The organism is Streptomyces sp. NPDC086766 (assembly GCF_044746005.1).
Lineage (GTDB): Bacteria > Actinomycetota > Actinomycetes > Streptomycetales > Streptomycetaceae > Streptomyces.
The window spans coordinates 1-56492 of sequence record NZ_JBIVBI010000005.1 but is presented as its reverse complement, the minus strand read 5'-3'; the positions used below and the strand labels follow the sequence as shown (position 1 = coordinate 56492).

The window sequence follows — 56492 nt, the reverse complement described above, 5'->3', positions numbered from 1 at the left end:
GGGGATCATGGCGGGGTCGGCGAGGCCGCCGCTGACGTCGTTCACCAGCGCGGCGCCGGCGGCGAGGGCCTGCTCGGCGACGGAGGCGCGCATGGTGTCGACGGAGACGGTGACGCCCTCGGAGGCGAGGCCGCGGACGACCGGGACGACGCGCCGCAGTTCCTCGGCCTCGTCCACGCGGGTGGCGCCGGGGCGGGTGGACTCGCCGCCGACGTCGACGAGGTCGGCGCCCTCGGCGACCAGGTGGAGGCCGTGCTTGACGGCGGCGGTCGTGTCGAACCAGCGGCCGCCGTCGGAGAAGGAGTCGGGGGTGACGTTCACGACCCCCATGACCGCGCAGCGGTCCCATGCCGGAAGGCCCGCCACTCGGCCGCGCCCGCTCTGGTTGTTCATACGTTCAGCGTAGGCCCCGGGTGCGGCCGTGACTTCCCGCGGTCCGGGCCCCGGCGGGGGCTCCGGCGCCGGAGAGGCGGTGGCCCGCGCCGGGCCCGGGCCGGTTCACGCCGCGCGGACGTCCCCCTCCGCCACCGCGTGCGGGCACGGGCGCTGGGCGGCCGTGCGGCGGCGCAGGAAGCGGGGCAGCGGCAGGGCGAGGCTGACGAACCCCTCCGCCTGCATGGCGGCGAAGCCGATCCGCGGCAGGTCGGAAGAGGCGCGGTAGACGACGAAACGCGGTTCCCAGCGAGGCTGGAACTTGGCGTTGAACTTGTACAGCGACTCGATCTGGAACCAGCGGGAGAGAAACACCAGCAGCCCGCGCCAGGCGCGCAGCACCGGGCCCGCGCCGATCTTCTCGCCGCGGGCGAGGGCCGAGCGGAACATGGCGAAGTTCAGGGAGATCCGCTGGACGCCGAACTTCGGCGCGGCCTGGAGGGCGGCGACGATGAGCAGCTCGTTCATGCCGGGGTCGGCGGCGCGGTCGCGCCGCATCAGCTCCAGGGAGACGCCGTCGGTGCCCCAGGGCACGAAGTGCAGGATCGCCTTGAGGTCGCCGTAGGGGCCGGGCTCGTCGTCGGCCTTGTGGGCGGTGGCGATGAGGCAGTCGCCGTCGGCGGGGTCGCCGATGCGGCCCAGCGCCATGGAGAAGCCGCGTTCGGTGTCGGTGCCGCGCCAGTCCTCCGCGGCCCGCCGGATGCGGTCCAGTTCGGCGTCGCCGAGGTCACGGATGCGCCGTACCCGGGTTTCGTAGCCGGCCCGCTCGATGCGCTTGACCATCTGGCGGACGTTGCGCATCGCGCGTCCGGCGAGCGAGAAATCCGCGACGTCCACCACCGCCTCGTCGCCCAGTTCCAGGGCGTCCAGGCCGGTCTCCCGGGTCCACACCTCGCCGCCGGTCTCGGAGCAGCCCATGACGGCGGGCGTCCAGGAGTGCGCCTTGGCCTCGTCCATGAAGCGCTCTATCGCGCCCGGCCACGCCTCGACGTCGCCGATCGGGTCGCCGCTGGCGAGCATCACGCCGGAGACCACGCGGTAGGTGACGGCCGCCTTGCCGCTGGGGGAGAAGACGACCGCCTTGTCGCGGCGCAGCGCGAAGTGGCCGAGGGAGTCGCGGGCGCCGTGCTTGGCGAGCAGGGCGCGCAGCCGCGTCTCGTCCTCCTCCGTCAGGCGGGCGGCGGGGTGTTCGGGGCGGAAGGCGAGATAGACCGTGGTGACCGCGGTGAGCCAGCCGAGGGCGCCGAGGGAGAAGGCGACGGTCCAGGAGGTGTTGCCCTGGTAGCTGACCGGCCCCTCGAAGCCGGCCAGGCCGTAGACCACATGGGTCAGCCGGTCGGCCACGCTCGGGTTGCCGACCATGCGGTGCGGATGGACGCTGACGATGATCATTCCGAGGGCCAGCGAACCGGCGCTCATGAGAACGAAGTTGGCCAGGGCCCGCCACCGGCTGCGCGGGTCGGGCAGGGCTCCGAACTCGGCCCGGTGGATCAGCAGCGGCGCGAGCAGGGCGGCGGAGATGACCACTCCGATGACGGAGTGCCGGTAGACGAACTCCGCGGCGGCGCCGGCCGGCAGCAGGGCCACGGCCGCACGCCACGCCCGGCGCTTACGCCGTTTGAGGCCGTGCGCGAGGAGCAGCAGGAGCACGCCCGCGCTGAGCGAGAGCGCCGCGGCGAAGGGGCCGAAGGAGCCCGGCAGCACCTCGGCGATGGCGTGCATACGGCTGTGCCGGAAGCGGGGGAACACGCCCGCGGCGATGTCCAGGAGGCCCACGACGGAGCAGGCCCTCCCGACCAGAGCGGGGACGGCCTCCGGGCGCGGGCCGCGCAGGACGCGGCGCACACGACGTGATCGGCCCGGAACCCCACCTGACATTTCCCCATCTATCCTGACAGACATCGCATCCCGTAGTTCTGCGAGAGACCTTGAATCCGGTGCCGATCCGGGCATCCGGCGACATTGCGCCCTCTAGGACGGTGTCTCGGGGAGAGAGGTTCACTCCCCTTCGGAAAGTCGGGTCAAAGGCAAGGGAAAGGCCGGGGCAAGCCCTCGCGAAGGAAGCGGCGGCGGGCCCGGGCGGGAAGTGCAGGCAGGAAAGAGCCCATGGGTCTCACGAGCAACAAAGTGCTGGTACTGACGGTCCTGATGGCCGTGCTGCTGTTCGTGGGCACGGTGTGGCTCTGGCCGCAGCTGGCGCGCCGCAGCTGGCGGTCCGTCAGCGGGCGTGTCGGTCTTCTGCTGGCCACCCAGCTGGCGCTCTTCGCCTGCGTCGCCCTCGCCGCCAACCAGGCGTTCGGGTTCTACGCGACCTGGGCCGACCTGTTCGGGCAGGAGACCGACCAGGGGGTCGTCGTCGACCACTCGACGGCCGGCGGCACCGGCGGTCCGCTCCAGGTGATCGGCACCCAGCAGATGAACATGTCGGGCGGGGCGCGGCCACAGGTGGCCGGGCAGATCCAGAAGGTCGACATCGTGGGCCGTACGACCCGCATCGCCTCGCCCGCGTTCGTGTACCTGCCGCCGGAGTACTTCCAGCCGCAGTACCGCACGCGCACGTTCCCTGCGGCCGTGGTCCTCACCGGCTACCCGGGCACCGCCCAGGCGCTCGTGACGAAGCTGAACTATCCGCGCACGGCGCAGGAGCTCGCGAAGAACGGGCGGATGCAGCCGATGATCCTGGTGATGCTGCGGCCGACGGTGGCGCCGCCGCGTGACACGGAGTGCGTGGACATTCCGCGAGGGCCGCAGACCGAGTCGTTCTTCGCCAGGGATCTGCCCGACGCCCTCCTGGCGCACTACCGGATCGGCAAGAAGCCGGGGAGCTGGGGCATCGTCGGCGATTCCACGGGCGGTTACTGCGCGCTCAAACTCGCCATGCACCATCCCGAGGTGTATGCCGCGGGCGCCGGCCTCTCCCCTTACTACAAGGCGCCGATCGACCCCACCACGGGTGATCTCTTCCATGGCAACAAGGAACTGCGAAATCGTGCCGACCTGTGGTGGAGCATCAGGCACCGGCCCGCTCCCGACACTTCGCTGCTGGTCACCAGCAGCAGGATCGGCGAGACGGACTACAAGGCCACGCTCGCCTTCGTCGACGCGGTGAAGGCGACGAACAAGACCCGGATCGCGTCGATCATCCTCGACAGCGGCGGGCACAACTTCAACACCTGGCGGCGCGAGATCCCGGGGACGCTGCAGTGGATGAGCGGGCAGCTGAGCGACCGCTGAAAACGATCTTGCGGAAGGGCGGGACCGGCGGAAGCGGGAGAAGCCGAAGGGCGGAAGACGGGGGAGAAGACGGGAGAAGACGGGGGAAGGACGGGGAGAAGGCAGGGGAGAAAAACGGCCCGGAACTCCTGAAGCCTTGTGAAGGCTTCGGTATGGCTGCTTTTTACGGCCCGGGGCTCCACGATTCGCCTACGCGCGGTAAGTTTCTGGCCATGCCACGTGGACGTCACCGCCATTCCCCACCTCTGCACAGGCTGCTGCCTCCCTCGGCGATCGCCGGCGTCTCCCTCGTCTGCGCCCTCGGACCCTGGGTGTTCACCACACCCACGGTGCTGCGCTCCCTCGCCGCGGCCGCCGCGGCGACGGCGATCCTCGGCGCGGTCGTCATGCGCCGCTGGGACGCGCAGGCGGGCAAGCAGGTCGCCGACCTCACGCGCGCGCGGGCGAGCGACGAGTGGCGCTTCGAGGAGCGGGTCGCCGAACTGGAGACCGATCTGGACGAGTCGCGCGAGCTGCGCGTCCGCCTCGAACAGAAGCTGCGCGCGAAGCGGGCGGAGCTGGCCGGGCTGCGCAACGAGCACGCCGCGCTGCTGCGGCGGTACGCCACGGCGGAGACCGAGCGCGCCAGCGCCCTGGAGGGCCGCCGCCTGCTCGAGATCGAGTCCGGGACCGACCCGCGCGCGCTGCCGCCCGCTCCGGCGGACCGCACGGAGCGGGCGGACAGCCCGGCGTACGCCGGTGCGGAGGCCGCGCCCGCGGGCCTCGACATCGTTGACACGGGCGACGGCGACACGGCCACCGTTCCCGAGACCGGGGCGGACGGCGCCGGGGAGAACCCGGCCGAGGGGGCCGACGCGGAGGGCGCCGGGACCGAGGCCGCGGGGGACGAGCCGGCGGCGGTGACCGGCGCCGTGTTCTCGCCCGCCGGGTCCCACCTGTTCCTGAGGGCCCGGGCCGCCCTGTCCCGCTTCGACGCGGACGCCGACGGCCACGAGGCGGCGGATACGGACGCGGACACGGCCGAGACGGCCGCGCACCCGGCGAAGACGGACGCGGACACGAACAAGACGGACACGGACAAGACGGAAACGGACGAGGCGGACGCGGCGAAGACGACCGCCGACGCGGTGAACGCGGACCCGGCGAGGACGACCGCCGACGCGGTGGACGCGGATGTGGCGAAGCCCCCCGTGGACGTGGTGAAGCCGGCCGCCGTGAAGACGGACGCGGCCGGCGGGACCGGCGCGCCCGCGGACGGCGCCGATCCGGCGACGACGCCCGGGAGCGCGGACCGTACCGCCGGGGCGCCGGCCCCCGCGGCGGAGGACGAACCGCAGGGGCAGTCCGGGGCGGCCGACGCGCACGAGCACGCGGCCGCCGCCACCACCTCCCGGCAGGCAACGCCGGCCAAGCCCGCGCAGCAGCCCGCGGGGCACTTCACCGTGCCGACCGCCGTGGCCGTCGTACCGGCGGCGCCGGCGCGACGTCCGCTGGTCGAGGGCGGCTTCGACTTCTTCGGCACGCAGAAGGGCGCGTCGCCCGCCGCCCTGGAGGCCGTCCAGAACGAGGACCTCGCCGACGTGGTCGGCGAAGAGGCCCTCGCCCTGCACAAGACGGAGTCCGACGCCGAGTTCAAGCCGGCGGACGCGCACGCCCACGGCGTGGGCCAGGTCATCGACCTGACGGCCCACGACGAGACGGAGCAGATCGACGTCCAGGGGCTGCGCAGCGCGGCGTCCTGAGCCGGCGGCAGCGGGCGAACGGCAAGCGGCGGGGCGGGAGGAGCCGGCCGGCCCGACGGCCGAGCGGGGAAGAGCCGACCCGACGGGCCGGGCGGAGGACAGGCGCGGAGGACAGGCGCGGTGCCGGAAGGCGCCGCGCCTGTCGCGTTCAGGCCATCCACCGGTCCGGGCGTGCGGCCCTCCGGCCGGTCCGTGACCGTTCCGCCTGGGCCCGCAGCAGCTCCGCCGCCTCGCCGGCGTCCCGCAGCCGCGCCGTCACCGTCCGCCCCGCCCCGGTGTCCACGTGCACGTCGGCGACCCGGCACCGCCGCTCCCACGGCCCCTGGGTCAGCCGTACGCTCTGCACCTTGGCGTGCGGGACCAGCGCCAGCCGCCGCCGCAGCAGTCCGTGCCGGGCGGCGAACACCGCGCCGGTGACGGTGAGTCCGCACCCCCGCCACGACACCGGCGCGCACCAGCCGGCCCGCCGGGGCGGCCGCGCCACCGAGGCCGCCTCCGGCACCGTCACCCCGGGCAGCACCCGCGCGACCAGCGACTCGGCGACCGGGCGCGGGGCCACCGGCAGCAGAACGGAGTTCGACGACCCGGCGACGTCCAGCTCCACCCGCACCCAGCCAAGCCGCCGCCACAGCAGTGGCTCCACGATCCGCACGGTCTGCACCCGTCCCGGCGGCACGGTCTCGTGCGTACGGTCCAGCAGCCCCCGGTCGATGCGCAGGCCGTCCGGCGACTCGCTCACCGTCCAGTCGTACTCGCCGGCGAAGCGCCCCGCGCCGCTCGCCCCGGCCGCGCCGGCCAGCGGCACCGCGACGGCGAGCACCGTCCACAGGCTGTGGGTCACCAGCCACAGCACCGGCGGTACGACGACGGCGGCGACCAGCGAGCCCCAGGTCGCACCGGTCAGCAGCAGCGACGCGGCGAGCACGCGCGGCGGCACGCGCACCAGCCGCCGCGCGGGTGCCTCGCCGACCTCGCGTGCGGTCCCGGGGGCGAAACCGGCCGCGCGGGCGAGCAGTTCGGCGCGCAGCGCGCGGGCCTCGTCCTGGCCGAGGAAGGCGAGTTCGTCCTTCCGGTCCGTGCCGACGACGTCCAGCTTGAGCTTCGCCACGCCCGCGACCCGGGCGAGCAGGGGCTGGGTGACGTCGACGGCCTGGATCCGTTCGAGCCGGATGTGCGCGGTGCGGCGGAACACCAGGCCCGTGCGTATGCGCAGTTCGGAGTCGGTGACCGCGAAGTGCGTGCACCACCAGGAGAGGAAGCCGTACAGGGCGGCGGCCGGGACCAGGACGGCGAGCCCGATCAGCAGGGTGGCCGTCGTCAATCTCGTGAGCTGCCGCTGGGCCTGGTCGGGGTCGTGCACGGCCCAGCCGGCGAGCACGGCGACCGGCGCCCAGGCCCGCCGGAGCGGGGTCACGGGATGCAGACGCCGCTCGATCGCGCCGTCGGCCGCCGTCCGCCCGGTCGCCGCGGCCGCTGTCCCGTCGGCCGCTTCCCGTTCGGTGGCCTCGGCCCCCGTCCCCCCGGTCGCCCCGGCCTCGGCACGTCCCTCGTCGGCTCCGTCCCGGACGGGGCCGGTGCCCTCCGGTGCGGCCCGCTCGTCCCCGGCGGCCGTCACAGCCCCGCCGATCGTGCCTCGCCCAGCTCGGTGAGCCGGTCGCGCAGCCGTTCGGCCTCGGCCGGGTCGAGGCCGGGGATGGTCGCGTCGGTCGCGGCGGCGGCGGTGTGCAGCTGGACGGTGGCCAGCCCGAAGTGCCGCTCGACGGGCCCGGAGGTGACCTCCACCAGCTGCATCCGCCCGTACGGCACGACGGTCTCCTCGCGCCACAGCACACCCCGGCTGATCAGCAGGTCGTCGTCCCGCTCGGCGTACCGCCAGGAGCGCCAGTTCCGGCCGAGCAGCACCCAGCCCCACGCCGTCAGGGCCAGGGGCAGCAGCGCGAACGCGGCCCAGGCGGGACCGGCGAGCACTCCCAGCAGCGGCCCGAGGACCAGGGCGATCAGCCCCAGCCACACCACCAGCAGCAGCCGCCGCATCCGCAACAGCCCCGGCGGCAGCCCGGTCCACACCGGCTCACCCGGCGGTCCGGACGCCGACCCGCTCCCCGAGCCGTTCCCCGCACCGCCCCGCGAACCTCCCCCCGGCTGGTCCTCCGGTCGGCCCGCTGCCCGGCCCTCCGCCTCCCGCGCGTTCTCCTGGCTCCCCGTCTCCATGGCGCAAGCGTACGTAGGGGAGACTGTGTCCATGACTCCTACGACGGAGACCACGGTCGGGATCGGCGGTGCCGCGGAGAGCACCGACATGGTCCTCAACATCGGCCCCCAGCACCCCTCCACGCACGGCGTGCTGCGGCTCAGGCTGGTGCTGGACGGCGAGCGCATCAGGCACGCGGAGCCGGTGATCGGCTACATGCACCGCGGCGCGGAGAAGCTGTTCGAGGCGCGCGACTACCGTCAGATCATCATGCTCGCCAACCGCCACGACTGGCTGTCGGCCTTCTCCAACGAGCTGGGCGTGGTCCTCGGCGTGGAGCGCATGCTCGGCATGGAGGTGCCCGAGCGCGCGGTGTGGACGCGCACGCTGCTCGCGGAGCTGAACCGGGTGCTCAACCACCTGATGTTCCTCGGCTCGTACCCGCTGGAACTCGGCGGCATCACCCCGGTCTTCTACGCGTTCCGGGAGCGCGAGGTGCTCCAGAACGTCATGGAGGAGGTCTCCGGCGGCCGGATGCACTACATGTTCAACCGCGTCGGGGGCCTGAAGGAGGACCTGCCGGCCGGATGGTCCGCACGCGCGCGCGCCGCGGTCGCCGCGGTGCGCTCGCGCATGGACGTCTTCGACGACCTGGTGCTCGGCAACGAGATCTTCCGGGGCCGCACCCGGGGCGTGGGTGTGCTGACGCCGGGCACCGTGCACGCCTACGGCGTGAGCGGGCCGATCGCGCGCGCCTCCGGCGTCGACTTCGACCTGCGGCGCGACGAGCCGTACCTGGCCTACGGGGAGCTGCGGGACACCCTGAAGGTGGTGACCCGGACCGAGGGCGACTGCCTGGCCCGCTTCGAGTGCCTGCTGGAGCAGACGCACAACGCGCTCGACCTCGCCGACGCCTGCCTGGACCGGCTCGCCGAGCTGCCGCCCGGCCCGATCAACCAGCGGCTGCCGAAGGTGCTGAAGGCGCCCGAGGGGCACACGTACGCGTGGACCGAGAACCCGCTCGGCATCAACGGCTACTACCTCGTCAGCAAGGGCGAGAAGACCCCGTACCGGCTCAAGCTGCGCTCGGCGTCGTACAACAACATCCAGGCCCTCACCGAACTGCTGCCCAACACGCTGGTCGCGGACATGGTGGCGATCCTGGGCTCGATGTTCTTCGTGGTCGGGGACATCGACAAGTAGGTCGCGACGGCCGGCCGCGCGCGTGGCCGGGACCGCCGGCCGGGGGACGCCGACCGGGACACACCGGCCGGGAAGGCGCGGGTCCGGGCGGTCAGCCGGGAAGCGGGTCCGCGATGCCCACCGCCCGGCAGAGCCAGCCGAAGCCGCCCAGGCCGTCGGCCGCGGTGAGCTCGGCGGCCTCGCCGGCCTGCGCGAGGGCGCGTACGTACTCCGCGGGGTGGGTGGAGGCGAGGGCGAGTGAGGGGCGTGCGCCGGTGATGCCGAGGGCGTGCAGCGCGTCGCGCTGAGTGAGCACACGCGCCCCCGGCGGACCGGCCGCGGCGCACGCGTCGAGCGCGACGTGCGCGGTGAGGTCGCACGACCCGTCCGGCACGGGGGCCGTTTCCCGGCCCTCCCGGAACCCGGTGAGGGTCCCGAAGGGCGGCCGGGCGCCCGCGGTGTGCGCGTAGTCGACCGCGACGGCCAGGCCCCGCTCGACCCGGGACGCCGCGGTGGTCCAGGCCTCGTCCCGGGGCAGGCCGATCTCCGCGCGCAGGCCCTGCTCGGCCGGCAGCGGCCACCACCGCGCCAGCCACTCCGCCTCGGCCTCCGGGAGCGGCCCCCCGAGCCGCTCGGTGCCGTCCCGGCGGACGAGGACGAGCCGGGGCACACCGGCGGCGTCCACCTCGGCGACCTCCACCGGTACGTTGTCCAGCCACTCGTTGGCGAACAGCAGTCCGTTGATCCCCCGGGGGATCCCGGTCCGCCACGCCACCCGCGGGTCGAGTCCCGCGGGCCGGGCGGCGATCTCGACGGCGCACGGCCGCGTGCGGGCCGCCACGTCGGCGGGCAGCGCGGCGAGCACCGCGCGGGTCAGCTCCCCCCGCCCGGCCGCCATGTCGACGAAGTCGAGCGTCGCGGGCCGCCCCAGCGCCTCGTCCACCCGGCACAGCAGCCGCGCCACGGCCCGCGCGAACAGCGGCGAGGCGTGCACGGACGTGCGGAAGTGCCCGGCCGGGCCCTCGGGGCGCCGGTAGAAGCCGTCCGGTCCGTAGAGCGCCGTCTCGGCCGCGGCCCGCCAGCCCCGCCACTCGGGGGCCGGGGCGCCCGCCACGCCCTCGCCGCCCGCCGTGCCGTGCCCCGTGCCGTCCGTGCCGTGCCCCGCGCTGTCCGCTGTGTCGTCCGCCACCCCGCCAGACTAGGCGCCCAGATGATCACGGCATCCACCTTGGGGAGTACGAGGGCGGCGTGCGGATCGGCCCTCCGGTTGACCCCTGCACACACCACGCTTCCCTACTCTGGGTTACGTGCAGCGCCTCTATGACTTCCTCCGCAGGCACCCGATGTGGGTCGACGGCTTCTGGGCCCTCGCCCTGCTCGGGATCTCCGGCGTGAGCGTATCGAGCGTCAACGGGGCGCCGGACCACCACGGATCGCTCGGTGCGGCACTGGGCGTGTCCGTCGTCCTGAGCGCGGTCGTCGCGCTGCGCCGCCGTATGCCGGAGCGGATGCTGGTCCTGGCGGCGGCGACGGGCGCGGCCCAGCTGGTCCTGGACGTCCAGACCACCGTGGCCGACTTCGCCCTGCTGGTGATCGTCTACACGGTCGCCGCGATCGGCGCCCGCTGGGCCTCCCGGTTCGCCCTGGTGGGCGGACTGAGCGCGGCGACCCTGGCGCAGATGCGCTGGCCGGCCCAGCACACGAGCGCCCTGGGCGACGTCGCGATAGCCGTCTTCCAGACGGTGCCGTTCGCCCTCGCCTGGGTGCTCGGCGACTCGATGCGCACCCGCCGCGCCTACTTCGCGCAGCTGGAGGAGCGCGCCGCCCGTCTGGAGAAGGAGCGCGAGGCGCAGTCCAAGGTCGCGGTCGCCGCCGAACGCGCCCGGATCGCGCGCGAGCTGCACGACGTGGTCGCGCACAACGTCTCGGTGATGGTGGTGCAGGCCGACGGCGCAGCCTACGTCCTCGACGCGGCCCCCGACCAGGCGAAGAAGGCCCTGGAGACCATCTCCTCCACCGGCCGCCAGGCCCTCGCCGAGATGCGCCGCCTGCTGGGCGTGCTGCGCACCGGCGAGCACCAGGAGGTCGGCGAGTACGTCCCCCAGCCCGACGTCGAGCAGATCGAGGACCTGGTGCAGCAGTGCCGCGGCTCCGGGCTGCCCGTCGACTTCCGGGTCGAGGGCACCCCGCGCCCGCTGCCCAGCGGCGTCGAGCTCACCGCGTACCGGATCGTTCAGGAGGCGCTGACCAACACGCGCAAGCACGGCGGTCCCGAGGCGGGGGCGAGCGTGCGCCTGGTCTACTTCGACGACGGCCTCGGCCTGCTCGTCGAGGACGACGGCAAGGGCGCCCCGCACGAGCTGTACGAGGAGGGCGGCGCCGACGGCCAGGGGCACGGCCTGATCGGGATGCGGGAACGCGTCGGCATGGTGGGCGGCACCCTGGACGCGGGCCCGCGCCCCGGCGGAGGATTCCGCATCAGCGTCCTGCTGCCCCTCAAACCGGCGCACTGACGCCGCCCGCACGCTCCCGGTTGACACCTGTCACGCCCCACCCGCCGACCACCGATGGACATGGAAGAGGCCCCGATGACGATCCGCGTGATGCTCGTCGACGACCAGGTGCTGCTGCGCACCGGGTTCCGGATGGTGCTCGCCGCCCAGCCGGACATGGAGGTCGTGGCGGAGGCGGGCGACGGTGTCGAGGCCCTCCAGGTGCTGCGCGCGACCGAGGTCGACGTGATCCTCATGGACGTGCGGATGCCGAAGCTGGACGGAGTGGAGACCACCCGTCGTGTCTGCGCGGATCCCGACGCGCCGAAGGTGCTGATCCTGACCACCTTCGACCTCGACGAGTACGCCTTCTCCGGGCTGAAGGCGGGCGCCTCCGGCTTCATGCTCAAGGACGTGCCGCCCGGCGACCTGCTCGCCGCGATCCGCGCCGTGCACAGCGGTGACGCCGTGGTCGCGCCCTCCACCACCCGCCGGCTGCTCGACCGCTTCGCGCCCATGCTGCCGAGCGGCGCCAAGGAGCCCCGGCACAAGGAGCTGGAGCGGCTCACCGACCGTGAGCGGGAGGTCATGGTGCTGGTCGCGCAGGGGCTGTCGAACGGCGAGATCGCGGCCCGGCTGGTGCTGTCGGAGGCGACCGTGAAGACGCACGTGGGCCGGATCCTGACCAAGCTCGGTCTGCGGGACCGGGTGCAGGTGGTGGTGCTGGCGTACGAGACGGGGCTCGTCCGGGCCGGCGGACACGGCTGACCGCGCCGGCCGCCGTCGGTAGGGTGCGGCGTATGCTCCTGTGGATCAACGGCCCCTTCGGCGGCGGAAAAACACAGACCGCACACGAGATCCAGCGCCGCCTGCCCGGCAGCGTCATCTGCGACCCCGAGCACGCCGGTTTCGGCCTGCGCCGGATGCTGCCGCCCGAACTGCGCGGAGACTTCCAGGACTTGACCTCCTGGCGGCAGGGCGTGGTCGAGGTCCTCGACCTGACCCTGGCCCGGCACGAGGGTGTGGTGATCGTCCCCATGACGGTCACCGACCCCGACTGCTTCGCGGAGACGGTCGGCCGACTGCGCGAACTCGGCCATCCCGTACACCACTTCAGCCTCCTCGCGGAACGGGAGACCGTCCTGCGGCGACTGCGGGAGCGCGGCTTCGGGCAGGTCCTGCGGTGCGTCGGCGGGAAGGGGGCCGGGCTGGGCCGGGAGACCTGGGCCGTACGGCGGCTCGACCACTGCCTGGAGCGGCTGCGCGAGCCCGAGTTCGCCGAGCACCTGTGGACGGACCACTCGACCGTGCCGAAGACCGCGGACCGGATCGCCGTGCTGGCCGGGCTGACGCTGACGCCGCACCGCGGGGGAGCGCTGCGGACCCGGATCAGACAGGCGAAGGTCGGCGTCAGGCACATCCGGTTCGACTGACCGGGCCCGGCCCGATCCTCCGCCGGAGGAATTCAGCGGCCGCGGGTGAGCGCCGCACCGCTGTCCGAGGATCGAGCGGCTGGGCTCCGAACCGCTATCTGAGGATCCCTTCGAGGAAGTCGCTGCCGAGCCGGGCCACCGTGGCGACGTCCAGCTGGTGGAGCACGTAGCGGCCGCGGCGGCGGGTGGTGACCAGGCCCGCCTTCTTCAGCAAGCTCAGGTGCCGGGATATCTCGGGCGCCGTCATGCCGTGCACCTGGGTCAGCTCGCCGGTGGTGAAGGCGCTGCGGGCCAGACTCCGGCACAGCCGCATCCGCACCGGGTGGGACAGGGCGGTCATCCGCAGGGTCAGCTGCTCCACCGAGGGCGGGGCGGCGAGCTCGGGGGAGCCGACCGGGTAGTGCAGCACCGGCTGCCAGCCGTACCGGTGCAGCACCATCAGATGCGGCCGGCCCAGGCTCGTCGGGACCAGCAGCAGGCCGCCGCCCGCAGTGGCGGTGCGGCCCTCGCCCAGCTTGTCGACGGTGATCCGCCCGGCGTCCTCCTCCAGCGTGACCGCCGGGGACACCGCGGCCAGCGCCTCGGCGAGGCCCTTGCGGCGCAGCAGCTCCGTCTTGTGCCGTGCGTCCGCGGCCAGTTGGTGGCGAAGCCGGGCCCAGGTCTCCGCGAAGAACGCCTCGTCGCAGTCCTGGAGGAACCGACGCAGCCAGGCTCTGATGCGGGGCGGGTCGGCGAGCAGCCGCTCGCCGAAGCGCAGCTGCCGGGGTCCGCGCGCGGCGGCGAGATCCAGGGCGCGGCGGCGCAGGCCGGCGTCGGCGAGCGGACCGGCGCCGGGGGTTCCGTAGGGGAGCGAGCAGGTGAACTCCAGCGCCGCGTCGACGAATTGCTCGTCGGACAGCTTGTCCAGCAGGTCCAGGTCCTCGGCGAGGGTCTGGCCGGGCAGGGTGGCGCCGCCCGGTATGCCCGCGTACGGCTGGAAGAGGTCGGAGAACGTGGTCCGCCACAGGAAGTCGGCCTCGCACATCCGGTCGGCCAGGTGGCAGTCGAGCCGGGCGGTCACCGCCGTCACCCAGCCCTGGAGGCCCGGATGGTGCCCCGGCTCGGACAGCGCGTGCAGTGCCATCCCCATCTCGGCCAGAGGTGAGGGCGCCGCGACGATGTTCTCCGGCCGCAGCCCCCCGATGTCGATGCGCACGCTCATGCCCTCATGGTGCACCCCACCACTGACAACGCGGCCGCCGATTGACGAGGACCGTCAACCGACGCGCCGTCAGCGGCAGTCGGCGTCGAGCCCCGCTCGGACCGCCCGGCCGGGGCCTTCCGCCGCCTCTGCCGCCCCCCTGCTCCCTCACGACTGCCGCCCCGCCGCCTCCCTCACCCCTGCCGCCCCGCCTCCTCCGTAAGCCGGGCCGTGAACTCGGCGGCCGCCGACCTGACGTCGTCCGCGCTCCACTCCAGGCCGGCGGCCCGCACGTAGACCTCGGTGCAGGCCAGGCCCGGCCCCTTGGCGTCCCAGCCGTGGGCGAAGAGCATCACACCGGTCTCCTCCGCCGTCCGGATCGCGGCCGGCGCGGCCGTGTCGGCGTCGTACGGCAGCCAGACCTGGAAGTCGTGCGTGTGCGGCTCGGCCGGGTGGACGCGTGTCCAGGGCAGCGCGGCCGCCGCGAAGCCCTCGCGCAGCGCCGCGGCGACCACGCGCGCGTGCCGCACGTACTCGGGCAGCCGGGGCAGCTCCCGTTCCAGGCCGGCCAGCGCGGACAGGGCGGTCGGGAACTGCTGGAACGCCAGGCCGCCGTACCGGTGCCGCCAGGTCTTGGCCTCCTCCACCAGCGCCCTCGGGCCGACGAGCGCCGCGCCGCCGTAGCCGTCGAGGGACTTGTAGAAGGACACGTACACGCTGTCGGCGAGGTCGGCGATCTCGTGCAGCGGGCGGCCGAAGTGGACGGTGGACTCCCACAGGCGCGCGCCGTCGAAGTGCACCACCGCGTCGCGCTCGTGCGCCGCCTCGACGACCGCGGTGAGCTCCTCCCAGGTGGGCAGCACGAAACCCGCCTCCCTGAGCGGCAGTTCCAGCATCAGCGCCCCGAACGGTTCCTCCAGGTCGCGCACCTCGGCGGCGGTCGGCAGCCGGGGCTCGCTGGTCACCTGCACCGGGCGCAGGCCGCTGACCTGGCTGAACGCATGCCGCTCATGCATCTCGGGGTGGGCCAGCGCGTGCAGCGCGACGGTCGTGCTCCCCGTGCGGCCCGCCCAGCAGCGCAGGGCGATCTGCTGGGCCATCGTCCCCGTCGGGAAGAAGGCGGCCGCCTCCTTGCTGAGCAGCCCGGCGACCTTCTCCTCCAGGGCCGCGACGATGCCGTCGCCGTACATGTCCGACGCCGTGTCGAGGTCGTACAGGCCCCGCGCCCCGTCCAGCACCGCCAGCCGCTCCCGGAGCGTGCCGAGGAAGCCGGGGCGCGCGAGCACGCGTTTCGCGCTGCGGTACGCGTTCACGCGCCGTGCGCGCAGCTGTTTGTGCCGCTCTTCGTCCGATTGCGGATGTTCCTGCCGTATGTCCTGCCGCGCCATGTCGCTCATGCACGGGATCATCCCGTGGGTCCGGTCGGGCGGGCACCGCGTTTTCCGTCCGGGCGTGCGGGATTCCGCGCCGGGGCCGTGGGGAAACCCACAGCCTGTGGACAACCGAACGTCTCCCGAACCAATCGCGTTAACATGACGAGAAATCGTCCGGTACCCGGAGCGGACTGGAACGGGAAGGCCGCCGTCGCGTGAGTACAAGCCAACAGCCAGACCCGAGGGACCGCCCCGCGCGGCTCACCGTCGGCGTCGTCGGCGCCGGCCGGGTGGGCCCCGCGCTGGCCGCGTCCCTGCAGCTCGCCGGGCACCGCCCGGTGGCCGTCTCGGGTGTCTCCGACGCCTCCCGGCGACGGGCCGCGCTCATGCTCCCCGACGTGCCCCTCGTCCCGCCCGCCGAGGTGCTGGAGCGGGCCGAGCTGGTGCTCCTGACCGTCCCCGACGACGCCCTGCCCGGGCTCGTCGCGGGCCTCGCCGAGACCGGCGCCGTGCGGCCGGGGCAGCTCCTCGTGCACACCTCCGGGAGGTACGGCGCCCGGGTGCTGGACCCCGCCCTGCGCGCGGGCGCGCTGCCGCTGGCCCTGCACCCGGCGATGACCTTCACCGGCACGCCGGTGGACGTGCAGCGGCTCGCCGGCTGCTCCTTCGGGGTCACCGCCCCCGAGGAACTGCGGCTGGCCGCCGAGGCCCTCGTCATCGAGATGGGCGGCGAGCCGGAGTGGGTCGCCGAGGAGAGGCGCCCGCTCTACCACGCATCGCTCGCGCTGGGCGCCAACCACCTGGTGACGCTGGTCGCCCAGTCCATGGAGCTGCTGCGCGAGGCCGGTGTCGAGGCGCCCGACCGGATGCTCGGCCCGCTGCTCGGCGCCGCCCTGGACAACGCCCTGCGCTCCGGTGACGCGGCGCTCACCGGGCCCGTCGCGCGCGGGGACGCCGGCACCGTCGCCGCCCATGTCGCCGAGCTGCGTCGGCACTCCCCGCAGACCGTCGCCGGCTACCTGGCGATGGCCCGCGCCACCGCCGACCGGGCCCTCGCCCACGGGCTGCTGAAGCCGGAGCTGGCCGAGGACCTGCTGGGCGTCCTCGCCGAGGGGACCGACGGGACCGAAGGGAACGCCCGATGACCGCCGCACTGCTGCGCACCGCCGACGAGCTGCACGCGCGCGTGCGTCACGGCCGCCGCGCCGTCGTGATGACCATGGGCGCCCTGCACGAGGGCCACGCCACCCTCGTCCGCGGCGCCCGGGAGATCGCCGGCCCCTCGGGCGAGGTCGTGGTCACCATCTTCGTGAACCCGCTCCAGTTCGGCGCCGGTGAGGACCTGGACCGCTACCCGCGCACTCTGGAGGCCGACCTCAAGGTCGCCGAGCAGGCCGGCGCCGACGCCGTGTTCGCCCCCTCGGTGGAGGAGGTCTACCCGGGTGGCGAGCCGCAGGTCCGCGTCACCGCGGGTCCCATGGGCGAGCGCCTGGAGGGCGCCTCGCGCCCCGGCCACTTCGACGGCATGCTCACCGTCGTCGCCAAGCTGCTGCACCTCACCCGCCCCGACGTGGCGCTGTACGGCCAGAAGGACGCCCAGCAGCTCGCCCTGATCCGCCGCATGGTGCGCGACCTGAACTTCGGCGTCGAGATCGTGGGCGTGCCGACCGTGCGCGAGGACGACGGCCTCGCCCTCTCCAGCCGCAACCGGTACCTCTCCGTCCAGGAGCGGCGCACGGCCCTCGCCCTGTCCCAGGCCCTGTTCGCGGGCCGCGACCGGCACGCCGCCCAGGAGGCGCTGTGCGCCCGGGCCCGCGAGGTCCCCTCCACGCGCGCGCGTGCCGAGGCCCTCAGCGCCCTCGGGGAGTCCCGCGCGGCGGCCGACGCCGCCGCCGTCGCCAAGGCCGTCCCGGGTGCCGCGGCGGCCGTGCGCACGGCCGCCCGCCTGGTCCTCGACGAGGCCGCCCGCCTCGACCCGCCGCTCGAACTGGACTACCTGGCCCTCGTCGACCCGTCCGACTTCACCGAGATCGGGGACGACTTCACCGGCGAGGCCGTCCTCGCCGTCGCCGCCCGGGTCGGCGCGACCCGGCTGATCGACAACCTCCCCCTCACCTTCGGAGCCGCCTCGTGACCAGCACAGGCATACGACTGCACGCGCCCGCGCCCGGGTGGTCCATCTCCGCGGACGTCGTGGTCGTCGGCTCCGGCGTCGCCGGGCTGACCGCGGCGCTGCGCTGCGAGGCCGCCGGTCTGCGGACGGTCGTCGTCACCAAGGCCCGCCTGGACGACGGCTCCACCCGCTGGGCCCAGGGCGGCATCGCCGCGGCCCTCGGGGAGGGCGACACCCCCGAGCAGCACCTGGACGACACCCTGGTGGCGGGCGCGGGCCTGTGCGACGAGGAGGCCGTGCGGCTCCTCGTCACCGAGGGACCCGACGCCGTGCGGCGGCTGATCTCCACCGGCGCGCACTTCGACACCGACGACGAGGGCGGCATCCAGCTCACCCGCGAGGGCGGCCACCACCGCCGCCGCATCGCGCACGCGGGGGGCGACGCGACCGGCGCGGAGATCTCCCGGGCCCTGGTCGAGGCGGTGCGCGCGCGGGGGATGCGCACGATCGAGAACGCGCTGGTGCTGGACCTGCTCACGGACGCCGAGGGCCGCGCCGCGGGCGTGAGCCTGCACGTGATGGGCGAGGGCCAGCACGACGGCGTGGGCGCCGTGCACGCCCCCGCGGTGGTCCTCGCCACCGGCGGCATGGGCCAGGTGTTCTCCGCGACCACGAACCCGTCCGTGTCGACCGGCGACGGGGTGGCGCTCGCGCTGCGCGCCGGCGCCGAGGTCTCGGACCTGGAGTTCGTGCAGTTCCACCCGACCGTGCTCTTCCTCGGCGCGGACGCCGAGGGGCAGCAGCCGCTGGTCTCCGAGGCCGTACGCGGCGAGGGCGCCCACCTGGTCGACGCCGACGGCGTGCGCTTCATGGTGGGCCGGCACGAACTGGCCGAGCTGGCGCCGCGGGACATCGTCGCCAAGGGCATCACGGGCCGGATGCAGGAGCAGGGCGTCGAGCACATGTTCCTCGACGCCCGGCACTTCGGCGCCGAGATGTGGGAGCACCGCTTCCCGACCATCCTGGCCGCCTGCCGCGCCCACGGCATCGACCCGGTCACCGAGCCCGTCCCGGTCGCCCCGGCCGCCCACTACGCCTCCGGCGGTGTGCGCACCGACTCCCACGGGCGGACCACCGTCCCCGGGCTGTACGCGTGCGGCGAGGTCGCCTGCACCGGTGTGCACGGAGCCAACCGGCTCGCCTCCAACTCCCTGCTGGAGGGGCTGGTCTACGCCGAGCGCATCGCCGCCGACATCGCCGCCTGCCGGGCGGACGACACCTACCACGCGCGCGTGCCGGCGCCCGTCGCGCAGCCGGACAAGCCCGCGCACCCCCTGCTCGCCCCGGAGGCGCGGTTCGCGATCCAGCGGATCATGACCGAGGGCGCGGGCGTGCTGCGCTCCGCCGGCTCGCTCGCCAAGGCCGCCGACCGGCTCCAGCAGCTGCACACCGACGCCCGCGACGCCCTCGCCGAGAACGGCAAGACGGCCGAGCCGGGCGTCGACACCTGGGAGGCCACCAACCTTCTGTGCGTGGCCCGCGTCCTGGTCGCCGCCGCGCGGCTGCGCGAGGAGACCCGCGGCTGCCACTGGCGCGAGGACCGCCCCGAGCGCGACGACGCGCACTGGCGCCGCCACGTCGTCGTACGGCTGAATCCCGACCGCTCGCTGGTCCTGCACACGACCGACACCGCAGACTTCCCCCCGACCCGCCCCGAGGCCCCCGCGCCCCAGCGTTCCCAGGAGCAGTGACACAAGTGAGCACCGACGACCTTCCCCTCGCCCCGACCGGCGGCTGCGGCGACGGCTGTGCCTGCGGCGCGGACGGCGACGAGGAGTACCTGGAGTGCGGGCTGGACCCCGCGCTCGCCCAGCTCCTGGCCGACGCCGGGCTCGACCCCCTGGAGGTCGAGGACGTCGCCAACGTCGCGATCCAGGAGGACCTCGACCACGGCGTGGACGTGACGACGGTCGCGACCATCCCCGAGGAGGCCGTCGCCACCGGCGACTTCACCGCGCGCGAGGCCGGTGTCGTGGCGGGCCTCAGGGTCGCCGAGGCGGTGCTCTCGGTCGTCTGCACCGACGAGTTCGAGGTCGAGCGGCACGTCGACGACGGTGACCGGGTGGAGGCCGGGCAGAAGCTGCTGTCGGTCACCACGCGCACGCGCGACCTGCTGACCGCCGAGCGCAGCGCCCTCAACCTGCTGTGCCGCCTGTCCGGCATCGCGACCGCCACGCGCGCGTGGGCGGACGTCCTGGAGGGCACCGGGGCCAAGGTGCGCGACACCCGCAAGACGACTCCGGGCCTCAGGTCGCTGGAGAAGTTCGCCGTGCGCTGCGGCGGCGGCGTGAACCACCGCATGTCGCTGTCCGACGCCGCCCTGGTCAAGGACAACCACGTGGTCGCCGCCGGGGGCGTCGCGCAGGCCTTCAAGTCCGTACGGGAGGCCTTCCCGGACGTGCCGATCGAGGTCGAGGTCGACACCCTGCACCAGCTCCGCGAGGTCGTCGAGGCCGGCGCCGACCTGGTCCTGCTGGACAACTTCACCCCCGGCGAGTGCGCCGAGGCCGTGGGCCTCGTCGGCGGGCGGGTCCTGCTGGAGGCGTCCGGCCGCCTCACCCTGGACACCGCCCGGGCGTACGCGGAGACCGGCGTGGACTACCTCGCCGTGGGGGCCCTGACCCACTCCTCGCCGATCCTGGACATCGGCCTGGACCTGCGCGAGGCGGAGTAACGGCCATGCTCCTGACGATCGACGTCGGCAACACGCACACCGTCCTGGGCCTGTTCGACGGGGAGGACATCGTCGAGCACTGGCGCATCTCCACGGACGCGCGCCGCACCGCCGACGAGCTGGCGGTGCTCCTGCAGGGCCTGATGGGCATGCACCCGCTGCTCGGGGACGGCCTGGGCGACGGCATCGACGGCATCGCCATCTGCGCGACCGTCCCGTCGGTGCTGCACGAACTGCGCGAGGTCACCCGCCGCTACTACGGCGACGTGCCGGCCGTCCTGGTCGAGCCCGGCGTCAAGACGGGTGTGCCGATCCTCTTCGACAACCCCAAGGAGGTCGGCGCCGACCGCATCATCAACGCGGTCGCGGCCAACGAGCTGTACGGCGGCCCGGCGATCGTCGTGGACTTCGGCACCGCGACGACCTTCGACGCGGTCTCCGCGCGCGGGGAGTACGTCGGCGGGGTCATCGCGCCCGGCATCGAGATCTCCGTCGAGGCGCTGGGCGTCAAGGCGGCGATGCTGCGGAAGATCGAGGTGGCCCGCCCGCGCAGCGTGATCGGCAAGAACACGGTCGAGGCCATGCAGTCGGGCATCGTCTACGGGTTCGCCGGGCAGGTCGACGGCGTCGTGAGCCGCATCGCCCGGGAACTGGCCGACGATCCGGACGACGTGACGGTGATCGCGACGGGCGGCCTGGCGCCGATGGTGCTGGGGGAGTCCACGGTGATCGACGAGCACGAGCCGTGGCTGACGCTCATCGGGCTCCGGCTGGTCTACGAGCGGAACGTGTCGCGCATGTGAGGCCCCCCGGGCCGCTGACGAGTGCGTTCGCGGGCACGCGCGTGGCGTGCGGGTGGCGTGCGGGCATCCCGCACGCCACACCGCGTGCCCTTATGTCGAATTTGTCTGATTAGCGCGTATCGTCGGCCTATGCCCACGCCATACGGAACCCGCGGCGGCATGGCGTTCGGCGTGGAGGAGCTGCGTGTGCTCCGCCGCGCTCTCGACCTTGCCCTTCATCCCCGTACCGCCTCCGCCGAGGACGTACAGGACTGTCTCCGCCTCACCGAGTCGCTGGACGAGGCGATGCGCGAGGGGGCCCGGCTGCGCGCTTTCCTGGTGGCCGACCTCGCCCGCTACCGCGCCGCCCTCCCCGGCACGGCCGTCGGCTACGTGGCGCGCCTGTCGGAAGCGCTGAGCGCCGGCCACCGGCCCGGCCGCGACGACCTCGCGGCGCTCGGCGCCCTGCGCGGCAACGCGGCCGCGGCGGCCCTCCTGGACCGCTGCCGGGCGCTCGCCGGCCCGGCCGTGTCGGAGCCCCGGGGCGCGCGCCCCGCAGGCGCCGCCCTCCCGCCCGTCAGGGCTCTCCCGGCGGCCCTGGCCGTCCCGGCCTCCCGCAGCCCCTTCCAGGCCCTCCCGGGCGGCCGTACGGGCGCTCTCGGGGCCCAGGCCGGCGACTCCGGCAAGGGCCCCGCCAAGAAGCCGGCGCCGAAGCCCGCCGAGCGCCCCGCCCCGGCCCCCGCGCCGCCGGCTCCCGCGCCCGCTCCCGGGACCCCGCAGCCCGCCCGCCGCCCCATCCCCACACCGGGCGAGGTCTTCCCGCGCCGCAAACCGGCCCCGCCGTCCGAGCGGCCCCAGCAGCAGCTCGCGGCGGTGTGACACTGCGCGGTACCCCGCCCCCGTTTGTCCGGCCGCCCTGGCTACCCTTGAGCTATGGACTACGTCTCCGCGCTCGTGCCCCCGGTCGTGATGGCCGTCTTCTTCGCCGCGCTGGTGCGGGTGATCGTGAGGACCCAGGGCGGCGCCGCCAAGGCCAAGGAGGACGCGGCCGTCGACGCCGCCCTCGCGCGCACGGAGAGCGGCCGGCGGGCCCCCGTGGGCGGCGCGCCCACCGACGCCTGAGGCGGCACGCGGCCTCCGCGACGGCGTACGGCTCCCGCACGGTCGTCCCGTGCCGGGGCGCCGTACGCCCTTTTTGTTCTTGTTCGTTGCTGAAAGTGCACGTCCGGCACGCCATTGACCGGATCTCCCACTATTGTTCTGAGGTGTGCCTCGCCCATTGGGAGAACTCGAAGACGCGGTCATGACGCGGGTGTGGAAGTGGAACCGCCCGGTGACCGTTCGAGAAGTCCTGGAAGACCTTCAGCAGGAACGGTCCATCGCGTACACCACCGTGATGACCGTTTTGGACAATCTCCATCAGAAGGGCTGGGTGCGCCGCGAAGCGGAGGGCCGGGCCTATCGATATGAGGCGGTCTCCACCCGAGCCGCCTACGCCGCCGCACTGATGAACGACGCCTGGTCCCAGAGCGACAACGCCGCCGCCGCTCTCGTCGCCTTCTTCGGGATGATGAGCGAGGAACAGCGGCGGGCCCTGCGGGACGCCGTGCGGATGGTCGAAGGCACTTCGGGAGCCGGAGCCGCGGAGTCCGCCGAACTCACGACGCGCAGCCCGGCCGAAGTCACTCCGGAAGAGTCCGCCGAAGACACGGGCGAAGACGAGGGCGAAGTCCTCCGGGAAGCCCCGGACGAAGTCGGCGGGGAAGTTCCGGATACCGCCGCCGAAACCGGCGACGAGAACCCCGGCTCGGTGCGCGGCGGACGCGGGCGATAGCGTCCGCTCATGTCCGCAGAGCGCCCCGAAGTCTCCGCAAAAGCCCTCACCGTCCGCCGGGCCCGCACCAGCGATGTCCCGGCCGTGCGCCGACTGCTCGACACCTACGTCCGTGAGCGCATCCTGCTCGACAAAGCGACGGTGACGCTTTACGAGGACATCCAGGAGTTCTGGGTCGCGGAACGGGACGACAACGCCGAGGTGGTCGGCTGCGGCGCACTGCACGTGATGTGGGAAGACCTGGCGGAAGTGCGCACTCTCGCCGTGCGGCCGGGCCTGAAGGGCGCCGGCGTCGGCCACCGGCTGCTGGAGAAGCTCGTCGAGACCGCGCGCCGGCTCGGCGTTCGCCGTGTTTTCTGCCTGACCTTCGAAGTCGACTTCTTCGCGAAGCACGGCTTCGTGGAGATCGGTGAGACGCCGGTCGACACCGATGTCTACGCGGAGCTGCTGCGTTCCTATGACGAGGGCGTCGCGGAGTTCCTCGGGCTCGAACGAGTGAAACCGAACACCTTGGGCAACAGCCGGATGCTTCTGCATCTGTGATCGACGAGGAACAGTCCGCGACGGAAGCCGTATTCCGCTCGGCGGGCCTGCCCACGCTCCCTATGTCCGAAACGCGTACGTTTCCCGGCGGGGTTGCCGTTCGGTCTCTCCCAGGGGTTTGTGTTTTTCCGGCAAAAGCGGTTTGCTTTCCGACGTAGTGCAGTACTGCATATAACAGGGGACGGCGAAACGGCGGACGCCTGCGATCCCCGGCCCTCACGTTATCGATGAAAGGAAATCCGGTGGCACAGAAGGTTCAGGTCCTTCTTGTCGATGACCTCGACGGCGGCGAGGCGGACGAGACCGTGACGTTCGCGCTGGACGGCAAGACGTACGAGATCGACCTCACCACCTCCAACGCGGACAAGCTCCGCGGTCTTCTCCGGCCGTACGTCGACGGTGGTCGTCGTACCGGAGGCCGCGCGGCGGGTGGGCGTGGAAAGGCGCGCGCCGCTTCCGGTGGCAGCCAGGACACCGCGCAGATCCGCGCCTGGGCGAAGGAGAACGGATTCGAGGTCAACGACCGCGGCCGTGTTCCCGCGTCCATCCGCGAGGCCTACGAGAAGGCCAACGGCTGAGCGCACGCGCGTCGAAGCCGGATGCGGTGGCACTGCGTCGCCGCCGTGTCCACCACGCGCACGAGATCGGGGGTGCCGCCCTGGCCCCCCACCGCCGACAGAGTCGGCAGCGAGGCCTCGACCTCGCGCCCGGGCTCGGGGGGCCGCAGCCACACGGCGGCCCCCTGCGAACCGGAGCGGCCGTGGGCACGCGGCCGCCCTCCGGCAGGCCCGGCCTCCGGCGGCAGCGGCGCGTCCGTCAGCGTGCCCGCGCCGAGGGCCACCAGGTCCAGCCTCACCGCGCCCCATTCCAGCCACTCCAGCAGCCCCGGCAGCTCCTCCGCGCTCCCCGCGGCCACCAGCAGGCGCATCCGGTCCCCCTGAACGGCCACCGGAGAGTGCGGCCCCAGGTGGCGCAGCGCCGCCCGCCCCGCCTCCGCCGGCACGTCCAGCACGTCGAAGCGGCGGCCCACCACGAGGCGCACCGGCGTGCCGGGCGCCGTGGCCCAGCCCAGTGCCTGCTCGTACCAGTGCCGCGCCCCGGCGCCGGGGTCGAGCGGCCGGCGGGGAGCGGGAACCGGGGGGACGCTGGCTGTCATGCCAGGTGCAACCTCCGAAATTCCCCCCAGGTTACGCTGGGTCGCACCCCGTGCGCGCAGGGTTCTGGAAAGCGCGGGCCGCGGCGGCGCGAAGGGCGTCAGGGTTGTTCGCCCATAGCGGAGGGAACCGATGCGCGCGGCATGGAGTGTCAGCCCCCACGGGTAAGACATCCCTAGTGGGAGGGGGCGACACGCGGGCCCAGGACGTCTCACGTTCGCCATCGGCGTACTGGCGACTGGGGTAACTGCCTGGCCTGCGGGAACATCGTCTCGCACCATCGGGTTGGAGCAGATGTCGGCGTTCGGGGTCAGGAGGCCATCGACGGTGTCGGCAGTTGGAATGAGCGGTCCCCGCTTGCGGGACTAAGCTGCGGAAGGACAGGGAGGGGAAGTTCCCCCCACTGCCTGACCGCTCTGAGGAGCGATTAACGATGTTCGAGAGGTTCACCGACCGCGCGCGGCGGGTTGTCGTCCTGGCTCAGGAAGAAGCCCGGATGCTCAACCACAACTACATCGGCACCGAGCACATCCTCCTGGGCCTGATCCACGAGGGTGAGGGTGTCGCCGCCAAGGCCCTTGAGAGCCTCGGGATTTCGCTCGAGGCGGTCCGCCAGCAGGTGGAGGAGATCATCGGCCAGGGCCAGCAGGCCCCCTCGGGCCACATCCCCTTCACCCCCCGTGCCAAGAAGGTCCTGGAGCTGTCGCTCCGCGAGGCCCTTCAGCTGGGCCACAACTACATCGGCACGGAGCACATCCTGCTCGGCCTGATCCGTGAGGGCGAGGGCGTCGCCGCCCAGGTCCTGGTCAAGCTGGGCGCCGACCTCAACCGGGTGCGGCAGCAGGTGATCCAGCTGCTCTCCGGTTACCAGGGCAAGGAGACCGCCGCCGCCGGCGGCCCTGCCGAGGGCACCCCCTCGACGTCCCTGGTCCTCGACCAGTTCGGCCGGAACCTCACCCAGGCCGCTCGTGAGTCCAAGCTCGACCCGGTCATCGGGCGCGAGAAGGAGATCGAGCGGGTCATGCAGGTGTTGTCCCGCCGTACCAAGAACAACCCGGTGCTGATCGGTGAGCCCGGCGTCGGCAAGACCGCCGTCGTCGAGGGCCTCGCCCAGGCCATCGTCAAGGGCGAGGTGCCCGAGACCCTCAAGGACAAGCACCTCTACACCCTGGACCTCGGCGCGCTGGTCGCCGGCTCCCGCTACCGCGGTGACTTCGAGGAGCGCCTGAAGAAGGTGCTCAAGGAGATCCGCACCCGCGGCGACATCATCCTGTTCATCGACGAGCTGCACACGCTGGTCGGTGCGGGTGCCGCCGAGGGCGCCATCGACGCGGCCTCCATCCTGAAGCCGATGCTGGCCCGCGGTGAGCTCCAGACCATCGGTGCCACCACCCTGGACGAGTACCGCAAGCACCTGGAGAAGGACGCGGCCCTGGAGCGCCGCTTCCAGCCCATCCAGGTGGCCGAGCCGTCCCTGCCGCACACCATCGAGATCCTCAAGGGTCTGCGCGACCGGTACGAGGCCCACCACCGCGTCTCCATCACGGACGAGGCGCTGGTCCAGGCCGCCACCCTGGCCGACCGGTACATCTCCGACCGCTTCCTGCCGGACAAGGCGATCGACCTGATCGACGAGGCCGGCTCGCGGATGCGCATCCGCCGGATGACCGCGCCGCCGGACCTGCGCGAGTTCGACGAGAAGATCGCCGGCGTCCGCCGGGACAAGGAGTCCGCGATCGACTCGCAGGACTTCGAGAAGGCCGCCTCCCTGCGCGACAAGGAGAAGCAGCTCCTGGCCGCCAAGGCCAAGCGGGAGAAGGAGTGGAAGGCCGGCGACATGGACGTCGTCGCCGAGGTCGACGGCGAGCTGATCGCCGAGGTCCTCGCCACGGCCACCGGCATCCCGGTCTTCAAGCTGACCGAGGAGGAGTCCAGCCGCCTGCTCCGCATGGAGGAGGAGCTGCACAAGCGGGTCATCGGCCAGGACGACGCCGTCAAGGCGCTGTCCAAGGCGATCCGCCGTACCCGTGCCGGTCTGAAGGACCCGAAGCGCCCCGGTGGCTCGTTCATCTTCGCCGGCCCGTCCGGTGTCGGTAAGACGGAGCTGTCCAAGGCGCTCGCCGAGTTCCTCTTCGGTGACGAGGACGCGCTGATCTCCCTCGACATGTCGGAGTTCAGCGAGAAGCACACCGTCTCGCGTCTCTTCGGTTCGCCCCCCGGCTACGTGGGCTACGAGGAGGGCGGTCAGCTGACGGAGAAGGTGCGCCGCAAGCCGTTCTCGGTCGTCCTCTTCGACGAGGTCGAGAAGGCCCACCCGGACATCTTCAACTCGCTGCTGCAGATCCTGGAGGACGGTCGCCTGACCGACTCCCAGGGCCGGGTCGTGGACTTCAAGAACACGGTCATCATCATGACGACCAACCTCGGCACCCGGGACATCTCCAAGGGCTTCAACCTGGGCTTCGCGGCCACGGGTGACACGAAGACCAACTACGAGCGCATGAAGAACAAGGTGTCGGACGAGCTCAAGCAGCACTTCCGCCCCGAGTTCCTCAACCGCGTCGACGACGTGGTCGTCTTCCCGCAGCTGACGCAGGCCGACATCCTCCGGATCGTCGACCTGATGATCGGCAAGGTGGACGAGCGACTGAAGGACCGGGACATGGGCATCGAGCTCTCCCAGTCCGCCAAGGAGCTGCTCGCGAAGAAGGGCTACGACCCCGTGCTGGGCGCCCGGCCGCTGCGCCGGACCATCCAGCGCGAGATCGAGGACTCGCTCTCGGAGAAGATCCTCTTCGGCGAGCTGCGCCCCGGTCACATCGTGGTCGTGGACACCGAGGGCGAGGGCGACGCCAAGACCTTCACCTTCCGGGGTGAGGAGAAGTCGGCGCTGCCGGACGTCCCGCCGATCGAGCAGGCGGCCGGCGGAGCCGGCCCGAACCTGAGCAAGGACGCGTAGCCGCCGCGCTCGGCGCGAACCGAAGGGGGCTGCCCCGGGACCTGGAGTCCCGGGGCAGCCCCCTTTTCGCCGCGCTCCGTCAGGACAGCTGCCCGTCGTAGTCCGGCAGCTTGAAGGTCTGCTCGGCGTGGCCGCCGGAGAGGTCGGTGGCGCTGTTGCCGATGTTCGCGATGATCGTGTAGCCCTTGGACTCGATGTCGGCGCGCTGGGCCGTCTTGTAGTCGGCGACGTTCTTGAACAGGTCGAGCAGGCCGCGGACGTAGAGGCCGTCGACGTCGTAGCCGTCGTACTCCAGGTTGTACTTCGTGGGCGCCTTGACGATGCCGGGGCGGGCCGTGACGAAGAACAGGGCGACTCCGTGCTCCTGGGCGTACTCGGCGGCCCTCAGCACGGGCTTGTTGGCCGGCTGGGGGTAGCTGAAGCCGAAGTCGGTCTCCAGGGTCGTGTTGTCGATGTCGAACACGATCGCCTGCTTCTCGCCCGGCCGGGCGTCGGCGATGCGCTCGCGGAGGTAGGGCATCGCCTGGTCCATCACGGCCTGGCAGTCCCTCTGCCAGGCGGCGTAGTCGACGTTCCCGGACGCGGCGGCGGTGGCCGTGACGTCCGTCGTGGCCGGGGTCGGGGTGTTCGTCGCGGCGTGCGCGCCCACGGGGGCGGCGAGCGTCGTGGCGGCGACCGTGGCGACGGCGGTCGTGCCGATGCGGCGCGTCCAGGTGTTTCTGGTCATGGGTGGGGGGTCCTCTCGCGACCGAAACGCTGCGGATTGTTGTGGGCATGTTCATGCGCGAGGGTGGCGGGAGGGGAACCGAATGATTACTTGTCGGTAACTCTCATGAGACGCGGGCCACATGAGGCGCGTCACACCAACAGGGGCCTCGGGGGCTGAAGTCGGTGACAAGCGGCACAGGCGCTTCGAGCGGTACTAGGCGGGATAGTGGGGCCTTTGCCTGACAAAACCGGACTTTTACCCCAATTGGGCGCCGCAAGGCGCGCCGCTGTCCAGCGCTTTTGGGCGATGTGTCCTGGTTGGGCGTTCTGTCAAGACTTCGAGCGTTTTAGGGATCGCGTACTAGTTTCCGTCGTAGTGGGGGTGTTTGAGGGGCTGTGGCGCCCGGGGTTACCAAGGTGGGGCCCGCCCGGCGAGCGCCCCGCGCTCCGGGTGGTTCTCATGTCCCCCACCCCCCATGAGGTATCGATGTTCCAGCGCGTCACGTCCCGTTCCGCCCGTGCGTCCCAGCTCCGTACCCGCGCCGCCGTCGTCGCCGCCGGCCTGGGGGTCTCGGTCGCACTGGGAGCGGGCGCGGCATCCGCCACCGCCGCCACCACGGTCACCACCGTGGCCGCCAAGAAGGCCACCGCGGCGACGGTCGTCCCCGTGGCCGCCAAGAAGGCCAACGCCAAGAAGGCGGCCGCCCCCTCCTGGGTCCACCCGGTGAAGAAGTACGCGCTCAGCGCCAGCTTCATGCAGAACGGCAGCCACTGGGCGCACAAGCACAGCGGTCAGGACTTCGCCGTGCCGATCGGCACCAACGTCGTCGCCGCGCACGGCGGCACCGTCGTCAAGGCCGGCCCCAACGGCGCCGGTGACGGCCCCGCGTACGGCAACGCCATCGTCATCAGGCACGGCAACGGCACGTACTCCCAGTACGCGCACCTGTCGCGGATCGACGTGAGGGTCGGTCAGGTCGTCGCCACCGGGCAGCACATAGCCAAGTCCGGCAACACCGGTAACTCCACCGGCCCGCACCTGCACTTCGAGATCCGCAAGACCCCGAACTACGGCTCCGCCATCAACCCGGTCGTCTTCCTGCGCTCCCACGGCGTGAGCGTCTGACCGACGCCCGCGACGCGCCTCGCCGCCCACCGACCGGTGGGCGGCGCCGTCGTCAGGAGCCCTGGGTGGCCCGGTCCGCCTGGGTCACCAGATCGATCGCGACCTCGAGGACGGCCTTGCGCTTCTCCTCGGGGTCGCCCTGTACGTCCTGCATGACGAACATGCCGGCGTGCAGCGTGAACAGGGCGCTGACGCAGCGGACTTGGTCGGTCAGGCTCGCGTCCGGATCGATGATGATGTCGCGCAGGCAGCGCATCCGGTCCTTGAAGGTGTCCCCGATGCGCAGTTCCCGCACCGTCGCCTGGTTCTCCTGCATGAAGCGGAACAGCGGAGCCGCGCCCGCGAGCGCGTCGCTGTAGCGGCGGACGATCTCCTGCTTGGTCTCCAGGGTGTGCGGCTGCCGCCGGCCCCACTCGATCAGGTCCTCGATCGGCTGCGTCAGATCCTCGAAGAGGCTGACGAGGATCTCTTCCTTCGTCTTGAAGTGGTAGTAGAGCGCCGCCTTGGTGACCTGCAGGTGCTCGGCGATCTCGCGGAGCGAGGTCTTCTCGTACCCCTGCTCGGCGAAGAGTTCGAGCGCCACGTCCTGGATGCGCTGGCGGGTGTTTCCGCGGCGCTGCTGCTTGGTGCCGTCCATGGTGCCGCCCATCCTCGTACTCCTCGCGCTCCCGCCCAAACTTACCGGCCGACCGGCAGGGGAAACTTACTTGACGCCCGGCTAGTTAGCAGGCTACCTTCTCGAGTGTAGTAACTTGCCGGGCGGCAAGTAAGTAGGCGTAGCTGGGGGATGGACCGATGGCGGACACAGTGAACACCGAGGCGGAACCCGCGGAGGGCGGCAAACAGCCCAGGAGCGTGCGGGTCGTGCTGCTCGCTCTCATGATCGCGATGATGCTCGCGATGCTGGACAACATGATCGTGGGCACCGCGATGCCGACGATCGTCGGCGAGCTCGGCGGACTCCAGCACCTGTCGTGGGTGGTCACCGGGTACACCCTCGCCACCGCCGCGTCCACCCCCCTGTGGGGCAAGCTCGGCGACATGTACGGGCGCAAGGGCGCCTTCATGACCTCGATCGTGCTCTTCCTGATCGGCTCCGCGCTGAGCGGCATGGCGCAGAACATGGGGGAGCTGATCGGCTTCCGGGCCGTCCAGGGCCTCGGCGCGGGCGGTCTGATGGTCGGCGTCATGGCGATCATCGGTGACCTGATCCCTCCGCGGGAGCGCGGCAAGTACCAGGGCATGATGGCCGGCGTCATGGCGCTCGCCATGATCGGCGGTCCGCTGGTCGGCGGCACGATCACCGACAACTGGGGCTGGCGCTGGGCCTTCTACATCAACCTGCCGCTCGGCGCGGTGGCCCTCCTCGCGGTCAGCGCGGTGCTCCACCTGCCGAAGAAGCGCGCGCAGGCCCGCATCGATTACCTGGGCGCCGCCCTGCTGACCGTCGGCATCAGCTCCATCGTGCTCGTCACCACCTGGGGCGGTTCGGAGTACGCCTGGACCTCCGCGCGGATCATGGAACTGACCGCGATCGGCGTCGCCGCGCTCGTCGGGTTCGTGTTCCGGCAGACCAAGGCGGCCGAGCCGATCGTGCCGCTGCACATCTTCCGCAGCCGCAACTTCACCCTGATGTCGCTGATCGGCTTCATCACCGGCTTCGTGATGTTCGGCGCGGTGCTCTTCCTGCCGCTGTACCAGCAGTCGGTGCAGGGCGCCTCCGCGACCAACTCCGGTCTGCTGCTCCTGCCCATGCTAGGCGCCATGCTGGTCGTGTCGATGATCGCGGGCCGGGTGACCACCAACAGCGGCCGCTACAAGATCTTCCCGGTCGTCGGCAGCGCTCTGATGATCACCGGGCTGTACCTGCTGTCCCTGATGGACACCGAGACCACGCGGCTCACCTCCGGCCTCTACATGGCCGTCCTCGGCGCCGGCATGGGCTGCCTGATGCAGATCACCATGCTGGTCGCGCAGAACAGCGTGCAGATGAAGGACATGGGCGTCGCCTCGTCGTCCACCACCCTCTTCCGTACGCTCGGCTCCTCCTTCGGTGTCGCCATCATGGGCGCGCTGTTCAACAACAGGGTCCAGGACGTCATGGCCGAGCGGGCCGGCGCGCTCGGCTCGAAGGTCACCGAGCAGTCCGCGCAGCTGGACGCGGCGAGCCTGGCCAAGCTGCCGGCCGCGGCCCGCGAGGCGTACCAGCACGCGGTGTCGGCCGGCACCCACTCGGCGTTCCTGCTGGGCGCCGTCGTGGCGGTGCTCGCGCTGGCGACGGCCGTGTTCGTCAAGGAGGTCCCGCTGAAGGGCGCCGGCCCGGCCGCGCCCCGGCCCGAGGGCCCGGACGCCGCCGCCGACGCGGCCCCGGCGCGCGAGGGCGTGGCGGAGGCCGTCTGACCCCGCACCACCCCGTACGAAGGCCCCCGGCGGTGTCCGCCCCGGGGGCCTTCGCCGTGCCGCCGACGGACGGGAGGGTCCTTCCGCGGCGGGGCTTCTCCCACAGGGGAGCGGGGCTCACTGCCCCGGCAGCGGAAGCATCGGATGGCTGCCCGTGTTCGTCGGCGCGTGCTCCGGCAGCCACAGGACGGCGACCGCGCCCTCGGACGGGACGTGGCCCGGGGCGCCCACGGGACGGACATTGCGGAAGGTGAGGCGGGCGCCCAGGACCCGGGCCTGCCCGGCCGCGATGGTCAGGCCGAGGCCGTGGCCGTGCCCGGCGCGGTCCCTGCTGCCGGTGCGGAAACGGCTCGGGCCGTCCGCGAGCAGGTCCTCGGGGAAGCCGGGGCCGTGGTCCCGCACCCGGATGACCCGGCCCTCGACGGTCACCTCGATGGGCGGCCTGCCGTGCCGGGCGGCGTTGGCGAGCAGGTTGAACAGCACCCGCTCCAGGCGCCGCGGGTCGGTCGTGACCTCCGACTCGTGCACCACCCGCACGGCGACGTGCGGGTCCTTCGCCGCCACCCGCCGGGTGACGAAGTCGCCCAGCATGATGTCCTGCAGCTCGGCCCGCTCCGAGGCGCCGTCCAGCCGGGCCACCTCCAGCACGTCCTCGACGAGCGTGCGCATGGCCTTGGCGCGGTCCAGGACGAGCTCGGTGGGGCGGCCGGGCGGCAGCAGCTCGGCCGCGGTGAGCAGCCCGGTCACCGGGGTGCGCAGCTCGTGCGCGATGTCCGCGGTGACCCGGCGCTCCGCCTCCAGACGCTGCTGCAACGCGTCCGCCATGGCGTCCACCGCACGGGCGAGGTCGTCGGTCTCGTCCCGGACGACACCCCCGATGGCGTCCCGCACCCGCACGTCGGGCTCGCCCATGGCGACCTGGTTCGCCGCGGCCGCGGCCTTGCGCAGCCGGCGCGAGAGCTGGCCGCCGATGAGCACGCCCAGCGCGCTGCCGCCGAGGACCACCGCGATGGAGCCGATGACGAGGGCCTGGTCGAGGTCCTTGAGGATGTCCGTGCTGCGGTCGGTGAAGTGGGTGTGCAGGGACAGCACGTGCCCGTCCTTCACCGGGACGGCCGCCCAGATGTCCGGCAGTCCGCCCGCGTGGTCGGTCACGAAGGTCGCCCGCCGGCCCTCCCCGACCTTCTCCCGCAGCGCCGGCGGCAGCGCCGGGTCGTCGACCTTCACGCCGGGGAAGTTCGGCCGGCCGTCGCGCTCGTAGGCGCGCTGGCCGATCTGGACCCGCTCGTCGGCGAGGTCGCGCGCGTTGTCGAGCATCGACACCCGGGCGGCGTTGTGCACGACCAGGCTGAGCGCGAGCGCCACCAGCGCCCCCACCAGCGCGATGGCCGCGCTGAGCTTCCATCTCAGCCCGGTGTGCAGGCCCGTACGGAGACCGGCGCGCTCCGGGCGCTCCGGGGTCGGGTGCCGCTTCGTCCCGCGCATGCCGGCCCCGCTCAGGCCTTCAGCTTGTAGCCGAAGCCGCGGACCGTCTCGATGCGGTCCTGGCCGATCTTCGTGCGCAGCCGCTGCACATGGACGTCGACGACGCGTGTGTCGCCGCCCCAGCCGTAGTCCCACACCCGCTCCAGGAGCTTGTCCCGCGACAGGACCGTGCCCGGCGCGGAGGAGAACTCCAGGAGCAGCCGCATCTCGGTCGGCGTGAGCGCCACAGGCTGCCCGGCCCGGCGCACCTCCATTCCCTCGGTGTCGACCTCCAGGTCACCGAAGGTCAGCACCCCGCCCTCCACCGCCGAGGGTTCGGCCTCCGCCCGGTCGCCGCCGGCGTGCCCGAAGCGGCGCAGCACCGCGCGGATCCGGGCGACCAGGACGGCCCCGTCGAACGGCTTGGTCACATAGTCATCGGCGCCCGCCTCCAGGCCGAGGACGACGTCGATGGAGTCCGCGCGCGCCGACAGCATGATCACCGGCACCGTGGACTCGTCGCGGATGCGGCGGCACAGGCTGACCCCGTCGAGGCCGGGGACCATCACGTCCAGCAGCGCGATGTCGGGTCTGTCCGCCCGGAACGCCTCCAGGCCCGACAGCCCGTCCGGCATGGCGGTGACCGCGAAGCCGACCCGCTCCAGGGCGAGCTGGGTGGCCTCGCGGATGACGTCGTCGTCCTCGACGAACAGGACGTGGGTCTGCTCTGCCATCCCGGTGCTCTCAGTCCTCGTGTGCTTGTCGTGGTGCGTTCTCGGACGGTGCGCCCGCTCGGGGACGGGCCGGGCGCGCCGGGCGCCCACTGGGTGGACGCGGATGCCGGCCGTCGCGTTCACTCGTGGGGCCTTCACCGGGAGAACGGCCGGGCGGGGCGATCGGTTCACGCCATGGGAATTCTCGCGCGGCCGTCGCGAGCGGCGGGCCGGGGGCCGGGCCGTCAGTTGCCCGGCGGCGGTGTCGCTCCGTCCCCGACGGCGTTGCTGTACTCGTTGCGCGTGCTGTACTTCTTGGCGAACCTGCCCGCCGACCAGTGGTACGTGATCACGTCCTCGCCGGACGGATTCGACACCGGGTCGCCCTTCTCGTACACCTGCTTGGTCACCACCAGGTCTCCGCGGTCTATCTCCGCGTACACGGGAGGCTCCTCGGCCCGGAAGACGCTCTCGTAGCCGTCGCCCTCCTCGCGGTACACGTACGCTCCTACGCCCACCGCGTCGCCGCAGGTCAGCACGTTGACGACGATGTCGTCCACGGACCCGCCGGTCAGGTCGCCGTAGGACACGTCGACCGGGTACTCGTCGGCCGCGCACGGTTTCAGGTCCCGCTTCACCGCGGCCGAGACCCGCGGGTCGTCCTTGATGAGCCGGACCGCGTCGACGTGCTTGGGGGTCTTGCCGGGGCTGAGGGTGCGGGTGGTGCCGCCGCCCGTGACCGAGTCGGCGTGGGCCGGGCCCTCGTCACGGGCGCCGGTGCCGCCGGTGCCGCAGGCGGAGACCAAAAGGGCGAGGGCGGCGAGCACGGACACCGCCGTGATCGCCGCCTGGATGGTCTCTCGGGCCCGGTTGGGCCCGGCGCCGGTCAGGCCGCGCAACGCTCCCGCTCCTCACGCTCCAGCGCGCGTGCGTCCAGATCGCGGGCCTCCAGCTCCTCGCGGAGCCGGGCGAGCGCCCGGTGCAGCGTGCTCTTGACCGTTCCCGCCGACATGCCGAGGGCGGCGGCCGTCTCCTCCGTGGACATCTGCTCCCAGTGTCGCAGCACCACGACACTGCGCTGCTTGGGAGCGAGGACTTTCATGATGTCCATGAGGAGGGCGCGGTCGGCGTGCTGCTCGGTGGAGTCGTCCACGCAGGCGTCCGGGAGCTGCTCGGTCGGAACCTCCTCCAGCTTCCGGGCGCGCCACCACTCGGTCCGCGTGTTGATCATGACGCGCCGCAGGTAGGCGTCCGCGAGCCGCTTGTCGGCGATGCCCTCCCAGCGGCCGTACGTCCGGACGAGCGCCGTCTGGAGCAGGTCCTGGGCGTCGACCGGGTCCGGCACCAGCCGGCGTGCGCTGCGCAGCAGCGCGTCCTGCCGGGTGCGCACGTACTCCTCGAACTCCAGCACCTCGCCCTGCGCCATGTGCAACCGCCTCCGATCCCCGTGTACCGGCCCGCGTGCGGCCGGTTCTCGCCTGTGATGCGGACGGGCTGTGGTCGGCAGCCGTCCGGTGCCGCTCGGGCACGCATCAGAAGGTACGGAGGGGTTGTCACGGCGTTGTCCGAGCCAGCCTGCGGCCAGCCCTCGGCTGTACGTCGGTTGTGTAACGGACGTCGTAACGGGGTAAGAAGGAAAGGCAATTGGGGTGGCTTTGGGGTGATATGTCCGCTTCCGGGGCGCCGCAGGCGTATCACACACCCGCCCGTGGCGCCTCCTGAAGCCTTGATCCGCCTGTGTGTTGGCCGTCGGTCAGGTGAGTGGCAGCCGGTAGAGGCCGCCCGGCAGCGGTTCCACCAGGCCGTCCGCGACGAGACCGTCGAGGGCCCGGCCGCGCTGCACGGGTTCGTGCCAGACCCGGTCCAGGGACGTCTGCGGCACGGGCGCGTGGGCCTCCCGCAGCACCGCGAGCAGCTTGCCGCGGACCTGCCGGTCCGTGCCCGCGTACGTCTGCCCCCGGCGCGGCGGTCCGTCGTGCGCGGGCTTGCCCGCGAGCCGCCAGGCGCACCGCGCGGCGATCGGGCAGTGGTGGCAGGACTCGTTCTTCGCCGTGCACACCAGCGCGCCGAGCTCCATGGAGGCGGCGGCCCAGCGGGCGGCGGTCCTCTCGTCCTCGGGCAGCAGGGTGCGGGCGAGGCGGCGCTCGGCCGCGGTCGTCGCGTTCGGCGGGTACTGCACGCCGGTGACCGCGCGGGCGAGGACCCTGCGCACATTGGTGTCCAGCACCGGGTACCGCTGGCCGTAGGCGAAGGAGGCGACCGCGGCGGCCGTGTACTCGCCGATGCCGGGCAGGGCGAGCAACTGGGCGTGGTCGTCGGGCACGTCGCCGCCGTGCCGTTCCGTTATGGCGACGGCGGCGCCGTGCAGGCGCAGGGCGCGGCGCGGGTAGCCGAGCCGGCCCCAGGCGCGGACCGCCTCGCCCGGCGCCTCCTTGGCGAGGTCGGCGGGGCGGGGCCAGCGGGCCAGCCACTGCTCGTACACGGGCAGCACCCGGCTCACCGGGGTCTGCTGGAGCATGAACTCGCTGACCATCACCCCCCAGGCGCCGGCGTCGGAGCGCCGCCAGGGCAGGTCGCGGGCGTGGTCGTCGAACCAGGCGATGACCTCGCTGTGCAGGATCTCGCCCAGGGGAGAGGCGTCGGTGTCGGTCGGCGTGCCGGTCCGGGGCCGGTGCCGGGCGTCGGTGTCGGCGGCCGGGGCGGAGGAGTTGCCGTGCGGGGGCAGTGTGGGCGCAGTCATGACGGTTCCGATCCTGCCACGTGGCGGGGGAGACCGTGTGTCGTGACGGAGCGTGTCCGTGTGATCGCTTTTCCGCAAGAGGGTTCACCGCCAAGGACGTTGCCGAAATGATGATCCGGAAAAGATGTGCCCGGCGCGGCGGGTGACGCGGGGGAACGCGGCGATCTCTCGTACAGTTTGCGCCGTGGGATCTCTGCGCAATCCGGTCGGGCCGCTTCCCTCCTCCATCTACTGGCGACGGAGGGTCGTACTGCTGTCCGTGCTCGCCCTGTTGGCGCTGGTGGCCGTCTGGATCGTCGTGTCCGGCGGCGGGGGGAGCAACGACAACGGCGGCGGGTCCAACGGAAAGCATCCCGCGCCCTCGACCATCACGCCGGGACCCTCCGGTTCCGGTCCCGCGATCAGTCAACACCCGGGCGGGCGGGACGAGTCGGGCGGCTCGGGCGCCGACTCGGGTGGTTCCGGCTCCGGCTCGGGTTCCGGTTCCGGGGCGGGCGGCACCGGTGACTCCGGCGGCGCGGGCGGGGACGGCTCCGCCTCCGGCGGGTCGGCCGGGGGATCGGACGACGGCGCCCAGGGCGGCGGGGCGGGCGGCGTGCTGCCGGCCGGGTCCACGCTCGCCGACTGCACCACCGGAGCGGTCAAGTTGACCCTGCGCAGCGTCCACAACTCCTACGGACCCGGCGCGAAGCCCACGTTCGAACTGACCGCGAAGAACTCCTCCGGCAGCGACTGCAAGGTGGACCTGGGGCCGAAGTCCACGGTGGTCACCATCTCGCGGTCCGACAGCGGCGGCGACTACTGGTCCTCGGACCACTGCCCGCGGACCGCAGCCAGCGCGCTGTACCGGGTCCCGGCCGGGAGCGGCATCACGTACACCGTGCAGTGGGACCGCAAGCCGAGCGCTCCGCAGTGCGCGACGCCGCCGCCCGGCTCGGCCGGGGCCGGGACGTACCTGGTGGAGGCGAAGGTGCCCGGCTTCCCGAAGCTGCAGACGTCGTTCGTCCTGTCGGCGGACTAGGACCAGGCGGGGCCGGACCGGCCCGTGCGCACCGGAGGGTGCGTACGGGCACGTACCGCTTACGCGTACCGCTTACACGTACCGCTCGAGGATCGACGACTCCGCCAGCCGCGACAGTCCCTCGCGGACGCTGCGGGCGCGTGCCTCGCCGACGCCGTCCACGGTCTGGAGGTCGTCGACGCTGGCGGCCAGCAGTTTCTGGAGGCCGCCGAAGTGCTCGACCAGGCGGTCGATGATGGCGCCGGGCAGGCGGGGGACCTTGGCCAGGAGACGGAAGCCGCGCGGGGAGACCGCCGAGTCGAGGGTCTCGGGAGAGCCGGTGTAGCCCAGGGCGCGGGCCACGGTGGGCATTTCGAGGAGCTCGGCGTGGCTGAGGGCGTCGAGTTCGGCCAGGGCCTCGTCGACGGTGCGGGAGCGCTTGGCGGTCGGCTCGGGCACGTAGTCCCGGACCACCAGTTCGCGCTCCGGCTCGACGCCCGCGATCAACTCGTCCAGCTGGAGCGCCAGAAGGCGTCCGTCGGTGCCCAGCTCGACGACGTACTCGGCGATTTCGGTCGCGATGCGGCGCACCATCTCCAGGCGCTGCGCGACCGCGGAGACGTCCCGGACCGTCACCAGGTCCTCGATCTCCAGCGCCGACAGCGTGCCCGCGACCTCGTCCAGGCGGAGCTTGTAGCGCTCCAGCGTCGCTAGGGCCTGGTTGGCGCGGGAGAGGATCGCCGCGGAGTCCTCCAGGACGCGGCGCTGCCCGTCGACGTAGAGCGCGATCAGGCGCATGGACTGGGAGACCGAGACCACCGGGAAGCCGACCTGCTTGCTGACGCGGTCCGCCGTGCGGTGCCGGGTGCCGGTCTCCTCGGTGGGGATCGTGGGGTCCGGGACCAGCTGCACGCCCGCCCGCAGGATCTTCGACAGGTCCGACGAGATCACGATGCCGCCGTCCAGCTTGCACAGCTCCCGCAGCCGCGTCGCCGTGAACTCGACGTCCAGGACGAAGCCGCCGGTGCACATCGTCTCGACGGTCTTGTCGGAGCCGAGGACGATGAGCCCGCCGGTGTTGCCGCGGAGCACCCGCTCCAGGCCGTCCCGCAGGGCCGTACCAGGTGCCACGGCGCTCAGGGAGGCGCGCATCAGGCCATCGGCGCCGGAACTCCCACCGGACTTTCCGGGAGCTGCCGCCCGGTCGTTGGCTGCCACTGCTCTCCTCCGGTCGCAGGTTCTGGGGCGCTCCCGTTTCGCACCTCGGTTCGTACGGACGGGCAAGACCAGGGCAAAGTCTACCGGCGGTCCTCCTGCTCCCGTGGGGCCTCTCGGCGACGGGACCGGGGGAGGACCCGCAGCGCGTCCCCCATGTCGGCGACTTCCAGGACCTTCATACCGGCCGGGACCTTGCCCGGATCCGCCGGTACCAGGGCGTGCGTGAAGCCCAGCCGGTGGGCCTCGGCCAGCCGGCGCTGGACGCCCGTGACACGTCTCACCTCGCCCGCGAGCCCCACCTCCCCGATCGCCACGAGATTCTTCGGCAGCGGGGTGTCGCTCGCGGCCGACGCGAGCGCGAGGGCGACCGCCAGGTCGGCGGCCGGCTCGGACAGCTTCACGCCGCCGACCGTCGCCGAGTAGATGTCCCGCTTACCGAGCGCGCTGATCCGGCCCCGCTGCTCCAGGACGGCCAGCATCATCGACACCCGGGACGTCTCCAGCCCCGACGTCGTACGGCGCGGGGAGGGGATCTGCGAGTCGACGGTGAGCGCCTGCACCTCCGCGACCAGGGGGCGGCGGCCCTCCAGGGTGACGGTCAGGCACGTGCCGGGCACCGGCTCGTCGCGGCGGGTCAGGAACAGGCCGCTCGGATCGGCCAGGCCCGTGATGCCCTCGTCGTGCAGCTCGAAGCAGCCGACCTCGTCGGTCGCGCCGTAGCGGTTCTTGACGCCGCGGACCAGGCGCAGGCGCGCGTGGCGGTCACCCTCGAAGTGCAGGACGACGTCGACCAGGTGTTCCAGCAGGCGGGGGCCGGCGATCGCGCCGTCCTTGGTGACATGGCCCACGAGGAGGGTGGACATGCCCCGCTCCTTGGAGGCGCGGATGAGGGCGCCCGCCACCTCGCGGACCTGGGCCATCCCGCCGGGCGCGCCGTCGATCTCGGGGGAGGCCACCGTCTGCACCGAGTCGAGGATCAGCAGCGACGGCTTCACCTCGTCCAAGTGGCCGAGCACGGCGGCCAGATCGGTCTCGGCGGCGAGATAGAGGTGGTCGTCGAGGGCGTGGATGCGGTCGGCGCGCAGGCGGACCTGGCTCGCGGACTCCTCACCCGTGACGTACAGCGTGGGGTGCTCGGCGCTCGCCGCCCTGGCCGCCACGTCCAGCAGCAGCGTGGACTTGCCGACGCCGGGCTCGCCCGCGAGCAGGACGACGGCGCCGGGGACGAGTCCGCCGCCGAGCACGCGGTCGAGTTCGGGCACGCCGGTGGAGCGCGCGGTGGCCTGGCGGCCGTCGACCTGGCCGATGGGCAGGGCGGAACTGGTGACCCGGCCCGGTGCCGTCGTGCGCACCGCGGGCGCGCCGTACTCCTCGACCGTCCCCCATGCCTGGCACTCGGGGCAGCGGCCGAGCCACTTGGCCGTCTGCCAGCCGCACTCCGTGCAGCGGTAGGACGGCCGGTCCTTGGTGGTCTTCGTACGGGCAGCCATGGGGAAACCGTAGCCGCCGGCACTGACAGCGCGGGCTCCGGCCGGAGGGAGGACGGCGGGGCGGGGGTGCGGGCGGAGGCCGTGGCCGAGGCGCCCGGGAGGGTGGGCCCGGGCCGCCGCCCGGGCGGGCGGGCCCCCGCAGGCGCCGAGGGAAAGGTTCCTGTCCCCTTATGAGGGATCGTTTCACCCGTACGGATTAAAAGTACCGAAGGGAGAAGAAGGGGCATTCTTCCGCCGCCTACGGTCGCACGGGTGATGAGCAGCAGCCCGGAGACCACGATCCGAACGACCGGCGCACACCGGGCGCACCGGGAGGCGCGCGACCGCGCTGCGGCGCGCACGCTGGCACAGCGCCCTCCCGCGCGCTACGAGCCGTACCTGGACGGCCTGTTCACCTACTGCCTGTCCGTCCTGTGCGACCACGACGCGGCGACCGCCGCCCTCGGCGACGCCCTCGCGCTCGCCGAGCGGCGCGGGCAGCGCGTGCCCCGGACGCCGGGCGAGCGCCGCGCGTGGCTGTACGCGCTGGCCCGCTGGGCGTGCCTGCGCGCGCTGGCCGAGGCCAAGCAGAAACGTCAGGGCACCCATGCCGCGGGCCGGAGCGGCCCCGGCGACGGCCCGCAGCGCGGCGCCGGGCCCGCGGCCCCGCCGCCCGCCGCCGACGAGGCGCGGGAGACGCGGCGACGCGAACTCGCCCTGCTGGCCTGGCCGGAGGCCGCGGGCACCACTCCCGAGCAGCGCGAGGCGCTCGAACTGGCCGTGCGCCACCACCTCCCGCCCCACGAGGTCGCCGCCGTCCTCGGCATGTCCCCGCCCACCGCCCGCGAACTGCTCGCCTCCGCCGCCTGCGAGGTGGAGCGCACCCGCGCGGCGCTCGCCGTCGTCGAGACCGGCACCTGCCCGAGCGTGGCCCGTCTCACCGAGGACAACCAGCTCGTGCTCGGCACCGCCCTGCGGCGCGAGCTCGTCCGGCACGTCGACGACTGCCCGCGCTGCCGCCGCACCGCCGAGCGCGCGGTCCCCGGCCGGTGGCCCGGCGCCACCGTCACCCCGGCCGAGCTGCCGGTGCTGGAGGCGCCCCGGGCGGCCCTGCACGTCGCCATGGCGCACCACCCGCGCGCGCGGGGCACCGTGCCCCGCTTCGACCGGCGCGGATTCCCCATGGACCCCAAGGACCGCGCGGCCCGCAGGGACCGCCTCCGCGCGCGTGCCGTCACCACCACCGTGGTCGCCACCGTCGTCGCCGCCCCCGTGCTGGCCCTGTGGGCCGCCTACCGCGGCACCCCGACCGGGGAGGGCCAGGGCGGCCCCTCCGCCACCGCGCACGACGCCCGGGAACCGGACGCCGTCGACGGCGGAAGCGCGGGCGGCTACGAGAACACCGGCAACGCGCGCACGCGGCCCGACTCCGACACCTCCGCGGGCCACCGGCCCGACGTCTCCGTGGAGGTGCTCAGCGGCCGCGACGGCGGGCACCGGGGCGAGGGCCTGACCGTGACCGCCGCGAGCAGCGGCGACACCACGCGCGTCACCCTGACCGCGTCCGGGCCGGACCCGGTCCACTGGTCCGCGTCCACGGGCGCGTCCTGGCTCTACCTGAGCCGGTCGTCCGGCACGCTCCGGCCGGGGGAGACGGCGACGATCAGGGTGTACGTCGACCCGCTGCGCGAGCCGTCCGGCCACTGGAGCGCGCGGGTGGCGATCGCGCCCGCCGGAGCCGTCGTCTCCATCGAGGGCTACGGCACCGCGCCGAGCTCCTCCGTCCCCGGCCCGGCCCGAACCGGCGACCCCACGCCGACGACCCACCCGCACCCGACGGCCTCCGGCTCGCCGACGCCGTCGTCGCCCCCCACTCCGAGCGCCCCGCCGTCCGCCGACCCCACGCCGACCCCGGCCGACCCGTCGCCCACCGGCTCCGGGCCCTCCACCCCGTCCCCCGGCGGCAGCGGCACCTCCGGCCCGTCCTAGGGCGGGGTCCGGTGCGTGACGGGGGGCCGCGACGCCGGGGGGCCGGTCCGGCCCCCCGGCGGAGACGTGCGCTCAGACCGCCGGGTTCGCCGTACCCGCCGTGTCCGCCGGACCGGACGGGGGCACGGGGTCCGCCGGATGCGGTGCGAGCAGGGGGAGCTGCGCGGCCAGACGCTGCTCGCACAGCTCTACCAGCCGGTCGTAGCCCGCCTTGCCCATCAGCTCCGTCAGCTCGGCCCGGTAGGAGACGTACACCGGATCGCCCGCGCCGTGCGCCGACGTCGCCGAGGTGCACCACCAGTGCAGGTCATGGCCGCCGGGACCCCAGCCCCGGCGGTCGTACTCGCCGATCGACACCTGGAGCACGCGGGTGTCGTCGGGACGGTCGATCCAGTCGAAGGTCCGCCGGACCGGCAGCTGCCAGCACACGTCCGGCTTGGTCTCCAGCGGCTCGCGGTCCTCCCGGAGCGCCAGGATGTGCAGCGAGCAGCCCATGCCGGCGGCGAAGCCGGGCCGGTTCTGGAAGATGCAGGAGCCCTGGTAGGGCCGGGTCTGCCGGGACCCCTCGTCGTCCTCCGCCACCCAGCCGTTCTTCGTGCCCTCGGCGTGGTTCTGCCAGATCTCCGGGGTCAGCCGCGCCACGTGCTCGGCGACCCGCTTCTCGTCGTCCTCGTCGGAGAAGTGCGCACCCAGCGTGCAGCACCCGTCGTCCGCGCGGCCCGCCTGGATGCCCTGGCAGCCGCTTCCGAAGATGCAGGTCCAGCGAGAGGTCAGCCATGTCAGATCGCACCGGAAGACCTGCTCGTCGTCCGCGGGATCCGGAAACTCCACCCACGCGCGCGCGAAGTCGAGTCCCTTCTCGTCGGGCTCCGGACGCTTCTTCGCCCGCTTCGACCGCGTCACCGGCGACGGACCCCCCGCCGAACCGGCTGCTACGACCGGCTCGTCAGTCCTTGCCCTCTTCTTCGGCTTTGTCGCGTCCGCCGCGTTTCCGGTCTTCGCCTTTTTCGTCTTTGGCACCCGTCCAGGGTATGTCGCCCGACGCCGTGGGCGGCAACGTCCCGCGCGGGGTTCCGGGGGCGGAGGACGAGCCGGGTGGCAGTAGCGTTCCGTACATGAGACTCGGTGTCCTCGACGTGGGATCGAACACGGTGCACCTGCTGGTGGTCGACGCGCACCCCGGCGCGTGCCCGCTGCCGGCGCACTCGCACAAGGCGGAACTGCGGCTCGCGCAACTGCTCGACGGAGACGGCTCGATCGGCCCCGAGGGCGTCGACAAGCTGGTCGCCGTCGTCCGGGAGGCGCTCCAGGCCGCCGAGGACAAGGGCGTCGAGGACCTGCTGCCGTTCGCCACCTCCGCCGTGCGGGAGGCTCGCAACGCCGACGACGTCCTCGCGCGCGTGCGGGCCGAGACCGACGTCGAGCTCCAGGTGCTCACCGGGGAGGAGGAGGCCCGTCTCACCTTCCTCGCCGCCCGCCGCTGGTTCGGCTGGTCGGCCGGGAAACTGCTGGTCCTCGACATCGGCGGCGGCTCGCTGGAGATCGCCTACGGCATGGACGAGGAGCCGGACGCGGCCGTGTCGCTGCCGCTCGGCGCCGGCCGGCTCACCGCCGCCTGGCTGCCCGGCGACCCGCCAGAGCCGGAGGCGGTCCGGGCGCTGCGCCGCCATGTGCGGGCGGAGATCGCCCGCACCGTCGGCGAGTTCAGCCGCCTGGGCGCCCCCGACCACGTGGTGGCCACGTCCAAGACGTTCAAGCAGCTCGCCCGCCTGGCCGGTGCCGCCCGTTCGGCCGACGGCCCGCTCGTCCAGCGGGAACTCAAGCGGGAGTCCCTGGAGGGCTGGGTGCCCCGCCTGGCCGGAATGACGGTCGCGGAACGGGCCGAGCTGCCCGGCGTCTCCGACGGCCGCGCGGGCCAGCTGCTGGCGGGGGCCCTGGTCGCCGAGGCCGCGATGGACCTCTTCGGCGTCGAGACGCTGGAGATATGCCCGTGGGCACTGCGGGAGGGCGTGATCCTCAGAAGACTGGACCACATGCCGACGGGGTGACGTGGGGGCGGAGCCGGGGCGTCTGGCCACTGGGCCAGCCAGGGAGCATCTGGCCGCTGGGCGACCCAGGGGCCTCTGGTCACCGAGCGGCCCGGTGGCTTCTGGTCCCCGGGCGGCCCTGCGGCGGGTCTCGCCCCGAGGGCGGCCCCGGCCCACCCCCACCCCCTCGACGTGAAACCCGCCACACCCCGCCCCCTCCGCCCCGGGCGCCCTCCACCGGCGTATCCCCTCATGACGGGCGTGGCCGGATGCCGTACCCCCGCCGGGAGACGAGCGCGACCGAGGCCCCGGCGCGGAGTTCGGCCCCGTACCCTGTCCCTCGTGGCAGAACCAGTGGTGCGCATCCCGGATGCGAAGGTCGCCCTGTCGACGGCCTCGGTCTATCCGGAGTCGACGGCGACGGCCTTCGAGATCGCCGCGCGCCTCGGGTACGACGGCGTCGAGGTCATGGTGTGGACCGACCCCGTGAGCCAGGACATCGAGGCCCTGCGCCGGCTCAGCGACTACCACCGGATACCGATCCTGGCCGTTCACGCCCCCTGCCTGCTGATCACCCAGCGGGTGTGGTCCACCGACCCCTGGGTCAAGCTCCAGCGCGCCAGGGCGGCGGCGGAGAAGCTCGGCGCGAGCACCGTCGTGGTGCATCCCCCGTTCCGCTGGCAGCGCCAGTACGCCCGCGACTTCGTCGACGGAATCTGGCGGATGGCGAACGAGACCGATGTGCGCTTCGCCGTCGAGAACATGTACCCCTGGCGCTACCGCGACCGCGAGATGCTCGCCTACGCCCCCGGCTGGGACGTCACGAAGGAGGACTACCGCCACTTCACGGTCGATCTCAGCCACGCCGCCACGGCCCGCGTCGACGGCCTCCAGATGGTCGAGCGCATGGGCGACCGGCTCGGCCACGTCCACCTCGCCGACGGGGCGGGCTCGAACAAGGACGAGCACCTCGTCCCCGGCCGCGGCACCCAGCCCTGCGCCGAGGTGCTGGAACGTCTCGCCCGCTCCGGTTTCGACGGTCACGTCGTCATCGAGGTCAACACGCGCCGTGCCATGTCCAGCGCCGAGCGCGAGGCGGACCTGGCCGAGGCTCTCGCCTTCACGCGGCTGCACCTGGCGTCGGCGGTGAAGGTGCCCCGGCCATGACCGGCGCGCCCGTACGCCGCCGGGGGCGGCCGCCGCGCACGGAGTCCGCCGACACCCGCGACCGCATCCTGGCCGCCGCCCGCGAGGAGTTCTCCGAGCGCGGCTACGAGAAGACCTCCGTACGCGGGATCGCCAAGGCGGCCGGCGTCGACTCGGCCCTGGTCCACCACTACTTCGGCACCAAGGAACAGGTCTTCGCCGCCGCCATCGAGGTCGCCTTCGCGCCCGCCCTGAACGCCCCCGACGCGCTGGCCGACGGCCCCCTGGAGGGTGTCGGCGAGCGGCTGGCCCGCTTCGTCTTCGGCGTCTGGGAGAACCCGACCACCCGCACGCCCCTGCTGGCGATCGTCCGCTCGGCGGTGAACAACGAGACCGCCGCCGCCGTCTTCCGCCGCCTGATCGCCTCCCAGCTGCTGCGCCGCATCGCCGCGCAGCTCGACCTGCCGGACGCCGAGCTGCGCGCCGAGCTGGCCGCCGCCCAGCTGGTGGGATGCGCGATGCTGCGGTACGTGATCAAGGTGGAGCCCCTGGCCTCGGCGGACCTGGAGCAGATCATCGCGCGCGTGGCGCCGGTGGTGCAGGGACACCTCACGGGCGCGTGAGCCCGCGGTGAGGCGGCGGCCGTCAGCCTCCGCGCGTGCGTACGGGCCCCGAACGCACGTATGCGGAACCCCTGAGACATGCGTCCCGCATCCCGGACACCGCGTCCCGATCCCTGGATGACCGGCGTAGGCTCGACTGCGTCAGATCTCCGCCGGTTCCACCGGCGGAACTCTCCGAAGGAGCGAGCGACGATGCCCGAGCTGAGGTCCCGCACAGTCACCCACGGCCGCAACATGGCGGGCGCCCGCGCCCTCATGCGCGCCTCCGGTGTACCCGGTGCGGACATCGGACGGAAGCCCGTCATCGCGGTCGCCAACTCCTTCACCGAGTTCGTGCCCGGCCACACCCACCTCCAGCCGGTCGGCCGGATCGTCAGCGACGCGGTCCGCGCGGCGGGCGGCATCCCGCGCGAGTTCAACACCATCGCGGTCGACGACGGCATCGCCATGGGTCACGGCGGCATGCTCTACAGCCTGCCCTCCCGCGACCTGATCGCGGACAGCGTCGAGTACATGGTCGAGGCCCACTGCGCCGACGCCCTGATCTGCATCTCCAACTGTGACAAGATCACCCCGGGCATGCTGATGGCGGCCCTGCGCCTGAACATCCCGACGGTCTTCGTCTCCGGCGGCCCGATGGAGTCCGGCCGCGCCACCCTGGTCGACGGCACGGTCCGCACGCTCGACCTGGTCGACGCGATCTCCGACGCGGTGAACGACAAGATCTCCGACGAGGACATCCTCCGTATCGAGGAGAACGCCTGTCCGACCTGCGGCTCCTGTTCCGGCATGTTCACCGCCAACTCGATGAACTGCCTGACGGAGGCCATCGGCCTGGCCCTGCCCGGCAACGGCTCGGTCCTCGCCACCCACACCGCCCGCAAGGCGCTCTACGAGGACGCGGCCCGCACGGTCCTCGACCTCACCCGCCGCTACTACGAGCAGGACGACGAGACGGTCCTGCCCCGCTCCATCGCGAGCTTCGCGGCCTTCGAGAACGCGATGGCGCTCGACATCGCCATGGGCGGCTCGACCAACACGATCCTGCACCTGCTGGCCGCCGCCCAGGAGGCGGGCGTCCCGTTCGGCCTCACCGAGATCGACGCGGTCTCGCGCCGCGTGCCGTGCCTGGCGAAGGTGGCCCCGAACGTCGCCAAGAACCGCACGTACTACATGGAGGACGTGCACCGCGCCGGCGGCATCCCCGCCCTGCTCGGCGAGCTGCACCGCGCGGGCCTGCTCAACGAGGACGTGCACGCGGTCCACAGCCCCTCCCTCGCGGACTGGCTCAAGACCTGGGACGTGCGCGGCGGCTCCCCGTCCGCCGAGGCGGTCGAGCTGTGGCACGCCGCCCCGGGCTGCGTGCGCTCGGCGGAGGCCTTCTCCCAGTCCGAGCGCTGGGACTCCCTGGACGACGACGCCGAGAACGGCTGCATCCGCTCCGCCGAGCACGCCTACTCCAAGGACGGCGGCCTGGCGGTCCTGCGGGGCAACCTGGCGGTCGACGGCTGTGTGGTGAAGACCGCGGGCGTCGACGAGTCGATCTGGACCTTCGAGGGCCCGGCGGTCGTCTGCGAGTCGCAGGAGGAGGCCGTCCAGAAGATCCTCACCCAGCAGATCAAGGAGGGCGACGTGGTCGTCATCCGCTACGAGGGCCCCAAGGGCGGCCCCGGGATGCAGGAGATGCTCTACCCGACCTCCTACCTGAAGGGCCGCGGCCTGGGCAAGAGCTGCGCCCTCATCACCGACGGCCGCTTCTCGGGCGGCACCTCCGGCCTGTCCATCGGCCACGCCTCCCCCGAGGCGGCGTCCGGCGGCACGATCGCGCTCGTCGAGGACGGCGACCGTATCCGTATCGACATCCCGGGCCGCGCCATCGAGCTGCTGGTCGACGACGCCGAGCTGGCCCGCCGCGCGCAGGCACTGCACGGGGTGTACGCGCCGAAGGACCGCGACCGCAAGGTCTCCGCGGCGCTGCGGGCGTACGCCGCGATGGCGACCAGCGCGGACAGGGGCGCGGTGCGGGACGTCTCCAAGCTGGGCTGACCCCGGCGACCGGAGCGACCGCCGGAACGGCTGCCGGAAGGGGCCGCCTCCTCGGAGGCGGCCCCTTCGTCAACCTTCGCGCCCCTTCGCGCGTCCTCGAACGTCACCCGCCCGGCCGGCGCCTCCGTACCTCACCAGTCCGCAGGCGCGCGCCCGTCCACGGCGAAGACGGTCCCGTCGGGGGCGGCCGCGTAGACGTGCTCCCCGGCCATCACCGGCTCGGGCAGCGCGGCGGCGATCCGGTCCGCGTGCGCGCCGAGGCGGGGCGCGGTCTGCCCGGCCATGCGTCCGGTGCGGGCGTCGACCGCCAGCAGCCGGCCGTCGCCGCCGGTGAAGTAGACATGGCGGGCGTCGGCGACCGGCGCAGAACCGCGGCTGACGGACGTCTCCAACTGCCAGCGCACCTTCCGCGCCGCCAGGTCGACCGCCTCCAGTGAGCCGCCGGCGCCCAGCAGATGCACGATCGCGCCCCGCACGCTCGCCTGCGCGCCGTCCACCGGCACGGGCAGCGGGATGCGGAGCGACGCCTTCGACGCCGGGGTGTAGCGGACGACGGCCTCGGCCTGACCGACGTAGGCACCCCGCTGGGCGAGCAGCACGAGCGAGCCGTCCTCGCTGCCGACCGGGGTCAGCGTGCCCCGCAGCCGGGCGTCCCAGCGCACCGCCCCGGTCCGCGCGTCCACCGCGACGACGCGGGTGGCCGATCCGTCGCTCGAGGTGCTCGTGGCGTACGCGAGCGGGTCCCCCGTGAAGGAGGAGAAGGACGAGAAGGAGGAGAAGGACGGCAGGGCCGGCGCCGGCAGCCGCTTGCTCCACCTGATCCGGCCGGTCGCGCCGTCCAGGCCCCGCACCACCCCGTCGGTGCCGTTGAGCAGCACCATGCCGCCGACGTTCCGCACCCCGCTGTACGCGGGAACGTTCCGCTGCCAGCGCGCCCTGCCCGAGGCGGGGTCCAGCGCCTCCAGCAGCCGGCCGTGGTCCGTCATCGGCTGCACCAGACCGCCCGACACGACGGGCGGCCGGCCGACGACCATCGCGGCGACGGAGTGCCGCCAGCGCAGGGTGCCGTCCGCGGGATCGAGGGCGTAGACGAGCCCGGGCCGCGCGCAGACCAACGCGCCCGCCCCGTAGGCGCACTGGGCCGTCCCGTCCGCCCCGTGCACCGGCCGCACGGCCCATCCGGAGAACGCGGCGGATGCGGTCCTGGGCCGGGCGTCGCGCGCCGGCGGCTTCCCGCCGGGCAGGTGCACCGAGGCGAGCACTCCGGCCACGGCCAGGGCGAGCCCGCCGGCGGCCAGCGCCAGCGCCCCGCGCCGCCGCCGGGTGCGCGCCGGGGACCGACCGGCGTGGGACTCCGGCCGCCCGGCGTCGGGCCCGGACCGGCCCGTGCGCGACTCCGGCCGTTCGGCGCGGGCTCCGGACCAGACGGCGCCCGCCTCCGGCTGTTCCGCGCCGCCCTCGGGCCACGCGGGCGACCGGGTCTCCTCGGTCGCACCCGGGAACGGCGGATCCGCCGTGCGCTGCTCCGGTATGAACGCCTGCGTGTCGTACGAGGCCGCCACCGACCGCAGTTCCCGCATCAGCTCGTCCGGCGTGGGCCGGTCCTCGGGCTCCTTGGCGAGACAGCGCAGCACGAGCGGCGCCAGGTTCTCCGGTACGCCGGTGAGGTCCGGCTCGTCGTGCACGACCTGGTAGGCGACGACGTAAGGGCTGTCGGAATCGAACGGGCCGCGCCCGGTCGCCGCGTGCACCAGCACCGACCCGAGCGCGAAGATGTCGGCCGCCGGCCCCACCTCCCGCGGCCGCCGGAACTGCTCGGGCGCCATGAACGGCGGTGTGCCGATCAACTTGCCCGTCTCCGTGCGCAGTTCGCTGTCCTTCGGGCGCGAGATGCCGAAGTCGATGACCTTCGGGCCGTCCTCGGCGAGCAGCACGTTGCTCGGCTTGAGATCCCGGTGGACCACGCCGACCCGGTGGATGTCGCGCAGCGCCTCCGCGAGCCCGGCCATCAGCCGGCGCAACTGGGCCGGTGTCATCGGCCCGTTCCGCTTCACATGCTCCGACAGGGTGGGCCCGGGGATGAACAGGGTGGCCATCCACGGCCGTTCGGCCTCCGGATCGGCGTCGACGACCGGCGCGGTGAAGGCGCCGCTGACCCGCCGGGCTGCCGCCACCTCCTGCCGGAAGCGCCCCCTGAACTCGGGGTCCACCGCGTACGCGGCATGGACGACCTTCACCGCGAGCCTCAGCCCCGAGGTGCTGCGGGCCAGGTGCACCACACCCATGCCGCCGGAGCCCAGCCGTTCTTCCAGGCGGTAGTGACCGGCGTACTCGGGAAGTTCCGCTTCCGCGCTCGCCCCGCTGTTGCGCTGTGGCGTCATGGACCACCCCCGGTGCTGTTCGTCCGCGCGCGCGACGCACGGAGCCTAGTCGATGACTCGAACAGGACAGAGGCGGCTTGCTAGCCTCCGCGTGCGAGTCGCGCCCGTGCGCGCACAGGTGTTTCGCGGCGCGCTCCGAGGGAATCAACGGGGCCCCATGGCAGTCATGGGGTGCAACGGGGGAGGTACGTCATGTCGGTCGAGCGTGTCCAGAGGTCCGTCGCCACGGGGGCGCAGAAGGCGGCGGAGGAGTCCGTCGCGGTCACGGCGCTCGTGCGGTACTACTCGATCGCGCCGGGCGTCCAGCTGAACGTCCGCAGCGGTCCGGGCACCGGTTACAGCATCGTGCGCGTCCTGCCCGAGGGGTCTTCCGTGCCGATCTACTGCCAGACACCGGGCACCACGGTCACGGGCCCGTACGGCACCAGCAACATCTGGGACAACATCGGCAGCGGCGAGTACGTCTCGGACGCCTACGTCCACACGGGCAGCGACGGCTACGTCGCCCAGCGCTGCGGCTGATCCCGGACGGAGCCCGCGGCGGCGCCGGAGCCATAATCGACGCGTGAGCGACGAGAACGGCACCCCGGACACGCCCGCGGGCTCCACAGCCCCCGCGGGGCCCCGCCCCGAGCCCCTCCGCTTCTTCGGCACGACCTGGGTGCACCACGACGACGGCTACCCGGCCCGCCGCGTCGCGGCCGGCGCCGGTTCTCTCGTAGCGGTCGCCGTCTCCTGCCTGGTGCTGCGCTTCGCCTACCAGGGTCTGCAGATCGCCGAATCGGGCACCTTCGTCTCGCTGCTGGTCGTCGTGATGTTCGCGGTGTGCAGCGCGCTCGCCTTCCGGCACACCTGGGACGGCTTCACCAAGCGCCCCGACCCCGAGCGCCAGGCCTCCCTGCGCGGCCTGCTCGCCATCGGCTTCGTCGGCTCCCTCCTCGCCTACTTCTTCCGCTCCCTCACCGAGGCCCCGGGCGAGAGACTGCACCGCCAGGAGTACGAGCGGGCCCGCGAGCAGTTCGCACGCCGAACCACCCGCCGCTCCGGCAACCCCTCCAAGAAGCGCCGCCGCGCCTGACCGGCGAAGCCCAGCCGCCGGGCCTCTGGTCCACCCGGCCCGTCCAACTCGTTCTCCCGGTCCGCCTGGTCGCCTTGTCCGGTCGCCCGCGGGTCGCGGCCGCGACCCTCCTGGCCTGAGACACGTCGGCCAGCCGCCCGCCGACCGCCGACCGCACGATCACGGCCGTACGACCGCATCCCGGCCGCCCGCCATCGGCACCGGCAGCCTCGGTGCCGCCCGAGCGCGGCCTCTTGGGATCCCGCCGGGGGCGGGGTCGGGCACGCCTTTCCCTCGAGCTCGTCGAGCACGAGGTACTCACAGCGGCGCCGTCGCCGGTCGCCGACGTTTCAGGCCCACGACGTACTGCTTCTCGTCACCCCAAGCCGGGCCGGCCCTGACAGGGCCCGAGCCGCACACCCGACGCCCTCGCCCGGCGCCCACCCTCTGCCCGTCAGGCCCTTGACGGCACCCCGTCGCGTGCGCATTATTCATCACATGATGAATAATCCCTCGGACCCACCGCCCCCGGCGGAGACGGACACCGTCCGCGCCGAAGGCCTCACCGTGGTCCGCGGCTCCCGCACGGTCCTGCGCGGCCTCGGCTTCACCGTGCCCCGCGGTCAGATCACCGGACTCCTCGGCCCCTCCGGATGCGGCAAGTCGACCCTCATGCGGGCCATCGTCGGCACCCAGGCGAAGGTCACCGGAACCCTGGAGGTCCTCGGCAGCCCGGCCGGCCACCCGGCCCTCCGCACCCGGATCGGCTACGTCACCCAGGATCCGTCCGTCTACGACGACCTGACCGTCCGCCAGAACCTGGACTACTTCGCCGCGATCCTGCACCCCGGCCGCGCCGCCGCCGACCGCCGCCGCGAGGCCGTCGCCCGGGCGATCGCCGACGTCGACCTCACCGACCACGCCGGCGCCCTCGCCGGCAACCTCTCCGGCGGCCAGCGCAGCCGGGTCTCCCTGGCGGTCGCGCTGCTCGGCACCCCCGAACTCCTCGTCCTCGACGAACCGACGGTCGGTCTGGACCCGGTCCTGCGCCGCGACCTGTGGAACCTGTTCCACGACATCGCCGCGACCCGCGGCGCCACCCTCCTCATCTCCTCCCACGTCATGGACGAGGCCGAGCGCTGCCACCGCCTCCTCCTCATGCGCGAGGGCGAGATCCTCGCCGACGACACCCCGGACGCCCTGCGATCCCGTACCGGCACGGAAACCGTCGAGGCGGCCTTCCTTCACCTGGTCGACGAAGCGGTCGCGGAAGGCCGCGCCAAGGAGACAGCACGATGAGCACGCCGACCGCCCCCGCGCCCACGAGCGCCCTGAACCTCTCCCGCACCACCGCGACCGCGAGCCGGGTCCTGCGCCAGCTCCGCCACGATCCGCGCACCATCGCGCTGATGATCCTGGTCCCCTGCCTGATGCTGGTCCTGCTGCGCTACGTCTTCGACGGCAGCCCGCGCACCTTCGACAACATCGGCGCCTCGCTCCTCGGGATCTTCCCGCTGATCACGATGTTCCTGGTGACCTCGATCGCCACCCTGCGCGAACGCACCTCGGGCACCCTCGAACGCCTGCTCGCCATGCCCGTCGGCAAGGGCGACTTCATCGCCGGCTACGCCCTCGCCTTCGGCATCCTGGCGATCATCCAGTCGGCCCTGGCCACGGGGCTCGCGCTCTGGTTCCTCGGCCTGGACGTCATCGGCTCGCCCTGGCTGGTCCTGCTGGTGGCCCTGCTCGACGCCCTGCTCGGCACGGCACTCGGCCTGTTCGTCTCGGCGTTCGCCTCCTCCGAGTTCCAGGCGGTCCAGTTCATGCCCGCGGTGATCTTCCCCCAGCTCCTCCTCTGCGGGCTCTTCGCGCCCCGCTCCTCCATGCACCCGGTCCTGGAGGGCATCTCCGACGTCCTGCCCATGTCCTACGCGGTCGACGGCATGAACGAGGTCCTGCGCCATACGGACATGACGGCGACGTTCGTCCGGGACGTACTGATCGTCGCGGGCACCGCGCTGCTGGTCCTGGGACTGGGCGCGGCGACCCTGAAGCGGCGCACACCTTAGGGCCTGTCCGGCGGATCATGCCGCAGACGCGGGGTCCGAAACGCTCCACGACCACGGCCCACGCGTTCCGTGATCACGGGCCGGACGTTCCACGACTGCGGGCCGGACCCTCCACCGGACGTCCGGCGTCCCGCCAGCCGGACAACCCGCCCGGGGCCGCCACCCCCGGTGCGAGGATGAATCCATGAGCCAGAAAGTCGCAGTCCTCGGCACCGGCAAGATCGGCGAAGCCCTGCTCAGCGGAATGATCCGGGCCGGCTGGTCCCCCGCCGACCTGCTGGTGACCGCCCGCCGCCCCGAACGGGCCGGAGAGCTCCGCGCCCGCCACGGAGTCACCCCGGTCACCAACGTGGAGGCGGCGAAGACCGCCGACACCCTGATCCTCACGGTCAAGCCGCAGGACATGGGCACCCTCCTGGACGAGCTCGCCCCGCACATCCCCGCCGACCGCCTGGTCATCAGCGGCGCCGCGGGCATTCCCACCGGCTTCTTCGAGGAGCGCCTGGCCGCGGGCACCCCGGTCGTCCGGGTCATGACGAACACGCCCGCCCTCGTCGACGAGGCCATGTCCGTCATCTCCGCCGGCAGCCACGCCACCGCCGAGCACCTCGCCCACGCCGAGGAGATCTTCGGCGCGGTCGGCAAGACCCTCCGCGTCCCCGAGTCCCAGCAGGACGCCTGCACCGCCCTCTCCGGCTCGGGCCCGGCGTACTTCTTCTACCTGGTCGAGGCGATGACCGACGCCGGCATCCTCCTCGGCCTGCCCCGCGACAAGGCCCACGACCTCATCGTGCAGTCCGCGATCGGCGCCGCCGTGATGCTCCGCGACAGCGGGGAGCACCCCGTGAAACTCCGCGAGAACGTCACCTCCCCCGCGGGCACCACGATCAACGCCATCCGCGAACTGGAGAACCACGGAGTGCGCGCCGCGCTCATCGCCGCCCTGGAGGCGGCCCGCGACCGCAGCCGTGAACTCGCCTCCGGCAACAACAACTGACACCGCCCCCGGACGGCGCCGGGCACCCCCGAGCGGGGTGCCCGCCACCAGCGGCCGGACAAGGCCCGACGGCAAGCCTGCCGCCGCCGAACCCTTCCGGCCGCCGAGCGGTCAGGCCGGCAGCAGTCCCATCGCCCGGTACGCGGCGTCCACCGTCGGTCTGGCCATCTCCCGCGCCTTCGCCGCTCCGGCCCGCAGCACCCCGTCCACGTACGAGGGATCGGCGCACAGTTCCCGGTGCCTGGCCCGCACCGGCTCCAGCAACTCGACCACGGCCTCGGCGGTGTCCTTCTTCAAGGCGCCGTACGAGGTGTACTCCCCGCTCAGTGCCTCCGGGTCACCGCCCCCACAGGCGGCCAGGATCTCCAGCAGGTTCGCCACCCCGGGCCGATCCTCCCGGTCGTAGACGACGTCCTGCCCGCTGTCGGTGACCGCCCGCATGACCTTCTTGCGGACCGCCTCCGGCTCGTCCAGCAAGTAGACGATCCCTGGCCCGGAGTCGTCGGACTTGCCCATCTTCGACGTCGGGTCCTGCAGGTTCATCACCCGCGCCGCCACCTTCGGAGGCGTCGCCCGCGGCACCGTGAACGTGTGCCCGTAGCGCTGGTTGAACCGCACCGCCAGATCCCGGGACAGCTCCACATGCTGCGTCTGGTCGTCCCCGACCGGCACCTCGTCCGTCCCGTACGCCAGGATGTCCGCCGCCATCAGCACGGGATACGTCAGCAGCGACAGCCGCACGCTGCCCCCGCCCCGCTCCCGCTCGCGCGCGGACTTCTCCTTGTACTGGATCATCCGCCGCATCTCGCCGTCGGTGGCCACGCACTCCAGCAGATAGGACAGGCGTGCGTGCTCGTCGACGTGGCTCTGTACGAACACGGTGCACAGCTCCGGATCGAGCCCCGCCGCCAGCAGCAGGGTCGCAGCCTGCCGGGACAGCCGGCGCACCCGCGCCGGATCGTGGTCCACGGTCAGCGCGTGCAGATCGACGACACAGAACAGGGCGTCCGCCTGATGCTGGTCGACCTCGGCCCACCGCCGCATGGCCCCCAGGTAGTTCCCCAGCGTCAGATGCCCGGTCGGCTTGACCCCGCTGAAGACCCGCACCATCTCTTCCACCTCCTGGTCGAGGCCGCCGCGCCCGGCCGGCCGACCCTCAGGAGGGAGATACGAGAACGGCCGCCGAGGCGGCGGCCGTTGAGTGCATACGTGAGTCCGGCCGCCGTCAGGCGGCCCACCACTGCTGGTTGCACGTACGCGTAGTCACGTCGACCAGCCTACGCCTCCGGGATGCCGTCCGCCCGGAAGTTGACACGCCCCCACCCCATCCGTAGGGTTCTTCGAGTTGTCCGACGTGAGAGCCGACTCCGGTCGGTCCCCGGACAGCCACTCCGCAGGAACCAACCTCTACTCGACGACAGTCGTGCACTTGTGCCTTCAGTCGTCGTTTCACTGGCGTGCGTATTTGCGGAATACGGAATCCGCGTTCGAAAGAACGCAGCCCCCGATTCGCTCGGGAGCAGGGAATCCGCTAAAGTCTCACTCGTCGGAACGGCCCAACGGCCGGGAAGACAAGCCCCGCTGACTGGGGATCAGGTCGAGAAAGGATCTGATAGAGTCGGAACCGCCGGAAAGGGAAACGCGGAAGCGGGAACCTGGAAAGCACCGAGGAAATCGGGTCGGAAAGATCTGATAGAGTCGGAAACGCAAGACCGAAGGGAAGCGCCCGGAGGAAAGCCCGAGAGGGTGAGTACAAAGGAAGCGTCCGTTCCTTGAGAACTCAACAGCGTGCCAAAAGTCAACGCCAGATATGTTGATACCCCGTCTCCGGTCGTCATGACTGGGGCGAGGTTCCTTTGAAATAACACAGCGAGGACGCTGTGAACCGAGGGGACTATTCCTCCTCTTGGTTCCGCTCTCGTGGTGTTGCACCGGATTACC

50 protein-coding genes (1 of these 50 running past the window's edge) are annotated in these 56492 nt (G+C 72.9%); 30 read left to right on the top strand and 20 right to left on the bottom strand.

Features of this window, described 5'->3' with window-relative positions; translation table 11 throughout:
- Both folP and ACIPM1_RS10965 read right to left on the bottom strand, forming a co-directional pair.
- Window positions 1-393: the beginning of a dihydropteroate synthase gene (folP, locus tag ACIPM1_RS10970; protein ID WP_402432006.1), read on the bottom strand. 513 nt of this gene lie to the left of the window's left edge; 393 of the gene's 906 nt are visible here — the first part of the coding sequence; its start codon is at window positions 391-393; its stop codon lies beyond the left edge, outside the window.
- A 105-nt stretch (window positions 394-498) separates the two neighbouring features.
- Window positions 499-2310 carry a phosphatidylglycerol lysyltransferase domain-containing protein gene (locus tag ACIPM1_RS10965; RefSeq protein ID WP_402432003.1) on the bottom strand — a complete coding sequence of 604 codons (1812 nt, stop codon included), beginning with the start codon at window positions 2308-2310 and terminating at the stop codon, window positions 499-501.
- A gap of 228 nt (window positions 2311-2538) precedes the next feature.
- Between ACIPM1_RS10965 and ACIPM1_RS10960 the strand changes: the two genes are divergently transcribed.
- Window positions 2539-3666, top strand: coding sequence for an alpha/beta hydrolase (locus tag ACIPM1_RS10960; RefSeq protein WP_402432000.1), 1128 nt, complete (start codon window positions 2539-2541; stop codon window positions 3664-3666).
- A gap of 212 nt (window positions 3667-3878) precedes the next feature.
- Window positions 3879-5408, top strand: coding sequence for a hypothetical protein (locus tag ACIPM1_RS10955; protein ID WP_402431997.1), 1530 nt, complete (start codon window positions 3879-3881; stop codon window positions 5406-5408).
- A gap of 148 nt (window positions 5409-5556) precedes the next feature.
- On the opposite strand, the gene ACIPM1_RS10950 is transcribed toward ACIPM1_RS10955, so the two are convergent.
- A complete protein-coding gene (locus tag ACIPM1_RS10950; RefSeq protein ID WP_402432920.1) occupies window positions 5557-6843 on the bottom strand; it encodes a PH domain-containing protein in 1287 nt (428 codons plus the stop codon).
- 176 nt (window positions 6844-7019) lie between these two features.
- Window positions 7020-7619, bottom strand: a complete 600-nt coding sequence (locus ACIPM1_RS10945) for a PH domain-containing protein (RefSeq protein ID WP_402431994.1) — start codon at window positions 7617-7619, stop codon at window positions 7020-7022.
- Between the two features lie 31 nt (window positions 7620-7650).
- Between ACIPM1_RS10945 and ACIPM1_RS10940 the strand changes: the two genes are divergently transcribed.
- A complete protein-coding gene (locus ACIPM1_RS10940) occupies window positions 7651-8802 on the top strand; it encodes an NADH-quinone oxidoreductase subunit D (RefSeq protein ID WP_356190722.1) in 1152 nt (383 codons plus the stop codon).
- Between the two features lie 91 nt (window positions 8803-8893).
- On the opposite strand, the gene ACIPM1_RS10935 is transcribed toward ACIPM1_RS10940, so the two are convergent.
- The gene (locus ACIPM1_RS10935; protein ID WP_402432917.1) at window positions 8894-9895 is read right to left on the bottom strand and encodes an SAM-dependent methyltransferase; all 1002 of its coding nucleotides are present in this window, start codon (window positions 9893-9895) and stop codon (window positions 8894-8896) included.
- A gap of 193 nt (window positions 9896-10088) precedes the next feature.
- Here ACIPM1_RS10935 and ACIPM1_RS10930 point away from each other — a divergent pair, with 193 nt between their 5' ends.
- The 3 genes from ACIPM1_RS10930 (at window position 10089) to ACIPM1_RS10920 (ending at window position 12706) form a co-directional block, all read left to right on the top strand.
- A complete protein-coding gene (locus tag ACIPM1_RS10930) occupies window positions 10089-11294 on the top strand; it encodes a sensor histidine kinase (protein WP_356190719.1) in 1206 nt (401 codons plus the stop codon).
- Between the two features lie 75 nt (window positions 11295-11369).
- Window positions 11370-12041: a response regulator transcription factor gene (locus ACIPM1_RS10925; protein WP_356190717.1), complete on the top strand. Its 672-nt coding sequence runs from the start codon at window positions 11370-11372 to the stop codon at window positions 12039-12041.
- A 32-nt stretch (window positions 12042-12073) separates the two neighbouring features.
- Window positions 12074-12706, top strand: a complete 633-nt coding sequence (locus tag ACIPM1_RS10920; protein ID WP_402431990.1) for an AAA family ATPase — start codon at window positions 12074-12076, stop codon at window positions 12704-12706.
- Between the two features lie 94 nt (window positions 12707-12800).
- Here the strand turns inward: ACIPM1_RS10920 and ACIPM1_RS10915 are convergent, their stop codons facing one another.
- A complete protein-coding gene (locus ACIPM1_RS10915; RefSeq protein WP_402431987.1) occupies window positions 12801-13907 on the bottom strand; it encodes a DUF5937 family protein in 1107 nt (368 codons plus the stop codon).
- A gap of 173 nt (window positions 13908-14080) precedes the next feature.
- A complete protein-coding gene (locus ACIPM1_RS10910; protein WP_402432914.1) occupies window positions 14081-15274 on the bottom strand; it encodes a threonine aldolase family protein in 1194 nt (397 codons plus the stop codon).
- A gap of 200 nt (window positions 15275-15474) precedes the next feature.
- Between ACIPM1_RS10910 and ACIPM1_RS10905 the strand changes: the two genes are divergently transcribed.
- The 10 genes from ACIPM1_RS10905 to ACIPM1_RS10860 all read left to right on the top strand — a co-directional run bounded on the left by ACIPM1_RS10905 (window position 15475) and on the right by ACIPM1_RS10860 (window position 23843).
- Window positions 15475-16404: a Rossmann-like and DUF2520 domain-containing protein gene (locus ACIPM1_RS10905; protein WP_402431984.1), complete on the top strand. Its 930-nt coding sequence runs from the start codon at window positions 15475-15477 to the stop codon at window positions 16402-16404.
- Window positions 16401-17393, top strand: a complete 993-nt coding sequence (gene panC / locus ACIPM1_RS10900) for a pantoate--beta-alanine ligase (protein WP_402431981.1) — start codon at window positions 16401-16403, stop codon at window positions 17391-17393. The genes ACIPM1_RS10905 and panC overlap by 4 nt, the downstream gene beginning before the upstream one ends.
- Complete coding sequence (locus ACIPM1_RS10895; RefSeq protein ID WP_402431978.1) at window positions 17390-19123, top strand: L-aspartate oxidase; 1734 nt, start codon at window positions 17390-17392, stop codon at window positions 19121-19123. Before panC ends, ACIPM1_RS10895 begins: the two co-directional genes overlap by 4 nt.
- A gap of 5 nt (window positions 19124-19128) precedes the next feature.
- Complete coding sequence (nadC, locus tag ACIPM1_RS10890) at window positions 19129-20106, top strand: carboxylating nicotinate-nucleotide diphosphorylase (protein WP_402431975.1); 978 nt, start codon at window positions 19129-19131, stop codon at window positions 20104-20106.
- A gap of 5 nt (window positions 20107-20111) precedes the next feature.
- Window positions 20112-20909 carry a type III pantothenate kinase gene (locus ACIPM1_RS10885; RefSeq protein WP_402431972.1) on the top strand — a complete coding sequence of 266 codons (798 nt, stop codon included), beginning with the start codon at window positions 20112-20114 and terminating at the stop codon, window positions 20907-20909.
- 159 nt (window positions 20910-21068) lie between these two features.
- Window positions 21069-21767 (top strand): hypothetical protein, encoded by a 699-nt coding sequence (locus tag ACIPM1_RS10880; protein WP_402432911.1) that lies wholly within the window; start codon window positions 21069-21071, stop codon window positions 21765-21767.
- Window positions 21768-21821: 54 nt separating this feature from the next.
- Window positions 21822-22010, top strand: a complete 189-nt coding sequence (locus ACIPM1_RS10875; protein WP_402431969.1) for a hypothetical protein — start codon at window positions 21822-21824, stop codon at window positions 22008-22010.
- 181 nt (window positions 22011-22191) lie between these two features.
- Window positions 22192-22722 (top strand): BlaI/MecI/CopY family transcriptional regulator, encoded by a 531-nt coding sequence (locus ACIPM1_RS10870; RefSeq protein ID WP_402432907.1) that lies wholly within the window; start codon window positions 22192-22194, stop codon window positions 22720-22722.
- A gap of 9 nt (window positions 22723-22731) precedes the next feature.
- Entirely contained in the window at window positions 22732-23265 is a 534-nt protein-coding gene (locus ACIPM1_RS10865; RefSeq protein WP_356190690.1) for an amino-acid N-acetyltransferase, read from the top strand.
- Window positions 23266-23507: 242 nt separating this feature from the next.
- Window positions 23508-23843 (top strand): Lsr2 family protein, encoded by a 336-nt coding sequence (locus tag ACIPM1_RS10860; RefSeq protein ID WP_356190687.1) that lies wholly within the window; start codon window positions 23508-23510, stop codon window positions 23841-23843.
- Here ACIPM1_RS10860 and ACIPM1_RS10855 read toward each other — a convergent pair.
- Window positions 23822-24421, bottom strand: coding sequence for an SCO3374 family protein (locus ACIPM1_RS10855; RefSeq protein ID WP_402431965.1), 600 nt, complete (start codon window positions 24419-24421; stop codon window positions 23822-23824). The two genes, ACIPM1_RS10860 and ACIPM1_RS10855, sit on opposite strands and share 22 nt — an antisense overlap.
- A gap of 431 nt (window positions 24422-24852) precedes the next feature.
- Between ACIPM1_RS10855 and ACIPM1_RS10850 the strand changes: the two genes are divergently transcribed.
- A complete protein-coding gene (locus ACIPM1_RS10850) occupies window positions 24853-27378 on the top strand; it encodes an ATP-dependent Clp protease ATP-binding subunit (protein WP_356190682.1) in 2526 nt (841 codons plus the stop codon).
- Window positions 27379-27457: 79 nt separating this feature from the next.
- Here the strand turns inward: ACIPM1_RS10850 and ACIPM1_RS10845 are convergent, their stop codons facing one another.
- On the bottom strand, window positions 27458-28105 hold the full coding sequence (locus ACIPM1_RS10845; protein ID WP_402431961.1) for an HAD family acid phosphatase: 648 nt from the start codon (window positions 28103-28105) through the stop codon (window positions 27458-27460).
- 468 nt (window positions 28106-28573) lie between these two features.
- Here ACIPM1_RS10845 and ACIPM1_RS10840 point away from each other — a divergent pair, with 468 nt between their 5' ends.
- Complete coding sequence (locus ACIPM1_RS10840) at window positions 28574-29212, top strand: M23 family metallopeptidase (protein WP_402431958.1); 639 nt, start codon at window positions 28574-28576, stop codon at window positions 29210-29212.
- Window positions 29213-29264: 52 nt separating this feature from the next.
- Here the strand turns inward: ACIPM1_RS10840 and ACIPM1_RS10835 are convergent, their stop codons facing one another.
- Entirely contained in the window at window positions 29265-29861 is a 597-nt protein-coding gene (locus ACIPM1_RS10835; RefSeq protein ID WP_356190676.1) for a TetR/AcrR family transcriptional regulator, read from the bottom strand.
- Window positions 29862-30007: 146 nt separating this feature from the next.
- Between ACIPM1_RS10835 and ACIPM1_RS10830 the strand changes: the two genes are divergently transcribed.
- Window positions 30008-31612, top strand: coding sequence for an MDR family MFS transporter (locus ACIPM1_RS10830; protein WP_402431954.1), 1605 nt, complete (start codon window positions 30008-30010; stop codon window positions 31610-31612).
- Window positions 31613-31729: 117 nt separating this feature from the next.
- Here the strand turns inward: ACIPM1_RS10830 and cseC are convergent, their stop codons facing one another.
- The 5 genes from cseC to ACIPM1_RS10805 all read right to left on the bottom strand — a co-directional run bounded on the left by cseC (window position 31730) and on the right by ACIPM1_RS10805 (window position 36529).
- A complete protein-coding gene (gene cseC / locus ACIPM1_RS10825) occupies window positions 31730-33097 on the bottom strand; it encodes a two-component system sensor histidine kinase CseC (protein ID WP_402431951.1) in 1368 nt (455 codons plus the stop codon).
- Window positions 33098-33108: 11 nt separating this feature from the next.
- The gene (cseB, locus tag ACIPM1_RS10820) at window positions 33109-33810 is read right to left on the bottom strand and encodes a two-component system response regulator CseB (RefSeq protein ID WP_356190669.1); all 702 of its coding nucleotides are present in this window, start codon (window positions 33808-33810) and stop codon (window positions 33109-33111) included.
- Window positions 33811-34034: 224 nt separating this feature from the next.
- On the bottom strand, window positions 34035-34688 hold the full coding sequence (locus tag ACIPM1_RS10815; RefSeq protein WP_402431947.1) for a hypothetical protein: 654 nt from the start codon (window positions 34686-34688) through the stop codon (window positions 34035-34037).
- On the bottom strand, window positions 34676-35215 hold the full coding sequence (locus ACIPM1_RS10810; protein WP_132856486.1) for a SigE family RNA polymerase sigma factor: 540 nt from the start codon (window positions 35213-35215) through the stop codon (window positions 34676-34678). The genes ACIPM1_RS10815 and ACIPM1_RS10810 overlap by 13 nt, the downstream gene beginning before the upstream one ends.
- A gap of 327 nt (window positions 35216-35542) precedes the next feature.
- Window positions 35543-36529 (bottom strand): A/G-specific adenine glycosylase, encoded by a 987-nt coding sequence (locus tag ACIPM1_RS10805; protein ID WP_402431943.1) that lies wholly within the window; start codon window positions 36527-36529, stop codon window positions 35543-35545.
- Window positions 36530-36713: 184 nt separating this feature from the next.
- Here ACIPM1_RS10805 and ACIPM1_RS10800 point away from each other — a divergent pair, with 184 nt between their 5' ends.
- The gene (locus tag ACIPM1_RS10800; RefSeq protein ID WP_402431940.1) at window positions 36714-37550 is read left to right on the top strand and encodes a hypothetical protein; all 837 of its coding nucleotides are present in this window, start codon (window positions 36714-36716) and stop codon (window positions 37548-37550) included.
- A gap of 72 nt (window positions 37551-37622) precedes the next feature.
- Here ACIPM1_RS10800 and disA read toward each other — a convergent pair whose 3' ends face one another.
- Entirely contained in the window at window positions 37623-38747 is a 1125-nt protein-coding gene (gene disA, locus ACIPM1_RS10795) for a DNA integrity scanning diadenylate cyclase DisA (RefSeq protein ID WP_356190658.1), read from the bottom strand.
- Between the two features lie 80 nt (window positions 38748-38827).
- On the bottom strand, window positions 38828-40237 hold the full coding sequence (radA, locus tag ACIPM1_RS10790; RefSeq protein WP_402431936.1) for a DNA repair protein RadA: 1410 nt from the start codon (window positions 40235-40237) through the stop codon (window positions 38828-38830).
- Window positions 40238-40492: 255 nt separating this feature from the next.
- Here radA and ACIPM1_RS10785 point away from each other — a divergent pair, with 255 nt between their 5' ends.
- Window positions 40493-42205, top strand: coding sequence for a hypothetical protein (locus ACIPM1_RS10785; RefSeq protein ID WP_402431933.1), 1713 nt, complete (start codon window positions 40493-40495; stop codon window positions 42203-42205).
- A 72-nt stretch (window positions 42206-42277) separates the two neighbouring features.
- Here ACIPM1_RS10785 and ACIPM1_RS10780 read toward each other — a convergent pair whose 3' ends face one another.
- Entirely contained in the window at window positions 42278-43225 is a 948-nt protein-coding gene (locus ACIPM1_RS10780) for a hypothetical protein (protein WP_402431930.1), read from the bottom strand.
- A gap of 95 nt (window positions 43226-43320) precedes the next feature.
- Between ACIPM1_RS10780 and ACIPM1_RS10775 the strand changes: the two genes are divergently transcribed.
- From ACIPM1_RS10775 to ilvD, 4 genes are all read left to right on the top strand, one after another.
- Window positions 43321-44253, top strand: coding sequence for a Ppx/GppA phosphatase family protein (locus tag ACIPM1_RS10775; protein ID WP_356195270.1), 933 nt, complete (start codon window positions 43321-43323; stop codon window positions 44251-44253).
- Window positions 44254-44574: 321 nt separating this feature from the next.
- Window positions 44575-45399 (top strand): sugar phosphate isomerase/epimerase, encoded by an 825-nt coding sequence (locus ACIPM1_RS10770; protein WP_356195267.1) that lies wholly within the window; start codon window positions 44575-44577, stop codon window positions 45397-45399.
- Entirely contained in the window at window positions 45396-46001 is a 606-nt protein-coding gene (locus ACIPM1_RS10765; protein ID WP_402431926.1) for a TetR family transcriptional regulator, read from the top strand. Before ACIPM1_RS10770 ends, ACIPM1_RS10765 begins: the two co-directional genes overlap by 4 nt.
- Window positions 46002-46193: 192 nt before the next feature.
- Complete coding sequence (gene ilvD / locus ACIPM1_RS10760; RefSeq protein ID WP_402431923.1) at window positions 46194-48047, top strand: dihydroxy-acid dehydratase; 1854 nt, start codon at window positions 46194-46196, stop codon at window positions 48045-48047.
- A 131-nt stretch (window positions 48048-48178) separates the two neighbouring features.
- Here the strand turns inward: ilvD and ACIPM1_RS10755 are convergent, their stop codons facing one another.
- Window positions 48179-50428: a PQQ-binding-like beta-propeller repeat protein gene (locus tag ACIPM1_RS10755; protein ID WP_402431920.1), complete on the bottom strand. Its 2250-nt coding sequence runs from the start codon at window positions 50426-50428 to the stop codon at window positions 48179-48181.
- A 192-nt stretch (window positions 50429-50620) separates the two neighbouring features.
- On the opposite strand from ACIPM1_RS10755, the gene ACIPM1_RS10750 reads away from it, so the two are divergent.
- From ACIPM1_RS10750 to proC, 5 genes are all read left to right on the top strand, one after another.
- Entirely contained in the window at window positions 50621-50950 is a 330-nt protein-coding gene (locus ACIPM1_RS10750; RefSeq protein WP_356195256.1) for an SH3 domain-containing protein, read from the top strand.
- 43 nt (window positions 50951-50993) lie between these two features.
- Window positions 50994-51506, top strand: coding sequence for an EamA/RhaT family transporter (locus ACIPM1_RS10745; RefSeq protein WP_402431916.1), 513 nt, complete (start codon window positions 50994-50996; stop codon window positions 51504-51506).
- A gap of 477 nt (window positions 51507-51983) precedes the next feature.
- Complete coding sequence (locus ACIPM1_RS10740; protein ID WP_402431913.1) at window positions 51984-52784, top strand: ABC transporter ATP-binding protein; 801 nt, start codon at window positions 51984-51986, stop codon at window positions 52782-52784.
- Window positions 52781-53554: an ABC transporter permease gene (locus ACIPM1_RS10735; protein ID WP_402431910.1), complete on the top strand. Its 774-nt coding sequence runs from the start codon at window positions 52781-52783 to the stop codon at window positions 53552-53554. The genes ACIPM1_RS10740 and ACIPM1_RS10735 overlap by 4 nt, the downstream gene beginning before the upstream one ends.
- 184 nt (window positions 53555-53738) lie before the next feature.
- Window positions 53739-54551, top strand: coding sequence for a pyrroline-5-carboxylate reductase (gene proC / locus ACIPM1_RS10730; protein WP_356195247.1), 813 nt, complete (start codon window positions 53739-53741; stop codon window positions 54549-54551).
- A 111-nt stretch (window positions 54552-54662) separates the two neighbouring features.
- Here proC and trpS read toward each other — a convergent pair whose 3' ends face one another.
- Entirely contained in the window at window positions 54663-55661 is a 999-nt protein-coding gene (trpS, locus tag ACIPM1_RS10725) for a tryptophan--tRNA ligase (RefSeq protein WP_356195244.1), read from the bottom strand.
- Window positions 55662-56492 lie beyond the last annotated feature (831 nt).

What these genes read in the sequence shown, in the direction of transcription:
- ACIPM1_RS10965 (WP_402432003.1), bottom strand. Translation starts at nt 2,310, where the DNA reads ATGTCAGGTGGGGTTCCGGGCCGATCACGTCGTGTGCGCCGCGTCCTG.
- ACIPM1_RS10960 (WP_402432000.1), top strand. Translation starts at nt 2,539, where the DNA reads ATGGGTCTCACGAGCAACAAAGTGCTGGTACTGACGGTCCTGATGGCC.
- ACIPM1_RS10955 (WP_402431997.1), top strand. Translation starts at nt 3,879, where the DNA reads ATGCCACGTGGACGTCACCGCCATTCCCCACCTCTGCACAGGCTGCTG.
- ACIPM1_RS10945 (WP_402431994.1), bottom strand. Translation starts at nt 7,619, where the DNA reads ATGGAGACGGGGAGCCAGGAGAACGCGCGGGAGGCGGAGGGCCGGGCA.
- ACIPM1_RS10940 (WP_356190722.1), top strand. Translation starts at nt 7,651, where the DNA reads ATGACTCCTACGACGGAGACCACGGTCGGGATCGGCGGTGCCGCGGAG.
- ACIPM1_RS10925 (WP_356190717.1), top strand. Translation starts at nt 11,370, where the DNA reads ATGACGATCCGCGTGATGCTCGTCGACGACCAGGTGCTGCTGCGCACC.
- ACIPM1_RS10920 (WP_402431990.1), top strand. Translation starts at nt 12,074, where the DNA reads ATGCTCCTGTGGATCAACGGCCCCTTCGGCGGCGGAAAAACACAGACC.
- ACIPM1_RS10915 (WP_402431987.1), bottom strand. Translation starts at nt 13,907, where the DNA reads ATGAGCGTGCGCATCGACATCGGGGGGCTGCGGCCGGAGAACATCGTC.
- ACIPM1_RS10910 (WP_402432914.1), bottom strand. Translation starts at nt 15,274, where the DNA reads ATGGCGCGGCAGGACATACGGCAGGAACATCCGCAATCGGACGAAGAG.
- panC (WP_402431981.1), top strand. Translation starts at nt 16,401, where the DNA reads ATGACCGCCGCACTGCTGCGCACCGCCGACGAGCTGCACGCGCGCGTG.
- ACIPM1_RS10885 (WP_402431972.1), top strand. Translation starts at nt 20,112, where the DNA reads ATGCTCCTGACGATCGACGTCGGCAACACGCACACCGTCCTGGGCCTG.
- ACIPM1_RS10880 (WP_402432911.1), top strand. Translation starts at nt 21,069, where the DNA reads ATGGCGTTCGGCGTGGAGGAGCTGCGTGTGCTCCGCCGCGCTCTCGAC.
- ACIPM1_RS10875 (WP_402431969.1), top strand. Translation starts at nt 21,822, where the DNA reads ATGGACTACGTCTCCGCGCTCGTGCCCCCGGTCGTGATGGCCGTCTTC.
- ACIPM1_RS10870 (WP_402432907.1), top strand. Translation starts at nt 22,192, where the DNA reads ATGACGCGGGTGTGGAAGTGGAACCGCCCGGTGACCGTTCGAGAAGTC.
- ACIPM1_RS10865 (WP_356190690.1), top strand. Translation starts at nt 22,732, where the DNA reads ATGTCCGCAGAGCGCCCCGAAGTCTCCGCAAAAGCCCTCACCGTCCGC.
- ACIPM1_RS10855 (WP_402431965.1), bottom strand. Translation starts at nt 24,421, where the DNA reads ATGACAGCCAGCGTCCCCCCGGTTCCCGCTCCCCGCCGGCCGCTCGAC.
- ACIPM1_RS10850 (WP_356190682.1), top strand. Translation starts at nt 24,853, where the DNA reads ATGTTCGAGAGGTTCACCGACCGCGCGCGGCGGGTTGTCGTCCTGGCT.
- ACIPM1_RS10845 (WP_402431961.1), bottom strand. Translation starts at nt 28,105, where the DNA reads ATGACCAGAAACACCTGGACGCGCCGCATCGGCACGACCGCCGTCGCC.
- ACIPM1_RS10840 (WP_402431958.1), top strand. Translation starts at nt 28,574, where the DNA reads ATGTTCCAGCGCGTCACGTCCCGTTCCGCCCGTGCGTCCCAGCTCCGT.
- ACIPM1_RS10835 (WP_356190676.1), bottom strand. Translation starts at nt 29,861, where the DNA reads ATGGGCGGCACCATGGACGGCACCAAGCAGCAGCGCCGCGGAAACACC.
- ACIPM1_RS10830 (WP_402431954.1), top strand. Translation starts at nt 30,008, where the DNA reads ATGGCGGACACAGTGAACACCGAGGCGGAACCCGCGGAGGGCGGCAAA.
- cseC (WP_402431951.1), bottom strand. Translation starts at nt 33,097, where the DNA reads ATGCGCGGGACGAAGCGGCACCCGACCCCGGAGCGCCCGGAGCGCGCC.
- cseB (WP_356190669.1), bottom strand. Translation starts at nt 33,810, where the DNA reads ATGGCAGAGCAGACCCACGTCCTGTTCGTCGAGGACGACGACGTCATC.
- ACIPM1_RS10810 (WP_132856486.1), bottom strand. Translation starts at nt 35,215, where the DNA reads ATGGCGCAGGGCGAGGTGCTGGAGTTCGAGGAGTACGTGCGCACCCGG.
- ACIPM1_RS10805 (WP_402431943.1), bottom strand. Translation starts at nt 36,529, where the DNA reads ATGACTGCGCCCACACTGCCCCCGCACGGCAACTCCTCCGCCCCGGCC.
- radA (WP_402431936.1), bottom strand. Translation starts at nt 40,237, where the DNA reads ATGGCTGCCCGTACGAAGACCACCAAGGACCGGCCGTCCTACCGCTGC.
- ACIPM1_RS10785 (WP_402431933.1), top strand. Translation starts at nt 40,493, where the DNA reads ATGAGCAGCAGCCCGGAGACCACGATCCGAACGACCGGCGCACACCGG.
- ACIPM1_RS10775 (WP_356195270.1), top strand. Translation starts at nt 43,321, where the DNA reads ATGAGACTCGGTGTCCTCGACGTGGGATCGAACACGGTGCACCTGCTG.
- ACIPM1_RS10765 (WP_402431926.1), top strand. Translation starts at nt 45,396, where the DNA reads ATGACCGGCGCGCCCGTACGCCGCCGGGGGCGGCCGCCGCGCACGGAG.
- ilvD (WP_402431923.1), top strand. Translation starts at nt 46,194, where the DNA reads ATGCCCGAGCTGAGGTCCCGCACAGTCACCCACGGCCGCAACATGGCG.
- ACIPM1_RS10755 (WP_402431920.1), bottom strand. Translation starts at nt 50,428, where the DNA reads ATGACGCCACAGCGCAACAGCGGGGCGAGCGCGGAAGCGGAACTTCCC.
- ACIPM1_RS10750 (WP_356195256.1), top strand. Translation starts at nt 50,621, where the DNA reads ATGTCGGTCGAGCGTGTCCAGAGGTCCGTCGCCACGGGGGCGCAGAAG.
- ACIPM1_RS10740 (WP_402431913.1), top strand. Translation starts at nt 51,984, where the DNA reads ATGATGAATAATCCCTCGGACCCACCGCCCCCGGCGGAGACGGACACC.
- ACIPM1_RS10735 (WP_402431910.1), top strand. Translation starts at nt 52,781, where the DNA reads ATGAGCACGCCGACCGCCCCCGCGCCCACGAGCGCCCTGAACCTCTCC.
- proC (WP_356195247.1), top strand. Translation starts at nt 53,739, where the DNA reads ATGAGCCAGAAAGTCGCAGTCCTCGGCACCGGCAAGATCGGCGAAGCC.
- trpS (WP_356195244.1), bottom strand. Translation starts at nt 55,661, where the DNA reads ATGGTGCGGGTCTTCAGCGGGGTCAAGCCGACCGGGCATCTGACGCTG.